Source organism: Corynebacterium pollutisoli (genome assembly GCF_900177745.1).
GTDB lineage: Bacteria > Actinomycetota > Actinomycetes > Mycobacteriales > Mycobacteriaceae > Corynebacterium > Corynebacterium pollutisoli.
Genome location: NZ_FXAR01000007.1, coordinates 110,552 through 153,597 on the forward strand (window position 1 = coordinate 110,552; position 43,046 = coordinate 153,597).

41 protein-coding genes, 1 tRNA gene and 1 riboswitch are annotated in these 43,046 nt (G+C 68.6%); of the genes, 23 read left to right on the plus strand and 19 right to left on the minus strand.

The features are described 5' to 3' along the window. Positions 1-111: 111 nt before the first annotated feature. Positions 112-381, minus strand: a complete 270-nt coding sequence (locus tag B9Y70_RS10065) for a hypothetical protein (RefSeq protein ID WP_143337605.1) — start codon at positions 379-381, stop codon at positions 112-114. Between the two features lie 90 nt (positions 382-471). Here B9Y70_RS10065 and B9Y70_RS10070 point away from each other — a divergent pair, with 90 nt between their 5' ends. Together B9Y70_RS10070 and B9Y70_RS10075 are read left to right on the plus strand one after the other, a co-directional pair. Continuing rightward, on the plus strand, positions 472-1,959 hold the full coding sequence (locus B9Y70_RS10070) for a glutamate-cysteine ligase family protein (RefSeq protein ID WP_085550134.1): 1,488 nt from the start codon (positions 472-474) through the stop codon (positions 1,957-1,959). 117 nt (positions 1,960-2,076) lie between these two features. After that, positions 2,077-3,210, plus strand: coding sequence for an HNH endonuclease signature motif containing protein (locus tag B9Y70_RS10075; RefSeq protein WP_085550135.1), 1,134 nt, complete (start codon positions 2,077-2,079; stop codon positions 3,208-3,210). 30 nt (positions 3,211-3,240) lie between these two features. Here the strand turns inward: B9Y70_RS10075 and B9Y70_RS10080 are convergent, their stop codons facing one another. Continuing rightward, a complete protein-coding gene (locus B9Y70_RS10080; RefSeq protein WP_085550136.1) occupies positions 3,241-3,654 on the minus strand; it encodes a YccF domain-containing protein in 414 nt (137 codons plus the stop codon). Positions 3,655-3,694: 40 nt separating this feature from the next. Between B9Y70_RS10080 and B9Y70_RS10085 the strand changes: the two genes are divergently transcribed. Together B9Y70_RS10085 and B9Y70_RS10090 are read left to right on the plus strand one after the other, a co-directional pair. Beyond that, positions 3,695-3,904 (plus strand): DUF1707 SHOCT-like domain-containing protein, encoded by a 210-nt coding sequence (locus tag B9Y70_RS10085; protein ID WP_159449807.1) that lies wholly within the window; start codon positions 3,695-3,697, stop codon positions 3,902-3,904. Positions 3,905-4,213: 309 nt separating this feature from the next. After that, on the plus strand, positions 4,214-4,864 hold the full coding sequence (locus tag B9Y70_RS10090; RefSeq protein WP_085550137.1) for a DedA family protein: 651 nt from the start codon (positions 4,214-4,216) through the stop codon (positions 4,862-4,864). Here the strand turns inward: B9Y70_RS10090 and B9Y70_RS10095 are convergent. Together B9Y70_RS10095 and B9Y70_RS10100 are read right to left on the minus strand one after the other, a co-directional pair. Then, the gene (locus B9Y70_RS10095) at positions 4,761-5,597 is read right to left on the minus strand and encodes a DNA-formamidopyrimidine glycosylase family protein (RefSeq protein ID WP_085550138.1); all 837 of its coding nucleotides are present in this window, start codon (positions 5,595-5,597) and stop codon (positions 4,761-4,763) included. The genes B9Y70_RS10090 and B9Y70_RS10095 overlap by 104 nt on opposite strands. A gap of 168 nt (positions 5,598-5,765) precedes the next feature. Further along, positions 5,766-10,307: an ATP-dependent helicase gene (locus B9Y70_RS10100; RefSeq protein ID WP_085550139.1), complete on the minus strand. Its 4,542-nt coding sequence runs from the start codon at positions 10,305-10,307 to the stop codon at positions 5,766-5,768. Between the two features lie 34 nt (positions 10,308-10,341). Between B9Y70_RS10100 and B9Y70_RS10105 the strand changes: the two genes are divergently transcribed. The 4 genes from B9Y70_RS10105 to B9Y70_RS10120 are packed head-to-tail and all read left to right on the plus strand — an operon-like array spanning position 10,342 to position 12,711. Beyond that, complete coding sequence (locus B9Y70_RS10105; protein WP_085550140.1) at positions 10,342-11,100, plus strand: 3'(2'),5'-bisphosphate nucleotidase CysQ; 759 nt, start codon at positions 10,342-10,344, stop codon at positions 11,098-11,100. A 10-nt stretch (positions 11,101-11,110) separates the two neighbouring features. Further along, positions 11,111-11,917: a thymidylate synthase gene (locus tag B9Y70_RS10110; RefSeq protein WP_085550141.1), complete on the plus strand. Its 807-nt coding sequence runs from the start codon at positions 11,111-11,113 to the stop codon at positions 11,915-11,917. After that, positions 11,917-12,456, plus strand: coding sequence for a dihydrofolate reductase (locus B9Y70_RS10115; protein WP_085550142.1), 540 nt, complete (start codon positions 11,917-11,919; stop codon positions 12,454-12,456). The genes B9Y70_RS10110 and B9Y70_RS10115 overlap by 1 nt, the downstream gene beginning before the upstream one ends. Continuing rightward, the gene (locus B9Y70_RS10120) at positions 12,457-12,711 is read left to right on the plus strand and encodes a mycoredoxin (protein ID WP_085550143.1); all 255 of its coding nucleotides are present in this window, start codon (positions 12,457-12,459) and stop codon (positions 12,709-12,711) included. It begins immediately after the preceding gene. On the opposite strand, the gene B9Y70_RS10125 is transcribed toward B9Y70_RS10120, so the two are convergent. Further along, positions 12,708-12,986, minus strand: coding sequence for a cg0963 family protein (locus B9Y70_RS10125; RefSeq protein ID WP_085550144.1), 279 nt, complete (start codon positions 12,984-12,986; stop codon positions 12,708-12,710). The two genes, B9Y70_RS10120 and B9Y70_RS10125, sit on opposite strands and share 4 nt — an antisense overlap. Before the next feature lie 124 nt (positions 12,987-13,110). Between B9Y70_RS10125 and B9Y70_RS10130 the strand changes: the two genes are divergently transcribed. After that, positions 13,111-13,186: transfer RNA gene (locus B9Y70_RS10130), tRNA-Arg, on the plus strand. 216 nt (positions 13,187-13,402) lie between these two features. Continuing rightward, positions 13,403-14,239 carry a DUF1906 domain-containing protein gene (locus tag B9Y70_RS10135; protein ID WP_085550145.1) on the plus strand — a complete coding sequence of 279 codons (837 nt, stop codon included), beginning with the start codon at positions 13,403-13,405 and terminating at the stop codon, positions 14,237-14,239. Here the strand turns inward: B9Y70_RS10135 and B9Y70_RS10140 are convergent. From B9Y70_RS10140 to B9Y70_RS10155, 4 genes are all read right to left on the minus strand, one after another. Next, positions 14,236-15,048 carry a hypothetical protein gene (locus B9Y70_RS10140; protein ID WP_240309230.1) on the minus strand — a complete coding sequence of 271 codons (813 nt, stop codon included), beginning with the start codon at positions 15,046-15,048 and terminating at the stop codon, positions 14,236-14,238. The two genes, B9Y70_RS10135 and B9Y70_RS10140, sit on opposite strands and share 4 nt — an antisense overlap. Positions 15,049-15,121: 73 nt before the next feature. Continuing rightward, positions 15,122-16,762: a solute symporter family protein gene (locus tag B9Y70_RS10145; protein WP_085550146.1), complete on the minus strand. Its 1,641-nt coding sequence runs from the start codon at positions 16,760-16,762 to the stop codon at positions 15,122-15,124. Positions 16,763-16,766: 4 nt separating this feature from the next. Then, positions 16,767-17,048: a DUF485 domain-containing protein gene (locus tag B9Y70_RS10150; RefSeq protein ID WP_085550147.1), complete on the minus strand. Its 282-nt coding sequence runs from the start codon at positions 17,046-17,048 to the stop codon at positions 16,767-16,769. 464 nt (positions 17,049-17,512) lie between these two features. Continuing rightward, entirely contained in the window at positions 17,513-18,364 is an 852-nt protein-coding gene (locus B9Y70_RS10155) for an aldo/keto reductase (RefSeq protein ID WP_420838454.1), read from the minus strand. Between the two features lie 67 nt (positions 18,365-18,431). Here B9Y70_RS10155 and B9Y70_RS10160 point away from each other — a divergent pair, with 67 nt between their 5' ends. Next, positions 18,432-19,619, plus strand: a complete 1,188-nt coding sequence (locus B9Y70_RS10160; RefSeq protein WP_085550149.1) for an NAD(P)-dependent malic enzyme — start codon at positions 18,432-18,434, stop codon at positions 19,617-19,619. Positions 19,620-19,704: 85 nt separating this feature from the next. Here B9Y70_RS10160 and fkpA read toward each other — a convergent pair whose 3' ends face one another. Together fkpA and B9Y70_RS10170 are read right to left on the minus strand one after the other, a co-directional pair. Beyond that, positions 19,705-20,064: an FKBP-type peptidyl-prolyl cis-trans isomerase FkpA gene (fkpA, locus tag B9Y70_RS10165; RefSeq protein ID WP_085550150.1), complete on the minus strand. Its 360-nt coding sequence runs from the start codon at positions 20,062-20,064 to the stop codon at positions 19,705-19,707. Positions 20,065-20,173: 109 nt separating this feature from the next. Next, entirely contained in the window at positions 20,174-21,466 is a 1,293-nt protein-coding gene (locus B9Y70_RS10170) for a citrate synthase (RefSeq protein ID WP_085550151.1), read from the minus strand. 508 nt (positions 21,467-21,974) lie between these two features. Between B9Y70_RS10170 and serC the strand changes: the two genes are divergently transcribed. The 3 genes from serC to B9Y70_RS10185 all read left to right on the plus strand — a co-directional run bounded on the left by serC (position 21,975) and on the right by B9Y70_RS10185 (position 25,069). Continuing rightward, a complete protein-coding gene (serC, locus tag B9Y70_RS10175; RefSeq protein WP_085550152.1) occupies positions 21,975-23,105 on the plus strand; it encodes a phosphoserine transaminase in 1,131 nt (376 codons plus the stop codon). Positions 23,106-23,200: 95 nt separating this feature from the next. Further along, positions 23,201-24,220: a septation protein SepH gene (sepH, locus tag B9Y70_RS10180; RefSeq protein WP_085550153.1), complete on the plus strand. Its 1,020-nt coding sequence runs from the start codon at positions 23,201-23,203 to the stop codon at positions 24,218-24,220. 12 nt (positions 24,221-24,232) lie between these two features. Beyond that, on the plus strand, positions 24,233-25,069 hold the full coding sequence (locus tag B9Y70_RS10185; protein WP_085550154.1) for a DUF6928 family protein: 837 nt from the start codon (positions 24,233-24,235) through the stop codon (positions 25,067-25,069). Between the two features lie 3 nt (positions 25,070-25,072). Here B9Y70_RS10185 and B9Y70_RS10190 read toward each other — a convergent pair whose 3' ends face one another. Together B9Y70_RS10190 and B9Y70_RS10195 are read right to left on the minus strand one after the other, a co-directional pair. Then, positions 25,073-25,867 carry a TrmH family RNA methyltransferase gene (locus B9Y70_RS10190; RefSeq protein ID WP_085550179.1) on the minus strand — a complete coding sequence of 265 codons (795 nt, stop codon included), beginning with the start codon at positions 25,865-25,867 and terminating at the stop codon, positions 25,073-25,075. A 77-nt stretch (positions 25,868-25,944) separates the two neighbouring features. Beyond that, positions 25,945-27,426: an NCS2 family permease gene (locus tag B9Y70_RS10195; protein WP_085550155.1), complete on the minus strand. Its 1,482-nt coding sequence runs from the start codon at positions 27,424-27,426 to the stop codon at positions 25,945-25,947. A 125-nt stretch (positions 27,427-27,551) separates the two neighbouring features. On the opposite strand from B9Y70_RS10195, the gene B9Y70_RS10200 reads away from it, so the two are divergent. After that, the gene (locus tag B9Y70_RS10200) at positions 27,552-28,259 is read left to right on the plus strand and encodes an aminotransferase class IV (RefSeq protein WP_159449808.1); all 708 of its coding nucleotides are present in this window, start codon (positions 27,552-27,554) and stop codon (positions 28,257-28,259) included. Here B9Y70_RS10200 and B9Y70_RS10205 read toward each other — a convergent pair. Then, entirely contained in the window at positions 28,256-28,960 is a 705-nt protein-coding gene (locus tag B9Y70_RS10205; RefSeq protein WP_085550180.1) for a DUF3027 domain-containing protein, read from the minus strand. The genes B9Y70_RS10200 and B9Y70_RS10205 overlap by 4 nt on opposite strands. 19 nt (positions 28,961-28,979) lie before the next feature. Between B9Y70_RS10205 and B9Y70_RS10210 the strand changes: the two genes are divergently transcribed. Beyond that, positions 28,980-29,789, plus strand: coding sequence for a glutaminyl-peptide cyclotransferase (locus B9Y70_RS10210; RefSeq protein WP_240309231.1), 810 nt, complete (start codon positions 28,980-28,982; stop codon positions 29,787-29,789). An 11-nt stretch (positions 29,790-29,800) separates the two neighbouring features. After that, complete coding sequence (locus B9Y70_RS10215; RefSeq protein WP_085550158.1) at positions 29,801-30,370, plus strand: DUF2771 domain-containing protein; 570 nt, start codon at positions 29,801-29,803, stop codon at positions 30,368-30,370. Positions 30,371-30,376: 6 nt separating this feature from the next. Here B9Y70_RS10215 and B9Y70_RS10220 read toward each other — a convergent pair whose 3' ends face one another. Continuing rightward, entirely contained in the window at positions 30,377-30,760 is a 384-nt protein-coding gene (locus B9Y70_RS10220; RefSeq protein ID WP_085550181.1) for a cold-shock protein, read from the minus strand. A 342-nt stretch (positions 30,761-31,102) separates the two neighbouring features. Next, positions 31,103-31,292, plus strand: a riboswitch (cyclic di-AMP (ydaO/yuaA leader). A gap of 9 nt (positions 31,293-31,301) precedes the next feature. Between B9Y70_RS10220 and B9Y70_RS10225 the strand changes: the two genes are divergently transcribed. Continuing rightward, complete coding sequence (locus B9Y70_RS10225) at positions 31,302-31,916, plus strand: resuscitation-promoting factor Rpf1 domain-containing protein (protein WP_085550159.1); 615 nt, start codon at positions 31,302-31,304, stop codon at positions 31,914-31,916. 167 nt (positions 31,917-32,083) lie between these two features. Here the strand turns inward: B9Y70_RS10225 and B9Y70_RS10230 are convergent, their stop codons facing one another. Further along, positions 32,084-32,278 carry a hypothetical protein gene (locus tag B9Y70_RS10230; protein ID WP_085550160.1) on the minus strand — a complete coding sequence of 65 codons (195 nt, stop codon included), beginning with the start codon at positions 32,276-32,278 and terminating at the stop codon, positions 32,084-32,086. Between the two features lie 65 nt (positions 32,279-32,343). Here B9Y70_RS10230 and B9Y70_RS10235 point away from each other — a divergent pair, with 65 nt between their 5' ends. The 4 genes from B9Y70_RS10235 to B9Y70_RS10250 are packed head-to-tail and all read left to right on the plus strand — an operon-like array spanning position 32,344 to position 38,103. Next, positions 32,344-34,554 carry a helicase-associated domain-containing protein gene (locus tag B9Y70_RS10235; protein WP_085550161.1) on the plus strand — a complete coding sequence of 737 codons (2,211 nt, stop codon included), beginning with the start codon at positions 32,344-32,346 and terminating at the stop codon, positions 34,552-34,554. 42 nt (positions 34,555-34,596) lie between these two features. Continuing rightward, complete coding sequence (locus B9Y70_RS10240; protein WP_085550162.1) at positions 34,597-36,255, plus strand: DNA repair helicase XPB; 1,659 nt, start codon at positions 34,597-34,599, stop codon at positions 36,253-36,255. A 10-nt stretch (positions 36,256-36,265) separates the two neighbouring features. Further along, the gene (locus B9Y70_RS10245) at positions 36,266-36,913 is read left to right on the plus strand and encodes a DUF3239 domain-containing protein (protein ID WP_085550163.1); all 648 of its coding nucleotides are present in this window, start codon (positions 36,266-36,268) and stop codon (positions 36,911-36,913) included. A gap of 26 nt (positions 36,914-36,939) precedes the next feature. Further along, complete coding sequence (locus B9Y70_RS10250; protein WP_085550164.1) at positions 36,940-38,103, plus strand: pyridoxal phosphate-dependent aminotransferase; 1,164 nt, start codon at positions 36,940-36,942, stop codon at positions 38,101-38,103. Here the strand turns inward: B9Y70_RS10250 and B9Y70_RS10255 are convergent. The 3 genes from B9Y70_RS10255 to B9Y70_RS10260 are packed head-to-tail and all read right to left on the minus strand — an operon-like array spanning position 38,080 to position 41,072. Continuing rightward, entirely contained in the window at positions 38,080-40,152 is a 2,073-nt protein-coding gene (locus B9Y70_RS10255; RefSeq protein ID WP_085550165.1) for an ABC transporter permease, read from the minus strand. The genes B9Y70_RS10250 and B9Y70_RS10255 overlap by 24 nt on opposite strands. A 15-nt stretch (positions 40,153-40,167) precedes the next feature. Further along, positions 40,168-40,341, minus strand: a complete 174-nt coding sequence (locus B9Y70_RS12810) for a hypothetical protein (protein WP_159449809.1) — start codon at positions 40,339-40,341, stop codon at positions 40,168-40,170. Beyond that, positions 40,338-41,072, minus strand: coding sequence for an ABC transporter ATP-binding protein (locus B9Y70_RS10260; protein ID WP_085550166.1), 735 nt, complete (start codon positions 41,070-41,072; stop codon positions 40,338-40,340). The genes B9Y70_RS12810 and B9Y70_RS10260 overlap by 4 nt, the downstream gene beginning before the upstream one ends. Before the next feature lie 128 nt (positions 41,073-41,200). On the opposite strand from B9Y70_RS10260, the gene ilvD reads away from it, so the two are divergent. Continuing rightward, positions 41,201-42,895 carry a dihydroxy-acid dehydratase gene (gene ilvD, locus B9Y70_RS10265; protein ID WP_085550167.1) on the plus strand — a complete coding sequence of 565 codons (1,695 nt, stop codon included), beginning with the start codon at positions 41,201-41,203 and terminating at the stop codon, positions 42,893-42,895. Positions 42,896-43,046: the final 151 nt, after the last annotated feature.

A 43,046-nucleotide genomic window follows, 5' to 3' on the forward strand; every position in this document is an offset into this window, starting at 1 on the left:
ACTGACGCCACATGGCCGGAAACTGCAGGCCGGGCTGAACACCGGGCACCGCATCGGCGGCCACCCTACGAGTGAAGACGGAGTCGAAGGGGGCACTGCCGTCGGCCGGCTCTACCCGCACGAGGTGATCAGACGGCGGCCGTCCTTCAGCTCGGTGGTGCTGCGCAGCCGCGTCACCGTCGCCACACCCACCCAGGCGTCCGGCCACTCCACCGGCGCACGGCCGGCGCGGCGCACCGCGCCGACAATTCCGGTCGCCCCGAACGCCACCCCGGCAGCCACGAGGCCGAAGAACACCACGACCCAACCGGCCCCCGTGACGGCGGCCACCACCAGGAGGAACAGAACCGTGGCCACCGCCACGGACACAGCCCTAGACATACCGGGGATCCTAAACGCTTGCGTCAGAAAGCGCAGGAGGAGAGATGCAGAAAGCACCCCCCGGGCGCCGCAGTATGGTTATCTCGACTTATGGGCGAAGCAGTTTCCACCGACACGTACACCCCGCAGCAGCGCACGCGCTACCGCCAGCAGCTGAACAACGACCTCGAGGTCTTCGACCGGCACCTGCAGAAGGCCGATTTCGGCAACCGGGGCACCATCGGCCTGGAGCTGGAGCTCAACCTCGTCGACGAGGACATGCAGCCCGCCCGCAAGGCCCCCGAGGTGCTCGAGCAGCTCAGCGACGAGTACCAGTCCGAGATCGGCATGTACAACGTCGAGATGAACCACCCGCCGCTGTCCGTCGCCGGGGACGGGCTGCGCCAGCTGCACGAGGGCATCACCTCCCGCCTCGACACGGTGCGCGCGGCCGCCGCCAACGTGGGCGCACAGGTCGCGATGATCGGCACCCTGCCCACCGTCACCCCCGAGTTCCTCTCCGACCCCTCCTGGATGGTCCCCGAGAACCGCTACCGCGGCCTCAACAACGCCATCATGCAGAGCCGCGGCGAACTCGTCCACATCGACCTGTCGAACGAGGAGGAGTGCCGCAAGGACTTCGACGACATCGCCCCCGAATCCACCTGCACCTCCATGCAGCTGCACCTGCAGGTCCCGCCCGGGCGCTTCACCCACGCGTGGAACGCCGCCCAGGCGATGGCATCCGTGCAGGTGGCGCTGGCCGCCAACTCCCCGCTCTTCCTCGGCCGCAAACTGTGGCACGAGTCGCGCATCCCGGTGTTCCAGCAGGCCATCGACACGCGCACGCCCGAACTGGTCGCCCAGGGCGTGCGACCGCGCGTGTGGTTCGGTGAGCGCTGGATCACCTCCGTCTTCGACCTCTTCGAGGAGAACGTCCGCTACTTCTCCCCGCTGCTGCCCGAGGACCGCACCGCCTCCGGTGAACCCATCATCGAGGGCCAGTCCCCCACCCTCCATCACCTCAATCTACACAACGGCACGGTGTGGCGCTGGAACCGCCCGATCTACGCCCCCGGCAAGCGGCGCGCGCACATCCGCGTGGAGAACCGCATCCTGCCCGCCGGGCCCACCGTCACCGACATCGTCGCCGACGCCGCCTTCTACTATGGCCTGGTGAAGTACCTGTCGTCGGAGACCCGCCCCGTGTGGTCGCGTCTGACTTTCAAGGACGCGGAGCAGAACTTCTTCTACGGGGCGCGGGCCGGCATGTTCGCCCGCCTCGACTGGCCGACACTCGGGCGTATCGACGTCGCCACCCTCGTCACCGACCACCTCCTCGAGCAGGCCCGCACCGGTCTGCGCGCCCTCGACGTCGACGAGGACCTCGTCTCCCACTACCTCGGCATCATCGGCGAGCGCGCCCGCAAGCGCCAGAACGGGGCCATGTGGCAGCTGCGCACCCTCAAGGCGCTCACCCCGGCCGGCTCTACGCCGGATTCCCCCGAGCGCCGCGCCGCCCTGGCGGAGATGCTGCGCCGTTATCTGGCCAACCAGGCCACCGATGAGCCGGTGCACACCTGGAAGATACATCCGTGAGGTTTGTCAACCGGTAGGTGGGCAGAAATGCCGGTTTCTGTGGATAGACGGTGGTTATCCACAGGCCGGGTTGGTTGCTTATCGACGCCGCGTTGTTTCCGGTTTAGTGTCCGGGGCATGACCACCGTTGCTGCGTTGCAGGCCCTGCGGGCCATGACCGTCCTGGAGGAGATCTCCTCCGGGGCGGTCACACGCGACGTACTCGACCGTCTGGGTGTGCGTGATGCCCGGCTGTGGGAGAGGTTGGCGGTCACGTACTACGGGCCCACCCGGTATCGCAGGCTGCAGGCGGCGGCCCGGGAGGCGGCGGCGCCGCTGTCCCTGGACGCGGTCGCGGTGATCGAAAAACACCTGCGGTCGTTGTTGCGTGGTGCGTCGGTGACGGTGGAGGAACTCCGGGTCGAACTGTGTTCGTTGCGCGGCACCGTCGATGAGATTGATCGGGCGGCCGCCGCCCGGGTGCGTGACCACAACAGGTCGGTCAAGGATGCGGCGGCGAAGGCCTACGGCAAACGCGCCCTGCGCGGGGGTAAGAACACCGACGCCCTCGGCATGCGCACCCTGACCCTCACTCTGCCGGAACGGCAGATCTCCCACATCATCGCCACCTTGCTACCTGCCGCGGACCAGGCCCGGGCCGCGGATCCCCGCCTGGGGTATGAGCCGGCGATGGCTGATGCCGCCTACCAGCACCTGACCACCGGAGCGGCAGGCAGTTCAACCCCGCCGGTGGTGCCGCTGGTGGTCATGGCACTACCCGACTACGCGGCGGTCCTGCGCCACGAGGGGGATGAGACGGTGTTCGCCCTGACCGATGGCACCACGATCACCGGCAAGGAGCTGGTGGAGCATGAGATGGCCTCCCACGGCCTGGTCGGTGTCTACGACCCGGTCGACGGTGGGGTCAACCTCTACCGGGATCAACGGTGCGCGAGTTTCAAGCAGCGCATGCTGTTGGCGGCGGAGACGATCCTGTGCCCCACCCCGGGGTGTACGACACCGGCCGATCAGTGCCAGGTACACCACCTGACCCCCTGGAAACACGGCGGGGAAACCAACCTGGACAACCTCACGATGGCGTGCCGGGTGCACAACGCCCGCAACGACGACGATCCCGACACCCCACCGAGGCACGGTCGGCTGGCACGAGAACCCGGCGGAGTGGTCCACCACCCACCCGATGGTGGGCCACCGCGCACCAACACCCACCCGATCCGGAACCTCTCCGCCATGGCCCTCGTCAACCGGTGACCCCTCCCCCGGAGGGGCTATCGGTGCTGGCTACAGCTTGACCATCGGCTCGTAGCCGAAGGGGATCCGCTCCGAGTCGACGATCTGCTTGCCGAAGGGGAAGCAGGTGACCGGGATCATCTTGATGTTCGCCCACGCGAGCGGGATGCCGATGATGGTGGCGGCCTGGGCTGCGGCAGTGGTGATGTGGCCGATGGCGAGCCACAGGCCGGCAACGAGGAACCAGATGACGTTGCTGACGGCCGACATGCCGCTCACCCCGCCGGAGGGCTGGATGACGGAGCGCCCGAAGGGGGCGACGGCGTAGTTGGCCATGCGGAAGGAGGCGACGCCGGCCGGGATGGTGATGACCAGCAGGCAGGCGAGGATGCCAAAAAGGACGTAGCCGGCGGCGAGGAGGAAACCACCGGTGATGAACCAGATGATGTTGAGCAGGAGTTTCACACCCCCGAATCTAGTGGAATCTGCCACTTCGATGGCGGGCATGGATGACCACCTGCGTCTCTCCGACAACGAGCGCATTTCCGCCATGTCCGCCCTGGCCACCCATTTCACCGAGGGACGTCTCGACACGTCCGAGTTCGACGAGCGCACTCTCGCCGCCTCCCAGGCGAAGACCCGCGGGGATCTCCGTCCGCTTTTCGACGATCTGCCGGGGCAACTCCCGGCGGCACTCGACGGCGCTCGTCGATAAGCAGGATGCGGAGCTGGCCGAGATCCGCAGCCGGGGCATGAAGGTGGAGAAGTGGGACGGTGTCCTCGGCAGTGTGACGTTGGCGTCATTTTTCATCCTCATGTTCGCCTTCGACGTGAGTTGGGCGTGGATCGTGTGGCCCATCATGGGCGCGTTGTTCGTGGTGATCCGCCTGCTCAACCACTTCTCCGACTCGGATGAAAAGGTCTACGAGGAGATGAAGGAGGTCGAGGAGAAGGCACGGAAGGCCCGGATCGAACGCGCCACGGAGCGCCTCAGGGAGCTGGAGGGGGGAGTAACCTGCTCCCCATGCTCTCCTCCATCGTCGACTGGGTCGTCCGCCTCATGGAGCTCCTCGGGGCTCCGGGCGTCGGCATCGCCATTCTCCTGGAGAATCTCTTCCCTCCCATCCCGTCCGAGGTGGTTCTGCCCCTGGCCGGGTTCACGTCCACGCAGGGTGACCTCAATGTGTGGGCGGCGTTCGCCTGGGCGACGATCGGGTCGGTGACGGGTGCGTTCCTGCTGTACTGGCTGGGGGCGGGGATCGGCGCGGACCGGTTGCGGCGTATCGCGGACTGGATGTGGCTGGTGGAGCCGGAGGACGTCGATAAGGCGTTGCACTGGTTCGACCGGTACGGGCGGTGGTCGGTGTTCTTCGGGCGTCTCATCCCGGGTATCCGGTCGCTGATCTCCATTCCCGCGGGCGTCGACCGGATGAATCCGCTGTCCTTCGGTCTCATGACCGTGACCGGTTCGGCGTTGTGGAATGCGGTGCTCATCTACGCCGGAGTGGTGCTCGGCGATAATTATCACCTGGTGGAGAAGTACGTCAGCGAGTATTCGACGGTGGTGTACGTCATCGTGGGTATCGCGTTCCTCGTGGTGGTCGGCCTGTTGGCACGACGGGCACGGCGTCGTAATCAGCGGCGGAAGGCTGACATGCGGGGCACCACCAGATGATGCGTTCCCCCAGCCAGGCCCGCTGAATCATCGTGCCGCAGCGGCGGCAGGGGCGGCCGTGGCGGCCGAAGACGTAGGTGGTCTCCCCGGCGCGGCGCACGCCGGTGGTGACGCGGACGGGGGCGTGGCGGTTGGCCCACATGATGCGGCGGGTGATGTGGAGGATCTTCCCGACGTCGACCTCCCCCACGGGGCGCGCGGGGTGGACGCCGGCGAGGTAGCAGATCTCGGCCCGGTATTCGTTGCCGACTCCGGCGAGGTTGCGTTGTTCGAGCAGTGCCTCGCCTATCGACGCCTGCGGTTCGGCCTCGATGCGTCGTTGTGCTTCGCCGGGGTCCCACTCCCCGAGGACGTCGGGCCCGAGGTGGGCGATCTGCTCGTGGTAGTCGTCGACGCCGAAGACGCGGACGAATCCCAGTGAGTGGCCGACTATCTCGATGGGGTGGGTGTCGGCCAGGTGGAGGACGACGCGGGCGGTGTGGCCGGGTTTGCGCCACCTGTCGCCGACCCGGTGGATGGCCCAGGTGCCCTCCATTTTGAGGTGGGTGTGGAGGATCCGGTCGCCGAACTGCATGAACAGGTGTTTGCCGTAGGGCCAGACGCGTTCGGTGATGTCCCCGTCGAAGGTGGTCAGTGCCACGGAGGGCACGCGCAGGGAGGTGTGGAGGACCTCCCGGCCGGTCATGAACTGCAGGCGCCGGGAGAGTTGGAGGACGGAGTCACCTTCGGGCACTCTTTCACGCTACCGCCACGGGGCTTCGACCCGGTTTCGTGTCCCTGTCACTGGCCCGTGTCGTGCCCCGTGGCTGTGTTCCCCCCGGGGAGAATTATTGCCCGCGGCACCGGTATGGCATGGCTGTAGTTTCGCCCACTGCAGTGGGACACAGGCTGCGGACAGGGGTTATTCATCGTCGAAGCTGATGCCCTCGATCACATCCGTCACACGCCGCCCCCTGACGGGGGTACGCGGTGCCGCTGCCCGCCCGCCGAGGCGCGCTCCGCGCGGGCTTATCGACGCCCCCGCCTCCCGCAGCGCCCCCAGGTGCGGGGAGTCGAACACCGGCTGTCCGTTGAGCTTCTCGACGGTGAGGTTGTGCCCGCTCAGCGCCCGCACCACGAGCGCGAGGTGGTCGGTGTCGAAGACGGTGAGGGTGCGCCCGCCGCGGGTGAGGTGGGCGAGGAGGACGCCGTCGGCCAGCACGACGAGGGCGCCGGCGGCGCGGGAGGGCCCCGTCTCGGGCCACGGCAGGGCGGCACCGTAGGGGTTGGCGGGGTCGGCGGCGGCGAGGACGTGCAGTTCGGGGTCGTGGAGGTCCGGGGGCAATCCGTCGCCGTCGAGGCCGCGGAGGCGGTCGATGACGCCGGGCGTCGAGAACTGCGCCGCCCCGAGGCCCTCGATGAAGTAGCCGCGCATGGCCTTGCCGGACTCCTCGAAGCCGCTGAGCACCTTGTAGGCGAGGGCGAAGCCGCCGAGGACGTCCTCGTTGACGACGCTGCCGCGGGTGACCACGCCGTAACGGTCGAGCCAGGTCTCGCCCTGGATGACGGAGCGGGTGGTGGCGTCGCGGCCGGGCGGGACGCTGAGTGCCCAGCGCCCGCCCATGTCGAGGGGTGGCCCGGAGCGCAGGCGGGAGCGGTTGGGGCGCCGTCGGGCGCGGTGGGCGGTGGTGCCGCCGGTGGTGGCCAGGCGGGCGCGGATGGGGGCGAAGCCGTCGGGGCTGACGAGCCCGGCGTCGACGAGCCCCCACAGGGCCTCCCGCAGTTCCGCCGCGGTGACCATCTCCGACAGTTCCCGCTGCAGGTCGGCGAAGAGGAAACCGCCGCCCCGGCGGAGGATCCCCATGACCTGTTCCTGGATGAAGGTCAGTCCCGCGGTTTCGACGTCGGGGACGAGGTCCGCGGCGATGTCGGCGGGCAGCAGCATGATCCACGGGTCGCGGGCGGCGGCGGTGCCGGCCCCGACGATGAGGATCTCCCCGTTGGAGGTCAGTTCGTCGAGCATGAGCGGGTCGTAGTCGCGCACCCGCGACGGCAGGACGAGGGACTCCCAGGCACTCGCCGGCAGGCGCACCCCGGCCAGCTGCTCGAGGGCGGCGAAGACACCGTCGGCACCCCGCAGGGGCCCGCCGATCTGGTGCCAGTCGATGAGGAAACGCGCGTAGGTCGACCCGATGACGGGCCGGGTGGCCGCGCGGGCCGCGGCCAGGGAGCGCCGCCGGATGACGCCGAGCACCTCGGCGGCGCAGTACTCCTGTTCGTCGATGCCCTGCCGGAAGTGGCCGTCGACGAGGCGGGCGTCGGCAAGCAGGGGTTGCAGGGCGGAGTGCGCGGCGCTCACGGCCAGCCCGAAGGCGTCCGCCAGGTCGCGCAGGACGAACGGCCCGCGCGTGCGCACCCAGCGGGAGACGAGTTGCTCGAGGGCGTCGACGATGGTCTCCACCTGGGCGGGCACCCCGGGCGGGACGGGGATGCCCAGGCCGTCGCGCAGCAGCGGGGCGTCGAGGGTCTGCGCCAGGTGTTCGACGCCGCCGATGCGCACGACCATGACCCGGTCCCCCAGCGACGCCCAGTCCACCGTCACCTCCGCCAACGGCAGCGGCCCCAGCCGGCGCAGGGCATCGGCCAGCTCCTCCGGGGTGCGGGGCGGGCGGCGCAGCGAGGCGTGGACCTCGGCGATGATCTCCGGGTCGAGCAGCTCCCGCAGTTCGACGGTGCCCAGCAGCTTGGCCAATAGAGCGGGGTCGAGGGCGAGGGCCGCCGCCCGCTTCTCCGCCAGCGGCGAGTCGCCCTCGTACATGAAGGCGCCGGTGTAGTTGAACAGCAGCGAGGACGCGAAGGGGCTGGGCTGGTCGGTGGTCACCTCGGAGATGCGCACGCGGCGGGTCGCCAGGTCGCGGCACACCGTGGTCAGGGCGGGCAGGTCGTAGACGTCCTGCAGGCACTCGCGGACGGTCTCCAGGATGATGGGGAAGCTGGGGTATTTGCGGGCGACGTCGAGAAGCTGGGCCGCCCGCTGCCGCTGCTGCCACAGGGGCGCGCGCTTGCCGGGGTGGCGGCGCGGCAGGAGGAGGGCGCGGGCGGCGCACTCGCGGAAGCGGGAGGCGAACAGGGCCGACCCGCCGACCTGTTCGGTGACCACCTCCCCGATGTCGTCCGCGTCGAAGAGGAACAGCGACGCGTCCGGGTCGGCCTCCCCCTCAGGCAGGCGCAGGACGATGCCGTCGTCCCCGGCAACGGCCTGGGCGTCCATGCCGGTGCGCTCGGCGATGCGGGCGCCCACCGCCAGGGCCCACGCCGCGTTGACGCCGCGTCCGAAGGGGGCGTGGAGGACGACGCGCCAGTCCCCCAGTTCGTCCCGGAAGCGCTCGAGGACCAGGGTCTTCTCGTCGGGGACGACGCCGGTGGCCTCCTCCTGTTCCGCCAGGAAGGCCAGCAGGTTGTCGCGCGCGTACCCGGAGAGATCCGTCACCTGGGAGGGGTCGGCGTGGACGCAGCGTCGATAAGCGCCGAGGGCGAGGCCGAGCTCGTAGGGCCGGCCGGCGGCGTCGCCGGTCCAGAACGGCAGGCGGCCGGTGTGTCCGGGCGCGGGGCTGACGAGGACCTGGTCGCGGGTGATGTCCTCGATGCGCCAGCTGGAGGCGCCGAGGGTGAAGACGTCGCCGACGCGGGACTCGTAGACCATCTCCTCGTCGAGTTCGCCGACGCGGCGCGGCGCCCCCTCCCCGCCGAGGAGGAAGACGCCGAACATGCCGCGGTCGGGGATGGTGCCGCCCGAGGTCACCGCCACGCGCTGCGCCCCCGGCCGGGCCGTCAGTCGGCCGCTCACCCGGTCGAAAACCACCCGGGGCCGCAGCTCGGCGAAATCGGTCGACGGGTAGACGCCGGAGACCAGGTCGATGACCGCGTCGAAGACGTCGCGGGAGAGGTCGCGGTAGGGCCGGGCGCGGCGCACGGCGGCGTACCACTCCTCGACGTCGAGGTCCTCCACGGCGACCGCCGCGACGGTCTGCTGGGCGAGCACGTCGAGCGGGTTCGCGGGCACGTGCAGCTCCTCGATGAGCCCCTCCCGCATCCGGGCGACCGTCACCGCCGACTGCACCAGGTCGGCCCGGTGTTTGGGGTGGAAACTGCCGTGGCTCACCGCGCCGACGGAGTGCCCGGCGCGGCCCACGCGCTGCAGGCCGGACGCCACCGAGGGCGGCGACTCGACCTGCACCACCAGCTCGACCGCACCCATGTCGATGCCCAGCTCGAGCGAACTCGTCGCCACGACGGCCCGTAGCGAACCCTCCTTGAGCATCTGCTCGGTCAGGGCGCGTTCGTCCTTCGACACGGACCCGTGGTGGGCGCGCGCGATCACCGGCGGCGCGGTCCCGGCCACGTCCACCGACTTCATCAGTTGCGCCGGGTCCCGCCGCAGGGGCGGTGACAGCGACTCCGGGGCGTGCTCGGCAGCCCAGATCTCGTTGAGGCGGCTGGTGAGGCGCTCGGCGGTGCGCCGCGAGTTGACGAACACCAGCGTCGACCGGTGCGCCATGACCCGCGTGTACACGTCCTGTTCGATGGAGGGCCAGATGGACTTCTGCTGCGGCAGCGCCGACTCCCCCGGCCCCGGCAGTCCGAGCTGGTCGTCGATGGTGGCCTCCCCGATCGTCGACCCCGTCTCCGGCACCGGCAGGTCGGACATGTCCTCCACGCCGACGTGCACGTCGAGCTCCCACTCCTTCGACGCGGGCGGGGCGATGATCTCGACCGGCCGGTCGCCGCCGAGGAAGTCGGCCACCGTGGTCAGGGGGCGCACCGTCGCGGACAGGCCGATGCGCTGGAAGCCGCCGGTGATCCGGGCCAGGCGCTCGAGGGTGAGCGCCAGGTGGACGCCGCGCTTGGTGCCGGCGAGGGCGTGGATCTCGTCGACGATGACGGTCTCCACGCCGGCGAGCACCCCCGCCGCCTTCGACGTGAGCATGAGGTACGCCGACTCCGGCGTCGTGATGAGGATGTCCGGCGGCCGCCGCAGCTGCCGCGCGCGTTCGGAGGGCGGAGTGTCTCCGGAGCGCACCCCGACCGTGATGTCGGGCACGTCCAGCCCCAGCCGCTGCGCCACGCGGGCGATGCCGTTGAGCGGGGCGCGCAGGTTGTTCTCCACGTCGACGCCGAGGGCCTTGAGCGGGGAGATGTAGAGGACCTTCACTCCCCCGCCGCTTCTCGACGCCCCCGTCTCCACCGGCAGCGCCAGTTGGCCTTCGCGTTCCACCAGGTTGTTGAGCGCCCACAGGAACGCCGCGAGGGTCTTGCCGGAGCCGGTCGGCGCGACGACGAGGGCGTGGTCACCGGCGGAGATCGCCGACCACGCGGCCTCCTGCACGGGGGTGGGGGCGGCGAAAACCTCCTCGAACCAGGTGGCGACCTGGGGGCGGAACCGTTCGAGGATGCTTCTGGTCATGCCCAACTTTAACCCGCGCGGTAATGTCAAGGGCATGACAGTTCACCTTGACGACGCCCGCCTCACCCACCTCCTCGCACAGGGAACGGGCGAGATTCTCAAGGGCGTCCGCAATGTCGGCGTCCTGCGCGGGCGCAACCTCGGTGACGCCGGCGACGACCTGGCCCAGAACTGGATCGCGCGCGTCCTGGAGCAGCACCGCCCGGACGATGGTTTTCTCTCCGAGGAGATGGCCGACAACCCGGAGCGCCTGGACAAGGACCGCGTGTGGATCATCGATCCGCTCGACGGCACCAAGGAGTTCGCCACCGGCCGCCAGGACTGGGCGGTGCACATCGCCCTCGTCGAGAAGGGCACCCCGACCCACGCCGCCGTCGGCCTGCCCGATCTGGGCGTGGTCTTCAGCTCCGCGGAGTCCCGCATGGTCACCGGCCCGTACGCGAAGAAGATCGCCATCTCGCACAACCGTCCCCCGGAGGTGGCCCTGCACATAGCGGAGCAGCTGGGCTACGAGACCGCCGCGATCGGTTCCGCCGGTGCGAAGGCCATGCACGTCCTCCTCGGCGACTACGACGCCTACATCCACGCCGGTGGCCAGTACGAGTGGGATTCCGCCGCGCCCGTGGGCGTCGCTCAGGCCGCTGGCCTGCACTGCTCGCGTCTCGACGGCACGCCGCTGACCTACAACAACAAGGACACCTACCTGCCGGACATCCTCATCTGCCGCCCCGAGCTGGCCGAGGAGATCCTGTCCATGGCCGCCGCATTCCACGGGGAGCACGGCCGCTACTAAGGTGGTCGGCATGACCGACTCCATCTCCACGCCCTACGAGGACCTGCTCGCCGAGATTCTCGAGCAGGGGGCCCCGAAGGGTGACCGCACGGGCACGGGCACCCTCAGCGTGTTCGGCCGCCAGTTGCGGTACGACCTCGCCGATTCGTTCCCGCTGCTGACGACGAAGAAGGTGCACCTGCACTCCGTCGTCGGTGAGCTGCTGTGGTTCCTGCGGGGTGACTCCAACGTGCGGTGGCTGCAGGAGAACAACATCCGCATCTGGAACGAGTGGGCGGACGCCGACGGTGAGCTCGGCCCCGTCTACGGCGTGCAGTGGCGGTCGTGGCCGACCCCGGACGGGGCGCACATCGACCAGATCGCCGGGGCCCTGCGCACCCTGCAGGAGAATCCGGATTCGCGCCGCAACGTCGTCTCCGCGTGGAACGTCTCGGAGCTGGATCAGATGGCCCTGCTCCCCTGCCACCTGCTGTTCCAGCTCTACGTCGTCGACGGTCGCCTGTCGATGCAGGTCTACCAGCGTTCCGCCGACATGTTCCTCGGCGTGCCCTTCAACATCGCCTCGTACGCGCTGCTCACGCACATGTTCGCGCAGCAGGCGGGGCTCGACGTGGGCGAGCTCATCTGGACGGGCGGCGACTGCCACATCTACAACGACCATCTCCCCCAGGTCCGCGAGCAGATCTCCCGTGAGCCGCGCCCCTACCCGCAGCTGCAGCTCCGCCAGGCGGCGGACATCTTCAGCTACACCTTCGACGACATCGAGGTCGTGGGCTACGACCCGCACCCGGTGATCAAGGGCCGGGTCTCGGTGTGATGGCCGTCCTCGGAGCGATCTGGGCACAGTCCCTCGACGGCATCATCGGCGACGGCGTGGGCATGCCGTGGCACGTCCCGGAGGATCTCGCGCATTTCCGCGAGGTCACCCACGGCCACCCCGTCATCATGGGGCGTCGCACGTGGCTGAGCCTGCCGGAGCGTTTCCGCCCCCTGCCGGGGCGGGAGAACATCATCCTGTCCACCCGCGAGCCCGGCGGGTGGTCGGCGGGCGGTACCGTCGTCGACACGCTCCCGCTTATCGACGCCCCCCAGGCCTGGATCATGGGCGGCGGCCAGGTCTACTCGGCGACGGTGGCGGACTGTGACGTGCTCGTCGTCACGCTCATCGGCGTGCAGATCGGCGACGCCCTCGGCGAACGCGCCGTCCGCGCCCCCGAGATCCCCGCCGACTTCGGGCTGGTGTCCGACACCGACTGGCTGGTGTCCGATAATGGACGCCTCACCCTGGGCGACGAGCCCAGCGATCTCCCCCTGCGCTACCGTTTCCTGCGCTACGAACGAAAGAAGGCCGCCTGAATGTCCGAGAACCACGTCACCATCTACGCCACCACCTGGTGCCCGTACTGCATCAACCTTAAGAAGCGCCTCGACCGCACCGAGACCCCCTACGAGCTCATCGACGTCGAGCTCGACGCCGAGGCCGCCGCCTGGGTCGAGTCCGTCAACGACGGCAACCGCATCGTGCCCACCGTGAAGTACTCCGACGGCACGCACGCCACCAACCCGGAGGCCTCCGCCGTGCGCCGCAAGCTGGAGGAGCTGACGGCCTAGTCGTCGTCCTCTTCACCGAAGAGCGCCACCATGTCCTCGGGGGACAGGGAGGCGTTGAGGCCGGCCAGCTCGAGGGAGTAGACCTGCTTGAGGTAGTGCTCGAGGACACCGGCCAGCTGCTTGGCGTCGACCTTGTTGAGCAGCAGGAGGCGCTTGGAGGAGCCGCCGGGGACCTGCTTGTCAATGGACAGCACCGGGACGCCATCCTTGGTCACGATCTCGGCGACGATGTCACGGCGCTGGACGTCGATGAAGGTCGGCTGGTTCTGGGCCACGGCGTGGTCCTTTCTCACTGGAATGATGTGTTCCTTCCCAGGATAGTTGGCCCGGGTCCGGTTTCCGACACGTCCCCCTCGTGCGGTACCCTCACCTATGGTGCGGGCAACACTCCGGCACCTCGCCCTAGTAGCTCAGTGGATAGAGCACGGCTCTCCTAAAGCCGGTGTCGGAGGTTCGATTCCTCTCTGGGGCACCACTGGCGATCGCCGGTACGTAAGCCGATTTTCGGCCCCTGAAATCGAGGGAACGTACCGGCGATCGCCTTTGTCAGGTAGATCATCGTGCAGCAGTGAGCTTTTGCAGGTCGTTTCCGGTCCCTCCTGCACGATGATCTACCTCTCAGGACTGACACCACCCCCGCCCCGTTGCTATTGTGACGGTTGTTAACAATGTGACAATTCCGGGAGTCTCCATGTCCACCATGAACCGCCGCGGTTTCCTCCGCGCCTCGGCCCTCACCCTCGCCGCCGGCACGCTCGGTACCGCCGCCGTCGCCGCCCCGCAGGCCACCGCCCAGGGCCGCATCCTGGGCACCGTCATCGACTACGCGGCCGGAGTGCCCTCCGCCGCCTCCATCAAGGCAGCGGGCCACCTGGGTGCCGTCCGCTACGTCTCCCAGCGCCGCCCGGGCACCGAGAACTGGATGCTGGGCAAGCCCGTCACCCTCACCGAGACCCGCTCGCTCGCCTCAGAGGGTCTGCAGACCGCCTCCGTGTACCAGTTCGGCCGCGCGGAGACCGCCGACTGGCTGCAGGGGGCCGCCGGCGCCGCCGTCCACGCCCCACAGGCCATCGCGCTGCACGTCGCCGCGGGCGGCCCGACCGGTCGCCCGATCTACGTCGCCATCGACGACAACCCGACCCGCACCCAGTACGTCAACCAGATCCGCCCCTACCTGCAGGCCTTTCAGGCCGCGCTGACCCTCGCCGGTTACCGCACGGGTGTGTACGGCAACTACAACGTCATCGACTGGGCGATCGCGGACGGCATCGGCACCTACTTCTGGATGCACGACTGGGGTTCCGGCGGGAAGATCCACCCGCGCACCACAATCCACCAGCTGCCCCAGAACAAGCAGAAGGTCATCGACGGCGTCACCGTGGACATCAACAACGTCTACGCCACCGACTGGGGTCAGTGGACCCCGGGCCAGTCGGGCACGGTCACCCCGCCCGCTCCCCCGGCACAGCAGCCGGCACTGGACGTCAACCAGATCCTCGAGCTGCTCCGCCGGGCCTCGAGACTCTAGTCCTCCAGCGCCTCCTCGATCTCGTCCTTGAGCTGGAACTCGACGAGATCGGTGAGGTCGTCGGCCGTGCCCGTCACGGCCGCGGCGACGACGAAATTCTCGCCGAAAGACACCGACGAGTGCAGGTCGCGCTTGTCGGACCATCCCCACTTGGTGCCGATCACCCCGGGCAGCACCGAGGTCCCGAAATCCTGGCCGTAGCCGTCGGCGGCGATGGGGGTCGCCTCCGCCATGGCCACCAGGATCGGGTGCGTGGGGTCCTCCTCGAGCAGCTGGGCGATGAAGTTCACCGCGTCCCACGTGGACGTCACGGAGAAGCCCCAGCGGTCCGCAGCGCGCGTCGACAGCAGGCCGTACTCCTCGGCGACCTCGTCGATGGAGTCGGGGTAGGCGCGGTAGAGCTGCCCGGCCACCTTGTCGGACGAGGAGCTGATCATGGTGATGGCGTCGTACTGCTCGGCGAGGGTGCCGTGCTCGATGACGTACGCCGCGATGTAGAGCTTGATGAGGCTCAGGGCCGGCCGCGCGAAACGCTCCGTCGCCGTGCCCGTCCGGTAGCCGTCGGAGATGCGGTAGAAGCTCACCTGTGAGCCGGTGGAGTTCTCCACGAAGGAGTCCAGATCCGGGCCGGCGACGGTCACCGGTTTCACCTCCTGCTTCTCGACGACCTCGGGGGTGGCGGCGACCGTCTCGGGCGCGGCGTCGATAAGCGGGGTGTCGCGGGGCAGACCGAGGACCGCGACCAACGGGATGGCGACGAGCACCGTGGTGACCACGGCGATCACCACCCGGGAAAAGGTTGTTGACACGTCTGAACATGATAGCGCCGCCACCACGTTTTCACGTGATGGCGGCGCTGGGGTCTAGCGGGAGGTCAGGCGACTAGTGGTCGACCGGAGCCTCGACGCCGACGCCGGTGAGGGAGCGGACCTCCATCTCAGCCTGGAGGTGATCCAGGTTGTCCGGCTTGGTGGCCAGGGTGGCGATGATACCGGCGATGAACGCGAGCGGGATCGAGACCAGGCCCGGGCTGGTGAGCGGGAAGATCGACCAGTCAGCACCGGAGATCATCGAGGTGGGGGTGCCGGAGACGGCCGGGGAGAAGAAGATCAGGACCAGAGCCGAGATGACACCGGTGTACATGGAGGCGACGGCACCAGCGGTGTTGAAGCGCTTCCAGTACAGGGAGAACAGGATGGTCGGGACGTTCGCGGAGGCGGCCACGGCGAAGGCCAGGGACACCAGGAAGGCGACGTTCTGCTGCATCGCGAGGATACCGAGGACGATCGAGATGATGCCCAGGACGATAACGGTGATGCGGGAGACGCGGACGGTCTCTTCCTCAGTGGCCTTACCGTCACGGAGAACGTTGTTGTAGACGTCGTGGGCGACGGAGGCGGAGGCGGTGATCGCGAGGCCGGCGACGACGGCGAGAACCGTGGCGAACGCGACAGCGGAGATCAGGGCCATGAAGATCGAGCCACCGAGATCCAGTGCCAGCAGCGGTGCTGCGGCGTTGGCTCCACCCGGAGCGGCCAGGATGCGGTCCGGGCCGACGAGAGCGGCGGCACCGTAGCCGAGGACCATGGCGAACAGGTAGAAGGAACCGATGAGGACGATGGCCCAGGTGACGGACTTACGTGCTTCCTTGGCGGTCGGAACCGTGTAGAAGCGCATGAGGACGTGCGGCAGACCGGCGGTACCCAGAACCAGGGACAGACCCAGGGAGATGAAGTCGAGCTGCTTGGTGAAGGTCGCACCGTAGTTCAGGCCCGGCTTCATGATGTCGGCAGCCTCGTAGCCGCGGTCAATCATGGACTGGGAGCCGGCGTGGGACGCAATGGCCTCGTTGAACAGGGTGGAGAAGCCGCCGCGGACCGCGATGAAGGTCCAGATCGTCATGATCGCGACACCACCGATGAGGAGGACAGCCTTGATCATCTGGACGTAGGTGGTGCCCTTCATGCCGCCGACGAGCACGTAGGCGGTCATGATGATACCGACGACGGCGACGACGATGGCCTGCTCCATGGTGCCGTGCAGGTCCAGGAGGACGGAGACCAGGGAGCCGGCACCGGCCATCTGGGCGATCAGGTAGAACAGGGAGACCGCGAGGGTCGCGACTGCGGCGGCCACACGGACCGGCTTCTGACGCAGACGGAAGGAGAGCACGTCAGCCATGGTGAAGCGGCCGACGTTACGCAGCGGCTCGGCGACGAGCAGGAGGGCGACCAGCCATGCGACGAAGAAGCCGATGGAGTAGAGGAAGCCGTCGTAGCCGTTGAGGGCGATGGAACCGACGATACCCAGGAAGGAGGCTGCCGAGAGGTAGTCACCTGCGATGGCGAGGCCGTTCTGGGTACCGGTGAAGGATGCGCCACCGGTGTAGAAGTCAGAGGCTTCCTTGGTGGACTTGCCGGCACGCATGACCACGGTCATGGTGACGACGATGAACACGACGAAGACCGCGATGTTGAGGATCGGGTTGCCGGTGTTTTCCTGTGCGAGGTAGGTAAGGTCCATTGTCCTAACCCTCCATTTCCTGGCGAATCGCGGCGGTGCGCGGCTCGATGTTCTTGTTGGCAAACTTCACGTAGATCCAGGTGATCAGGAACGTGGTCAGGAACTGAAGCAGGCCGAAGACGATGCCGATGTTGAAGCCACCGCCGATCTCGGTACCCATCCAGTCTGCGGCGAAGGTCGCCACGAGAAGGTAAACGATGAACCAGACGAAGAACGCCACGGACATCGGGAAGGCGAAGTTACGGAAGACCGAGCGCAGTTCCTGGAACTGCGGGCTGGCCTGCATCGCGATGAATTCCTCGGACGTCGGCTCGCGCCGGCCATCCGGTCGGACAACTGGAGTCGCGCTCACTGTGTTCTCTCTTTCATGTCGGACCCCGGAACCTCCGGGGGGTCGAGCTTTCGGTGACCTCCGCCTCAGGTGTCATACCCTGTGGAAGCTGTCACACTCTGTGCTGCAAATGTAAGTTACCTGGCTCACATTGCAACATTGAAGTGAACGGGCACAATTGCCCCAATGTGCGCCCGCCGTCACCCCCGCAACCCGCTGCGACCTGCGGACATTTTGGTAACACTTCCACCCCCGCACGGGAACTCGCACCCCGCAGCTAACTTTGCAAATCAAATCTTCGCACACCGCGCGATCTTCACAAGAGTGGCCGAGGTCACCAGCAAGGCTTCACATTATTCACTTAAACCGACATAACCCCAGGTCAGGACCGTTTGTCACGGCACCGTCACGTATTGCTCTCAAAAACGACGCGGGTCCTCGAAGATCCTACCCGAGCCCTCCGCATCGTCCAGTGCAGAGATTGCGAGGATCTGCTCCCGGGTGAGCCGCACCCCCGCCGCCGCCAGGTTCTGGGACAGCCGTACCGACCGCGCGGACTTGGGGATCACGACACATCCCAGCGACATCGCCCACCGCAGGGCCACCTGCGCCGGGGTCGCCCCCACCTCACGGGCGACACGGTCGAGCTCCCGGTGCGCGAGCACCTCACCGCGGCCGAGGGGCGACCACGCGACCGTCGTCACGCCGAGCTCCGCGTGCACCTCCCGCAGCGCCGCCTGCGAGAAACCCGGATGCAGTTCCACCTGGTTCGTCGCCGGCACCACCCCGACCTCACCCGCGACCTCCCGCAGCACGGACTCGTAGAAGTTCGCCACCCCCACCGACTGCACCAGGCCCAGCCCCTGCAGACGCGCGATCGCCTCGAACGCCTCCACATACCTCCCCTGCCGCTCATGCGGCCAGTGCACGAGGTAGAGATCGACGTAGTCGAGACCGAGGCGGTCGAGGGAACGTCGAAAAGCATCCGGTGTCGCCTCCGCCCCCTGCTCGTCCTGCCACGCCTTCGTCGTGATGAACAACTCCCCGCGCGTCACCTCCCCCGCCGCGACCGCATCACGGACCGCCCGGCCGACGATCTCCTCGTTGCCGTACGCTGAGGCGGTGTCGAGGTGGCGGTAGCCGAGGGAGAGGGCCTCGCGGATGACGCGGTAGCCCTCCTCCCCCGTCAGCTGCCAGGTGCCGAGACCGATCTGGGGGATCTCGGTGCCGTCGTTGAGGGTGAGGGTCGGGGCGGGAGTCATGGATACCATTGTGCCCCTAAACACCTTCGGGTGGTACACCTCAGATACTCGCTGTCCAGGCAATAGACTCACAGGCATGACTGACGTCCGTAACCCCCACGTCCATCACATCGCGGAACTGTCCGACGATGAGATCTTCGCCGCCCACGAGAGCGGAAAGCTCTCCGTGCGCACCGCCCGCCCGCTGAAGACGCAGCGCGACCTCTCCCTCTGCTACACCCCCGGCGTGGCCCGCGTGTGCACCGCCATCGCCGAGAAGCCCGAGCTGGCCAACCGTTTCACGGGCGTCGGCCACACCGTGGCGATCATCTCCGACGGCACCGCCGTCCTCGGACTCGGGGACATCGGCCCCCGCGCGTCCCTCCCGGTCATGGAGGGCAAGGCGCAGCTCTTCGACCGCTTCGCCGGCCTCAACGCCATCCCGATCGTCCTCGACGAGACCGACACGGACCGCCTGGTCGACGTCATCAAGGCCATCGCCCCCTCCTTCGGCGCCATCAACCTGGAGGACATCTCCGCCCCCCGCTGCTTCGAGGTCGAGCGCCGCCTCATCGAGGACCTCGACATGCCGGTCATGCACGACGACCAGCACGGCACGGCCGTCGTCATCCTCGCCGCCCTGGCCAACGCCTGCCGCCTCCTCGGGCGCGACATGGCGGCCCTCAAGGTCGTCATCTCCGGTGCCGGCGCCGCCGGTGTCGCCTGCGCCCGCATTCTCGACGACGCCGGCGTCACCGACATCGTCATGCTCGACTCCCGCGGCGTCATCCACTCCGAGCGCGACAACCTCAACCCGGTCAAGCAGGAACTGGCGGCGCGCACCAACCCGCGGGGCGTCACCGGCGGTGTCGTCGACGCCTTCACCGACGCCGACTGCTTCATCGGCCTGTCCGCCGGATCCATCCCGGAGGAGGCCCTGCAGGTGATGGCCGAGAAGCCGATCCTGTTCTCCCTGGCCAACCCCAACCCGGAGATCGACCCCGACCTGGCCTACCGCTACGGCGCGGTCGTCGCGACGGGCCGTTCGGACCTGCCGAACCAGATCAACAACGTCCTCGCCTTCCCGGGTATCTTCCACGGTGCACTGGCCGCGGGAGCCACGGGCATCACCCCGGAGATGAAGTTGGCCGCGTCCCGGGCGATCGCTAAGGTCGCCGAGGAGCACCTCGACATCGAGCACATCGTCCCCTCCCCCCTCGACCCCTCGGTCGCCCCCGCGGTGAGCAAGGCCGTTGCGGCGGCGTGGAGGGACACGCAGAACTGACCGAACGCACACACTCCGCGGGAGGGGCCGGGATTCATGATCCCGGACCCTCCCGCGGAGTGTTCCTTTTCTGAGGGTGGCTCGCCTATCCGACGCTGAGCAGGTCGATGACGAAGACCAGGGTGCGGCCGGACAGCGGGTGTCCGCCACCGGCCGGGCCGTAGGCCAGCTCCGGCGGGATGGTCAGCTGGCGACGCCCGCCGACCTTCATACCGGGGATACCCTCCTGCCAGCCGGCGATGAGACCGTTGAGGGGGAACTCGATGGACTGGCCGCGGTCCCAGGAGGAGTCGAACTCCTGGCCCGACTCGAAGTCGACGCCGACGTAGTGGACCTCGACGAGGCCACCCGGCTGAGCCTCCTCGCCCTCACCGACAACGAGGTCGACGGCGACGAGCTCCTCGGGGGCGGGGCCGGTCTGGGCTTCGATCTGGGGCTTGGTCATGGGGTTACTCCTTTAAGTGATTGGTTCAAGAAAAACCGGGCACAACACCCACCAGTATAAGGAGGTGGAGTTGTGCCCGGTTTCATGCCGCCCCGACTAACCGAGGGTCCTAGCGCTCCTCACGCGGGGTGACGGTGCGCAGGGTGTTGCCGGTGTAGATCTGACGCGGGCGGTTGATCTTGGTGGTGGTGGCGAGCTGCTCGCGGTAGTGGGCGATCCAGCCCGGCAGGCGGCCGATGGCGAACAGGACGGTGAAGAAGTCCGTCGGGAAGCCCATGGCGCGGTAGATGAGGCCGGTGTAGAAGTCGACGTTCGGGTACAGCTTGCGGGAGATGAAGTACTCGTCGTTGAGTGCGATCTCCTCGAGCTTCATGGCCAGGTCGAGCAGGTGGTCGCCACCGAGGTGCTCGAGGATCTCGTGTGCGGTCTCCTTGACGATGGCGGCACGCGGATCGTAGTTGCGGTAGACGCGGTGTCCGAAGCCCATGAGGCGGACACCCTTCTCCTTGTTCTTCACGCGGTTCATGAAGTCGGTTGCGTCGCCACCGTTGGCGTCGATCTCCTCGAGCATCTCGAGGACGGCCTGGTTGGCGCCACCGTGCAGCGGGCCGGACAGGGCGTTGATGCCGCCGGCGACGGAGACGAACATGTTCGCCTGTGCGGAGCCGATCATGCGGACGGTGGAGGTGGAGCAGTTCTGCTCGTGGTCGGCGTGCAGGATGAGGAGCTTGTCCAGGGCCTTGACCATGACCTCGTCGATCTCGTACGGCTCGGTCGGGTAGCCGAACATCATGCGCAGGAAGTTCTCACGCGCGTTGAGGGAGTTGTCCGGGTACATGTACGGGGCACCCTTGGAGGCGCGGTACGCGTACGCGGCCAGCATCGGGACCTTCGCCATGAGGCGGACGGTGGCCTTGTGCTGGTGCTCCTCGTTCAGCGGGTCCAGCTGATCCTGGTAGTAGGTGGAGAGGATGTTGACGGAGGAGGCCAGGACGGACATCGGGTGAGCGTCACGCGGGAAGACGTTGAACTGGGACTTGAAGTCCTCGTCCAGCAGGGTGTGGTGACGGATCTCGTCGGAGAACTTGTGCAGCTCCTCGACGGTCGGCAGCTCACCGTTGATGAGGAGGTAGGAGACCTCGTTGAAGGTGGCGTTCTCGGCCAGGTCAGCGATGTCGTAGCCGCGGTGGCGCAGGATGCCGTTGTCACCGTCGATGTAGGTGATCGCGGACTCGCAGGAACCGGTGGAGACGTAGCCCGGGTCGTAGGTCACCAGGCCGGTGTCGGCCAGCATCTTGCCGAGGACGACACCGTCGTTGCCCTCGGTGGCCTTGATGATGTCCATCTCGAACTCGCCGCCGGGGTAGTTGAGTACGGCCTTTTCCGTGTTGTCAGTAGCCACTGTGAACCTTTCAGACTTCGTTGTCGACCTTGCCCCGGGGTTGGGGTCAGCCGTCGTGAGGAACTTCGATGAGTGTGACGCCCACCGTAATTCCGACATGACGGTGAGTCATGTTTCAGCTTAGGTGACGCCGTCACGATGATGTGGACGGTTCTCCCTCTGGAATCCCCCCACTGCGATGGCGAGGGGCTCCCGGCGGGAGCCGATCGTGTGCAGTTGTGCTGCCACCACGAGGCGTTTGCGCTGCTCCCTGTGGGACCAGACTGCGCACGATTTGGTGGACCAGGGCACAGTTTAGCAAATCATGTGATGGAGGCAACATATTTGGGAAAAGCAGGTCACCCCCGGGGAATTTGCGAGGATATGCCCACCTGCTCACCCCATAAACTACCCCCGTTGACGGTGACCGTGACAACGGGCGGGTTCCGATTACCGCGCTGATGGGGAGATACTAAGGTGGATCACGTTTGGACAGCACTTCACAGACCACGAAAGGGACGTCATCCACATGACCGAGTTCCCCACCCTCCCCGCAGATCTCATCCCCGCTGACGGTCGTTTCGGCTGCGGCCCGTCCAAGGTCCGCCCGGAGCAGCTCCAGGCCATCGTCGACGGCGGCCGTGACATCATCGGTACCTCCCACCGTCAGCCGGCCGTGAAGAACCTCGTCGGCTCCGTCCGTGAGGGCCTGGCCGACCTGTTCTCCCTGCCGGAGGGCTACGAGATCATCCTGTCCCTCGGTGGTGCCACCGCCTTCTGGGATGCCGCGACCTTCGGCCTCATCGAGAAGAAGTCCGGCCACCTGTCCTACGGCGAGTTCTCCTCCAAGTTCGCGAAGGCCTCCAAGCAGGCACCGTGGCTGGACGAGCCCACCATCGTCGAGGCCCCGGCCGGCGACGCCCCGGAGCCGCAGGCCATGGAGGGTTGCGACGTCATCGGTTGGGCCCACAACGAGACCTCCACCGGCGCCATGGTGCCGATCGTCCGCCCGGAGGGCTCCGACGGCTCCCTCATCGTCATCGACGCCACCTCCGGCGCCGGCGGCCTGCCGGTCGACATCGCCGACACCGACGTCTACTACTTCTCCCCGCAGAAGTGCTTCGCCTCCGACGGTGGCCTGTGGTTCGCCGCCATGTCCCCGGCCGCCATGGAGCGCATCGCCAAGATCAAGAACTCCGGCCGCTTCATCCCGGCGTTCCTCGACCTGCAGACCGCCGTCGAGAACTCCCTGAAGAACCAGACCTACAACACCCCGGCCGTGGGCACCATGCTCATGCTGGACAACCAGGTCAAGTGGATGAACGACAACGGTGGCCTGGACGGCATGGTCAAGCGCACCACCGCCTCCTCAGACGCCCTGTACTCCTGGGCCCAGAACCGTGCGGAGACCACCCCGTACGTCACCGACGAGGCGAAGCGTTCCCTCGTCGTCGGCACCATCGACTTCGACGACTCCGTCGACGCCGCCGTCCTGGCCAAGGTGCTGCGCGCCAACGGCATCCTGGACGTCGAGCCCTACCGCAAGCTGGGCCGTAACCAGCTGCGCATCGGCATGTTCCCGGCGATCGACTCCCAGGACATCGTGACCCTCACCAAGGCGATCGACCACGTCCTCGACTCGGGTGTCGCCGCCAAGTAACGGCACCTCACACGCTGCTCAACATGCGTCGGACCTCACACGGTCCGGCGCATGTCTGCGTTAGGGTGGTATTCATCACGAGAGAAGGAGAACGCATGCGCGAGTTGTTCCTCGTCCCCGACGAGTCGTCCGCCACCTCCCTGGTGCTGCGTGCCGACGACGGCGAGCAGTTCTTCCTCGACGTCACCTCCCTCGACCTCGCCGCCACGCGGGCCCTGCTCATGGCCGAGGTTCCCGAGATGGAGTCCGCAGCTGCGGACTCACCGGAGGAGACTGCGACCGGGACCGGGGTGGAGACGGACACCGAGACCCCCGACGCCACCGAGACCACCGACACCACCGACCAGCCCGCCCCCGAGCCGGAGCGCGAGCGCGTGCTGCCCGCCCCTGATCCCCTGCTCACCGCCCCGCTGACCATGCGCCCACGGGAGATCCAGGGCCGGATCCGCGCCGGCGCGTCCGTCGATGAGCTGGCGGAGGAGATGGGGGTCGCCCCCTCCCGCGTGGAGCCTTTCGCCCACCCGGTGCTGCTGGAGCGGGAGCGGATGGCGGAGCTGGCGAAGCAGTCGCATCCGGTGCGCGAGGACGGACCCGCCAAGCTCACCCTGTGGGAGGTGTTGGCCGCGGCCTTCGCCGCGCGCGGGCACTCGGTGACCGAGACGCAGTGGGACGCCTTCCGGGAGGCGGACGGCACCTGGGTGGTGCGTGTCTCCTGGACCGCCGGCCTGTCGGAGAATGAGGCCGAGTGGGCGATCCACGGCCACATCACCTCGCAGTCCACGTCGGAGGCCCGTAATGCTGTCGCCGCGGATCTCACGGACCCGGACTTCGTGCAGCCGGTGCGCACGCTCACCTCGGTGGGCCGCGGTTCCCGCTACGCCGACACCCGCCCCGGTCCCGACAACGGGGACGAGAGCTTCGACGACCGCGACGCCGATCCGGCCGACACCGCCGAGATCGAGGCCGTCCCGGACGAGATCGAGGGCGAGGAGTTCCTGCAGCATCCGGAGCCGGAGGAGAAGGCGCCGACCCGGCGGCGTCGTAAAGCGGTCACCCCGCACTGGGAGGACGTGCTGCTCGGGGTCCGGACCAACACGAAGCGTCCGCGGAACTAGGGGGTCCGCGTCGTGGAGAGTGTCGTCACCCTGTGGTTTGTCACGGCCGCCGACCCGGCGCGGATCATCGAGTCGGAGCCGAAGGCGGACCGCGGGTTCGGCCGGAAGTACCTGGCCCAGCTCAATCCGGCGTGGCCGATCACGCCGATCGGTGAGTTCCCGCTCAACCGATCGGCGCAGGCGTCGGCGGGTGAGTACTACGTCGCGGGGTTCCCGGGGGTGACGGTCGTGCAGACGGTGCTCAGCGACTCCCCCGCCCTCTCGGAACTCAACCCGCGGCTGCTGGACTCGGTGCCCGCGGCGGAGGTCTACGCTTTCGCCGTGAACCCGGAGACAGGGTACGGCGGTTTCGCGCACTGGCGCGGCGGGGTGCTCAAGCGTTCCCTGTGCGCAGAGCGGTCCCGCACCTACGAAGATGTCGGCCTGCCCGCCCCCTTCGAGGCCCCGTTCTGGGCCGGTGAGCGGGCGGAGTCGATCGGCGGCATCTCGCTGCCGTTCGAGCCGGTGGAGCTGGTGGCGGAGGCGCAGCGCGCGTGGCTGGGGGTGGACGTCTCCCCCGACGGCCCCGACATCCATGTCGTGGCCTACGCCGTCGACGGCCGCCCGGCACCGCGGTCGGTGGACGGTCCGCGGCGCGCCCGGGAGGCTGCTTCCCGACGCGAGCCTGTCGCCCTCTCCAGCGGGTACGACGACTACGAGGACGACACGGACAACGCCCCGGAGCCGACCCACTGGGCGGACCGGACGGTGGCGGTGGCGAAGCGGACGGGGTCGGGGGCGGCCCGCCGACTGGGGGCGGCGCGACGCTGGGTGCAGGAGAAGATCCGGCACTCCGACCGTCAGAACTAGCGGTCAGCGCAGGGAGCGTTCCCGCTCGTAGAAGGCGATCGCCGCGGCGGTGGCGAGGTTGAGGGAATCCGTGCCCGGGGCCATGGGGATCCGCGCGCGGACGTCGGTGGCACGCATGGCGTGCTCGGTGAGCCCCGGCCCCTCGGCACCGACGAGCAGGGCCACCTTCTCCTTACCCGCCAGGGCGTCGGCCAGGTGCGTGGCCTCCGGGTCGGGGGTGAGGGAGACGAGGTGGAACCCGGCGTCGGCAAGCTGGGCGAGGGAGCGCTGCCACGTCGTGTACGTGCCGTCGAGGTGCGCGTAGGGCAGGCGGAGGACGTGACCCATGGACACGCGCACCACGCGGCGGTAGAGGGGGTCCCCGCAGCCGTTGCCGAAGAGGATGGCGTCGACGCCCATGCCGGCGGCGTTGCGGAACATCGAGCCGATGTTCTCGTGGTCGCCCACGCCCTCGAGCACGACGATGGTGCGGGCGGTGGCGAGGATCTCCTCGACGCTCAGCTCCGGGGCGCGGTCGGCGACGGCCAGCAGCCCGCGGTGCATGTCGAAACCGGCGACCGCGGCCAGAGTCTCGCGGGTCACCTCGTACCGCGGGATGTCCGCCGGGGCGTCGAGTGCGTCGAGCTTCGGGCCGAACCCCACGATGGAGCGCACCGGGAAACGCGACTCCAGCAGGCGGCCCACGACGAGCGGCCCCTCGGCGATGACGAGGCGGCGGTCGGCGGCGTCGGAACGGTTGAGGTCACGGACGTCGTCGAGGCGGGGGTCGGCGGGGTCGTCGATAAGCACGCGGGTCATGCGGTCCACGCTACTGCCCGCACCGGGCAGGGAAAAACCCTCCGGAGTCGACTCCGGAGGGTGTGCGCATCGGGTGCTTAGCCAATGACCTCGAGGAGCGGGTCCATGGCGAAGTACACGACGAACAGGGCGGAGACGAGCCACATGATCCAGTGGACCTCCTTCGCCTTGCCGGCGGCGACGGCCATGAGGGAGAAGGCGATGAAGCCGACGCCGATGCCGTTGGCGATGGAGTAGGTGAACGGCATGACCACGATGGTGAGGAACGCCGGCAGGGCGATGTGGAACTGGGTCCACTCGATGTCGACGATCTGGGCGATCATGAGGGCACCGACGATGACGAGGACCGGGGCCGCGGCCTCGATCGGGACGACCTCGTACAGCGGGGTGAGGAACATGGCCAGCAGGAACAGGACACCGGTGACGATGTTCGCCAGGCCGGTGCGCGCGCCGTCGGCGACACCGGCCGAGGAGTCGGCGTAGACGGTGGCGGAGGACGAGGAGGTCGCGCCACCGACGATGGCGCCGAAGCCCTCGACGACCAGGGCCTTCTTCATGTCCGGGAGAACGCCGTTCTCGTCGACGAGGTTGCCCTGCTTGCCCAGGGCGGTCATGGTGCCCATGGCGTCGAAGAAGTTGGCCAGGACCAGGGTGAACACGAGCAGCGAGGCGGCGAGGACGCCGACGCGGGTGAACGCACCGAAGATGTCCACGGCACCGACGAGGGAGAGGTCCGGCAGGCCACCGAAGCCCTCCGGCAGGACCGGCACGGCCAGGGACCAGCCGGTCGGGTTGGGCTCACCATCGACGAAGGAGGGGCCGGCCTTGACGGTGGACTCGATGATCATGGCCAGGATGGTGGTGGCCAGGATGCCCAGGAACAGGCCGCCGCGGACCTTGCGGATGACCAGGAAGCCACAGATGATGAGGCCGAGCACGAAGGTGAGGGTCGGCCAGGAGCTGATGGAGCCGTCGATGCCGAGGCCGACGGGGACGGTGGTGCCCGCGGCGTCGGGGACGCGACGGACAAAGCCGGCGTCGACAAGTCCGATCATGGCGATGAACATGCCGATTCCGACACCCATGGCGGCCTTCATGGACGCCGGGATGGCGCGGAAGACGGCGGAGCGGAAACCGGAGACGGCGAGCAGCACGATGATGATGCCGTCGAGGACCACCAGGCCCATGGCCTCCGGCCAGGTCAGGCCCTCGCCGACGACCATGGTCACGGCGACGAGGGTGTTGAGGCCCAGGCCGGCGGCGATGCCGAAGGGGTACCGGGCGATGAAACCGAAGGCGATGGTCATGACGCCGGCGGCGAGGGCGGTGACGGCGGCCACCTGGGGAACACCGAGCACGGTGCCGTTGACGTCGGCCGTGGTGCCGATGATCAGCGGGTTGAGGATGATGATGTAGGCCATCGCGAAGAAGGTGACGACGCCGGCCCGGATCTCGGTGCCGACGCTCGATCCTCGTGCACTGATGTGGAAGAAGCGGTCGAGGGTGCCCCGATCCTGCTGCTCCACAGGCTCCACGGACGGCTGCACGGGTGTGCTCATGTGGTTCCCCTGTTCAGGTTCAACGGTGAATGAAGTTGTTGCTACGTCGTTAATTTCTCACCTCACCCTCGTTTCCACAAAACTTAGGTAGATTCATGGGCGCACCTGAGCCAAGGAGTTGCCCCGTGTTGTACACCTCGACCTTCATGATGCGCGACGGCCATGTCGCGAATCTGGACGCCCACCTCGATCGGCTCCGCGCGGAGGCGTCCCACCATCCCCACGCCGTCGACGAGGTCCTGGCCAAGCTCCGGGAGGCTCCGACGGGTGTCTACCGTCCCCACATCCAGGTCGGGCGGACGACGATCACGGTCGAGCTGCACCCGGCGATCATGCCGCGCGAGGAGGTCACGGTCGACGCCGAAGGTATCCCTGACCAGCGGCGACGCCCCACCCGCAAGGGGCCGGACTTCGGCTGGCAGATGCGTCAGCTCCACATGCTGCGCCACTCCGGCTCCGACGCCGGCCTGCTCATCGACGATCGCGGGATGGTCATCTCCGGCATCTTCTCCGCCCTGCTCTTCCTCCGGGACGGCACCGCGAACATTTCGGCGCACCCGCGGGCGGCGGAGTCCATCACCCTCAACGCGGCACTCGAACTACTCACAGAGGCGGGCGTGAGTGTTGTTGAACACCCCGAGGGGTTCACCATGCCGCAGCTGCGCGGCAACGAGACGTGGCTGCTCAGTTCCGTGGAGGGCGTCCGCAAGATCACCGGCTGGCTCGAGTACGGCTCCGTCCTGCCCCCGCGGGACGGCAACCGACCCCGGATGGGGGCACCCACCCACCGCGAGATCAACGAGCTCATGTGGCAGCGGGCCGGGAAGGTCTAGAAGATCGGCGACTCGTCGTCGAAGGCGTCGGGCCCGTCCTCGAGGAGGGTGTCCGGCGGGGTGTCCGAGTGGGCACCGCAGCCGTAGGTGGCGTGGACGATGTGCCCGTCGGCGGAGTACTCGTTGACGCAGGCCCCGAAGTTCTCGCCCAGGGTGTCCCCCACCTCGACGAAGAAGGCACAGGTCCGGCAGTTGAGGGTGGCCTTCTCCGCGAACTCGCTCGTCGGCCCGAAGTCCCCGGTGCGCCAGCGCTGCTTCGCGTCGTCGAGCCCGCGGCGGGAGAGGATCGTGCGGCCGTCCCCGGTCTCGGTGAGGCGCTCGTCGCCCGGCTCCGGGGGCATGAGGTCGCCGGGGCCGAGGTCACCGGGGCGGATGCGATCGGACCACGGCACCCACTCGGGGGCCCGGAGAGCCTCGCCGGTCGGGGCGGGCACGAGGGCCACCTCGTTGACGGTGACGTAGCGGGAGCCGGAGGCGCACGCCAGCACGGCGTTCCACTCCCAGCCGCTGTAGCCGGGGACATCGGCGGCGAAGCGGTGCGTCGCGACGTTCCGCGTCAGCCCCTGCACACCGATGTGGTCTCCGACGGGCCCGTCCCCGAGTTCCTCCAGGGCGGTGCGGGCGAGGTCGACGGCATGGGCGTCGAGAAGCGGATTCTTGCGGCGACGATGATTGGGGGACACGCCCTCATTATGGGCCATGTGCGGCACAATGGGGGTCATGGGTCTCTCACCAGCGCTGCGCGTCGCCGTCACCGTGTTCTCGCTCGCCTCCGCGGCGGGTGCCAGTTCGTGCGCCCCAGGGGTGGAGGGCGCCCCGGGGGTGGAGCGGCTGGTGCCGGAGGTCGTCGCCACGTATCCCTTCGACGACACCAGCTTCACCCAGGGCCTCGAGAGGGAGGAGGCGGGCACGCTGCTCGTCGGCACCGGGTGGGAGGGCGAGTCCCGTCTCTACCGCGCCACGCTGGAGGGTGAGGAACTGGCCTCGGTCGACCTCGACCCGACCTGGTTCGGCGAGGGCGTCACGCGCCACGACGACCACATCTGGCAGCTGACCTGGCAGGAGAACATCGCGGTGAAGCGGGACGCCGCCACACTCGCGGAGATCGACCGCGCCTCCTACCCCGGCGAGGGCTGGGGCATCTGCTCGACGGGCACGGAGCTCATCATGTCGGACGGGTCGGCGCAACTGCGCCGCCTCGACCCGGACACCTTCGCCGAGCTGGGTCGTTTCGACGTCACGCTCGAGGGCACGGCGCAGAACGGCCTCAACGAGCTGGAGTGCGTCGGCGACGACGTCTACGCCAACGTGTTCCTCAGCACCGACATCGTGCGTATCGACGCCCGCCCCGGCGACACCGCAGGCACCGTCACCGCCGTCATCGACGGCGCGGGCCTGCCGAACAACGCCCGCCCCGACCCCAACCACGTGCTCAACGGGATCGCCCACGTGCCCGACACGGACCGCTTCCTCGTCACCGGCAAACGCTGGCCCGACCTCTACGAGGTCGAGTTCGTGCCCGCTGGGTAGGATTGACTGCCATGGCCACCCCGAAGAAGGCGCGTCAGAAGGCGCTGCTGCAGTTCCTCACTCTCCTGGTCGCTGTCGTCATCATCGTCGTGGCGGCGGTGCTCGCCCAGAACTGGTGGAACAACCGTCCGGGCCCGCAGCCCCACGACGTGACGGTCACCGCCACCAACGGCGACGCGCAGATCGAGGTCTCCCCCTACATCGTGTGCGAACCGGGGCTGGAGTGCCCGGAGGGCGATGTCCCCAACCTGCCGGTCGGCCCGGACGACACCCTCGTCCTCGACATCCCGGAGGACATCCACGACCACGACTGGCAGCTGCTCATGATCTACGACGATCCGGCGGCCAACGACCAGCAGTTCCACGGGGCCTACGACACGACCTCCGTGGAGATCGCCGGCTCGGTCGACCCCGTCAACGAGGGTGATCCCCGCCCCCGCCTCATGGTCGTGGAGATCTCCTCCGCCATGATCGGCCTCGACGCCAACGACGAGGAGACCCCCTACGCCACCGTGTGGTCGCTGAGCACCATGGAGGAGGGTGACACCCTCACCGAGCCGGACTCCCCCGAGTCCCCGTAGACGCCGTTAAGCGTCGAGTTCCTTGGCCACGGCGCGGAGGATCTCCGCGACCTGGCGGCCCACCGGCCGGTCCGGGTAGCGGCCGGCGGCGAGCCCCGGCTGCACCTGCGACTCCAGGACGGTGATGAGGTCCTGGATCATGGAGCCCAGTTCCTCTGGCTTGCGGCGGTTGACGGGACGGCGGCGCGGGGTGTCGAGCACATTGACGCGCAGCGCCTGCGGGCCACGGCGGCCGGCGGCGAAGTCGAACTCGATGCGCTGGCCAGCGACGAGCTCGTCAACGCCCGCGGGCAGCACCTGCTTGCCCACGTACACATCCTCGTCTCCCGGGTTGGAGACGAAACCGAAGCCCTTCTCGGCGTCGTACCACTTCACCTTGCCGATCGGCACAGTGTTCACCATTCCCTTCCTTGGTGTTGATGGTGTTGATCTAGTTGATCGTGAACGAATGAGTATACCCCCGCCACGGTCCGGCCTGATATTTCACTTTCCGGGGCGGTGCCGTTACCGACCCCGCGTGTGTGACGTGAATCATATTAGGCTGAGCTACCTTTTTGACCTGCAATTTCTTCCCTGAATCTCAGCCGTTCTCACCTTTTCTCCACCATTCCGAGAGTTGCGCGTGACTGAAACGTTATAAACCGTTATCGTATGCGGCAGGCACAGCGCAGTTGATGACACCGCCACCCACGCCGAACCCTGTCCGGGAGGCGGATCACCGCGCACCACCGTGCATCCCAAACGTGAACATCCATGTGGACAGGGGCGGGGAAACCACCGCGGGCCCACCAGGTCCGCACCGGTAGGCAGCACCAGCTGCTTTCCTCGGGGTGAAGCCTCACACAGAGGCCGGGCACCAGCACCACAGTGATCCTCCGCCCGAACCCGACAGCTCACCTCGCAGGCGACAACATGAGAGGAACACACCACCATGGCACGCCACTCCCGCAAGACCGTCTCCGTGACCGCCAAGTTCGCCGCCACCACCGCCGCCTTCGGCACCGCCGCCGCCCTCCTGGCCCCGGCCGCCGCCGCAGCCCCGGACTCCGACTGGGACCGCCTCGCACAGTGCGAGTCCGGCGGCAACTGGTCCATCAACACCGGCAACGGCTACCACGGTGGCCTGCAGTTCTCCCCGTCCACCTGGGCCGCCTACGGTGGCACCCAGTACGCTCCGTACGCCTACCAGGCCACCCGTGAGCAGCAGATCGCCGTCGCCGAGAAGACCCTCGCCGGCCAGGGCTGGGGCGCATGGCCCGCCTGCTCCGCACGTCTGGGCCTCAACTCCGCCCCGACCCCGCGCACCGTCGCAGCCCAGGCTCCGGCCCAGGTCAAGCAGGTTGTCCGCCAGGCTGAGGAGCAGGCCGCAGAGTCCTCCGACGCCCTCGCCGTCGACGCCCTGTACAACCACCTGCGTGGCACCCTGTCCTCCTTCGGCCTGCCGATGCCGGCCGGCATCGAGGCCGCCTACGCAGCCAACCGCGACAACTTCGATGCCTTCTACGCCGCCAACCGCGGCACCATCGACTCCATCGTCGGCCTCTAGGACACCGAGTCCTCCACGCCCCACCGGCCCACCGGTGGGGCGTCCGCGATTCCGACCCCGGATGCGGGAGGACAGCGGACACAGGGCCCAAGCACGGATCCCCCGGACACCACACACAACGGTGTGGCGCCCGGGGGATCCGTGCGCTTCGTTAGGAGTCCGACACCCTACTTGTTGATACGGGTGTACGGGTGGACGTAGCCGAGTTCCTCTGCCGGCACCGGCAGAACCAGGTCGTCGCCGTAGGGGCTGGAAGCGCCAGCCAGGGTGGAGGTAATTTCGGTCACGACGTGGCCGTCGTTGCGCGGGATGTGCTTGGGCCAGCCCGGATCGACGTAGCCGCTCTTCTCAACGTTAGACATGCCCCATATTGTTGCAAACCTCTGACGGAAAAGTAACTTGAACTGCAACTAAAATCGGCCACACCATGTCTGCCACCCCCGAAAGCCCCGATTTCCGCACCTGGTTGAGCGAGCGGGATGACCTCGAGCTGGCGAATCTCCTGCGCTCCCGCCCGGATGTCGCCCTGCCGCTACCCCCGGGCATCACCCCCCTGGCGGCTCGTCTGCAGTTGCGGGCCTCGGTGGGACGGGCCGTGCGCACCCTCACCGCCCTGCAGCTGGCCACGCTCGAGGCGGCGGCGAACCTGGGCGGGGAGCTGGAGGCGGTGTCGCGGGAGGACATCATCGCGGCGGTGCCCGCGGACGCGCCTGTCGTCGGGGAGGCGATCGATCATCTCGTCGGCCTCGCGCTCCTCTACGGCACGGATTCCGCCCTGCGGGTAGCGGGCGAGGCGATGGCGTCACTGCCCACCGACTGGCAGCTGCTCGACGACGCCCCCGCCACCCCGTCCCTGCCGATCGAGGGGTTGACGGAGAAGCAGCGCGCGATCCTCGACACGCTCCTCCACTCCGGCGGCGTCGGCCGGACGAAGCACGCCGCCCCGGACGCGGATCCGACGCATCCGATCCCGGAGCTCATCAACGCCGGTCTGCTCGTCCGCGTCGACGCCGGCACGGTGCGCCTTCCCCGCCGCGTCCGGGCCGCGTTGCGCGGGCGGGACTTCGTGCGTCGTCCACTCACCCCCTCGCCCCGGGTCCGTGGGGAGATGCTTGCCGACGACCGCGCGCGCACCCGCGCCGACCAGGTCGGGGCGGCCGCCGGGCTGGAGGTGGCCCGCCATCTGCGGCACCTCATCGAACATCTGGGACCGGAGCCGGCTCCCTTGCTCAAGGAGGGCGGGGTGGGTGTGCGGGCCGTCACCACCCTGGCCCGCGCCCTCGGTATCACCGAGGTGGAGGTCCACCGCCTCGTCTCCCTCGGGCTGGCTGCGGGTCTCCTCGCCCGCGGTGACGTCGCCGACGAGGACGTCCTCGCCCCCACCGTCGCCGCCGACGAGTGGCTGGAGGCCGACCTGGCGACGCGCTGGCTGACCATGGCCGTCGGCTGGCTGGAGTCCCCGTGGGCCCCGTGGCTGGTGGGCACCCCGGACGAAAGGAAGGCCCCGATCCGGCTGCTGGCCGACGCCATGCACCGCCCCCCGCTGGTCGAGCAGCGCCGCATGGTCATCAGCCAGTACGCCCTCCCGCCCGCGGGGACCGACGTCGCCGACGAGGAGCTGCGCGACGACTTCTTCTTCTCCCATCCCATCGCCGCCACGCTCCTGCCCGACGAGACCGTCACCGCCATCATCGGGGAGGCCCGCTGGATCGGGCTGCTCGCCGGCGGCACCGCCACCTCGCTGCTGCGCGCGCTTCTCGACGCCACCGTCGACCCCCTCGCCGTCGCCGCCGAGGTCACCCCGGGCACCGTCGAGCGTCTCATCCCGCAGGGCGACATGACGATCCTCGCCCCCGGCCCCCTCCCGCGGGCCCTGCAGACGGAGCTCGACCTGCTGGGGGAGATCGAATCCGCCGGACTGGCCAGCGTCTACCGTGTCACCGACTCCTCCGTCCGCCGAGCCCTGGACACCGGGCGCACGGCGGAGCAGCTGAAGAACTGGCTCGCCGATCACACGCTCGGGGACGTCCCGCAGTCCATCCTCTATCTCATCGACGACGTCGCCCGCCGCCACGGCACGCTGCGCGGCGGGCCGGCGATGAGCTACCTGCGCTGCAACGACCCCTCGCTGCTCGCCGAGGCCGTGCGCACCCCGGCCGCGGAGAACGTCGCCCTCCGGCTCATCGCCCCGACGGTCGCCGTCGCGCAGGCCCCGCTGGTCCGGGTCATCGAGGAGCTGCGCGCGGCCGGGTTCCAGCCCGTCGCGGAGGATTCGACCGGAGCCGCCCTCGACATCCGCCCGTCCCCGGCGCGTCTGCCCGCCCGGGACATCCCGACCCGCCGCCCGCAGCAGCTGGAGGAGTCGCGGATCCAGGCCGCGGTGGCCGCCATCCGCCGCCACGACGCCGGGGAGACCGTCACCCCGGAGGACACCCGCACCACACTGGCCATCCTGCAGGCGGCGGCACGGGGTGGGCGATCGGTGACGCTGGGGTTCGTCGACAAGCACGGGCGGGCCGTCCACAAGACGGTGACGCCGCTGACGGTGACCGGTGGGCAGGTCGACGCCCTCGACGAGGTGTCCGGCCAGGTGCAGCGCTTCACCCTCCACCGGATCACCGAGGTGCTGCTGGGGTAGGCGGCGGCACTGCTCACCCGCTGACCTGCCATACTGGTCCGCATGGCTTTCGGTGACGGACCCCTGATCGTGCAGTCGGACAAGACGGTGCTCCTGGAGATCGATCACGCCCTGGCCGACGAGGCCCGGGCCGCCCTCGCCCCCTTCGCGGAGCTGGAGCGCGCCCCGGAACACGTCCACACCTACCGCATCACCCCGCTGGCCCTGTGGAACGCCCGCGCCGCGGGGCACGACGCGGAGCAGGTCGTCGACGTCCTCGAGCGCTACTCCCGGTTCCCGGTTCCCCAGCCCCTGCTCATCGACGTCGCCGAGACGATGTCCCGCTACGGGCGCGTGCGCCTGCACAAGCACCCCGCCCACGGGCTCATCCTCGAGTCCGCGGAGCCGGCAATCCTCGCGGAGCTGCAGCGGCACAAGAAGATCAGGCCGATGCTCGGTGAACCCGTCGACGCGGAGAACATCCCCGTCCACCCCTCGGAGCGCGGCCGCCTCAAGCAGGAGCTGCTCAAGGTGGGCTGGCCGGCGGAGGATCTGGCGGGCTACGTCGACGGCGAGTCCCACCCCATCGCCCTGTCCACGGAGAACGAGGACTGGGAGCTGCGCGACTACCAGCGCTACGCCGCCGACTCCTTCTGGGAGGGTGGGTCGGGCGTCGTCGTCCTGCCCTGTGGAGCGGGTAAGACGATGGTCGGCGCGGCGTCGATGGCACGTGCCCAGGCCACCACGCTCATCCTCGTGACGAACACCGTCGCCGGGCGGCAGTGGCGCAGCGAACTCCTGCGCCGCACCACGCTGACCGAGGACGAGATCGGCGAGTACTCCGGCGAGCGCAAGGAGATCCGCCCGGTCACCATCGCCACCTACCAGGTGGTCACCCGGAAGACGCAGGGCGAGTACCGGGCACTCGAGCTCTTCGACTCCCGCGACTGGGGGCTGATCATCTACGACGAGGTCCATCTCCTCCCCGCCCCCGTCTTCCGCATGACCTCCGACCTGCAGTCCCGACGCCGCCTCGGGCTCACCGCCACCCTCGTCCGCGAGGACGGCCGCGAGGGCGACGTCTTCTCCCTCATCGGCCCGAAGCGTTACGACGCCCCCTGGAAGGATATCGAGGCCATGGGCTTCATCGCCTCCGCGGAGTGCGTCGAGGTCCGCACCACCATGAGTGAATCGGAGCGCATGGTCTACGCCACCGCGGAGACCGCCGACCGCTACCGTCTGGCGGCGAGCGCCTCCGGGAAGATGCGCGTCGTCGAGAAGCTCCTGGAACGCCACCGCGAGCAGCCGACGCTCATCATCGGCGCCTACCTCGACCAGCTCGAGGAGCTCTCCGCGCGTTTCGACGCCCCCGTCATCGAGGGCCGGACCTCGAACAAGCGGCGCGAGGAACTGTTCGACCAGTTCCGCTCCGGGGAGATCTCCGTGCTCGTGGTGAGCAAGGTGGCGAACTTCTCCATCGACCTGCCGGAGGCGGCCGTCGCGATCCAGGTGTCCGGCACCTTCGGCTCCCGCCAGGAGGAGGCCCAGCGCCTCGGGCGGCTGCTGCGCCCCAAGGCCGACGGCGGCGAGGCCCACTTCTACTCCATCGTCTCCCGCGACACCCTCGACTCCGAGTACGCGGCGCACCGCCAGCGCTTCCTCGCCGAGCAGGGCTACGCCTACCGGATCGTCGATGCCGACGACCTCGACCAGCTCGATTAGGCTGACACGCATGAAGGTATTCAGGTTCCAGGTGGACGAGCCGTTCGCGAAGAAGAACAACGAGATGCTCAAGGACACGCGGCGGCTGCAGGTCTCCGCGATCGTGTTCGGCATCATCCTCGCGATCGTCGCGGCGCTGCTCTTCGCGTTCCTCGGCACGGACTCCGCCACCGGGCTCATCGGCGGCATCATCGCCGGCACCTTCGCCCTGCTGTGTTTCTTCCTCGCGGTCGTCGTGCCGCGCAAGGTCGGCGGCGCACAGGAACTCTACGACACCTACCCGCTGGCCCCGGCCGTCATCGCCGAGGTCAACGAGCGCGACTACGTCATCATGGCGCTGGTTAACACCAACGTGAATCCGCAGGCCTCGCCGCGCTGGGGTGCCGCCCTGCGCACCGTCACCCGAATCGAGGGCATCAAGGACCCCAAGCTGGGTACCCGCATCCCGGTGGCCGCCGTGCAGGGTCGCCGCAGCGTCGGCGACCAGGAGCACTGGGACGAGATCTCCCCCATGCCGATCGCGTGGGGCACCCCGGACCAGGAGATCGTCACCGCCGCCCGCAAGGCCATCCCCGAGGATCAGTGGTCGCGCCTGGACAAGGCCCGCAAGCGCCTCGACGAGGTCAAGGCCACCAGGTTCAACCTGCTGGTCCTGTAGCGCGTCGCCACCAGAGAGGTCACCCCATGAGCCGTTCCGTCCGTCGTCTCCGCGAGTTCAGTGAGACCGTCTTCGCCACCATGACCGCCCGCGCCACCGAGTTCGACGCCGTCAACCTCGGCCAGGGCTTCCCGGATTCCGACGGCCCGCCCCGCATGCTCGAGATCGCGTGCGAGGAGATCCGTTCCGGCAACAACCAGTACGGCCCCGGCCGCGGCCTGCCCGTGCTGCGGGAGGCCGTCGCCGCCCAGCGCTCGCGCGACCACGGGATCGGTTACGACCCGGACACCGAGGTGCTCATCACCGTCGGCGCCACCGAGGCGATCTCCGCGACGGTCCTCGGCCTGGTGGAGCCGGGTTCGGAGGTCATCGTCCTCGAGCCCTACTACGACGCCTACGCCGCGGCCATCGCCCTGGCCGGCGCCCGTCGCGTCGCCGTCCCGTTGGCCGCCGATGGTGCCACCTGGACCGTCGATGTCGACGCCGTGCGCGCGGCGATCACGTCCGACACGGCGATGCTCATCATCAACTCGCCGCACAACCCCACCGGTTCCGTGTTCGGTCGTGACGTCCTCACCGAGCTGGCCGCGGTCTGCGTCGAGCACGACCTGCTCGTGCTCTCCGACGAGGTCTACGAGAACCTCATCTTCGACGCCACCCACACCGCGGTCGCCTCCCTGCCGGGCATGTGGGAGCGCACCGTCACCGTGTCCTCCGCGGCGAAGTCGTGGAACGTCACCGGCTGGAAGACCGGGTGGGCGCTCGCCCCGGCCCCGCTTCTCGACGCCGTCGTCACCGCCAAACAGTTCATGTCCTACGTCGGTGCCACGCCCTTCCAACCGGCCGTGGCGCATGCGCTCAACCACGAGCAGGAGTGGCTGCGCGGCATGGTCGCGGAGCTGGCCACCGGCCGCGACATCCTCGTCGCCGGGCTGCGGGAGGCGGGGCTGCAGGTGCACGACACGTCCGGCACGTATTTCGTCGTCGCCGACATCGGTGAGTCCGGTGACGGCCTCCAGTTCTGCCTCGACCTGCCCGAGCGGATCGGGGTGGCCGCCATCCCGGTGCAGGTGTTCTGCGACGATCCGGGCCCGTGGCGGTCGAAGGTGCGTTTCGCGTTCGGCAAACAGCACGGGACGCTCCACCGTGGGGTGGAGCGTCTGCGGTTACTCGACAGCCGTCAGGGGTGAGGTCCGGGCCGCCCGGCGGGCCGGCCACAGCGCCGCGATGACGCCGACGAGGACTGCGGCGACGGGTACCACGGCCAGCTGTTCCCAGGGGATGGCCCAGCGCTCGATGCCCTGCCCGTCCTGGGTCCTCACCAGACACCAGCCGAGCCACACGCCGGAGGCCACGCCGGCCCCGGCCCCGAGGACGGCGATGAGGACGGATTCGAGGGTGATCATCCGGCGGATCTGACCCTGCTGCATGCCGACGGCCCGGAGCATTCCGTACTCATGGGTGCGCTCCATGATGGACAAACTGAGAGTGTTGATGATGCCCAGCACCGCGATGACCACGCTCAGCGCCAGCAGCGCGTAGACGACGGCGAGCAGCTGGTCGATCTGCGCGGCCGCGGAGACCTGGTACTCGGTGGGCGTCATGGCCTGCAGCACGCCGTAGCTCGCGGCCTCGGCGGAGACCCGCTCGTACACGGCCCCGGCATCCGCGTCGTCCGCGAAGGTGACGAATAACGTCTGGGTGAACCAGGTCGCCGGGTCCGGGAGGAGCTCGGCCACGGTCGCCCGGCTGACGGCCAGCGGCGTGTAGGCGGAGGAGTTCTCCCAGATGACACGCACCGGCACCTCGACGGTGCTCTCGGTGACGGACGAGGTCACCTCCACGAGATCCCCCACACCCACGTCGAGCTCGCGGGCGGTGTCCCGGCTCAGGCCCACGCCCGGCCGCTCGGCGATGTCGTCGAAGCCGCCGCCGAGGACCTCCAGGGTGAGGGCCATCCGGGAGTCGGTGTCGAGTACGGCGGTCACTCCCCCGGCCTCGTCACGGGAGCCGGCCTTGCCGTCGACGGACAGCGGCACCCACGTGACGGTGACGATGCCCTCCACCCCGTCCATCCCCTCGATGGTGTCGACGGTCTGCTCCGGGATGGACTGGTTGCTCACCACTCCCGCGCTGACGACGGCGTCGGCGGTCATCTCCTCCTCGATGGCGCCGAAGACGGAGAACTTGATCGACGCGCCGAGGATGCCGACCGCGCACACCAGCGCCACGCCGAGGGTGAGCGCGAAGGCGGTGGCGGCGGTGCGCCGCGGGTTGCGGGAGAGGTTGGTGCGGGCGAGCAGCGGCACCACCGCACCCGACCGGGAGCGCCACGCGAACACGTGGCGGGCCACCCCGGCGAGCAGCAGCAGGACTCCGAGGATGAGCAGCACGGTGCCGATGCCGAGATACACCGTCCGGGTGGACGTCGACCAGTCGCCGACGACGGCGGCGGCGAGCGACGTCGTCAAGCCCGCGACGAGAAGCAGGCCGCCGATGAGCGCCGCCTCCACAAGGACGGAGCCGGTGAGCTGCGGGCGCGACATGCCGAGCGCGCGCAGCAGGGCGAACTCGCGGGTGCGGTGGCCGACGAGCATGGAGAACGTGTTGGAGATGATGAACGTGCCCACCAGCAGGGCGACGGGCCCGAAAGCCAGGAGGATGTAGGTAAAGAAGGAGAGCATCTGCCGGATCTCCTCCGAGTCCTCCTCGGCGGCCTGTCCGGCGGTGCGGAGATCGGCATCCGGGTAGGCCTCCCGCAGGGTGTCGAGGGTGACGTCGCCCCGCAGCAGGATTCGTCCCGTCGTCCCCGTGGGGGCGTAGTCCGCGCGGAACACCTCCTCGCTCACCTGCACGCCGGCCCAGCCGCCGCTGGCGATGCCCGCCTCCGTGATGCCCACGAGCAAGTAGTCGGTGCGCCCCACCGAGTCGATGACGGTGACGGTGTCCCCCACCTGCAGTTCCCCGCGCTCGGCGGCGCCACTGTTGATGACGGCCTCCCCCGGGCCCTCTGGGACCCGCCCCTCGGAGACCGTGAACGTCACGGTGATCAAGTCCTCCGGTGGGACGGAGGGCAGCAGCCAGGTGCCGGCACCGCCGGACTGGTAGGTGTCCCCGTCGGGCCCGAGCAGGACGACGGGGAGCATGTCGGTGGTCTCCACTTTCTCCACGTCCGGCCGCGCCGCGATCTCCTCCGCCATGTCGAGCGTGAGCGGGTGATCCGGGGAGGAGGTGAACACGAGGTCGGCCCCCTCTTACTGCCCGGAGGTGATGTCGTCGAAGGCCTTGGACAACGAGGCGGTGAGGATGAATCCGCCGGCGACGAACGTGGTGCCCAGGACAACGGCCAGCATGGTCATGAGGAAGCGCAGCCTGTGGGCCGCGAGGCTGCGCAGCGAGATCTTCTGCAGGATGCCGAGGGAGGTCATCGCTCGAACCCCGTCATCACGGTGAGGATGGCCTCCGCGTCCGGGTCGCGCAGTTCATGGACCAGTTTCCCGTCCGCGAGGAAGAGCACCCGGTCCGCCCATGCCGCGGCCGTCGGGTCGTGGGAGACGATGACCACCGTCTGCCCCATCTCATCCACCGCCGACCGTAGGATGGCCAGCACCTCATGCGAGGCATTCGAGTCGAGGTTGCCGGTCGGCTCATCCCCGAAGATGATCTCCGGTCTCGAGACGATCGCCCGTGCGCACGCCACCCGCTGCTGCTGTCCGCCCGACAGCTCCGCCGGACGGTGGTCCAGGCGGTCGGCGATCCCGAAACGCCCGGTCACTTCCTCGAACCACTGCTTATCGACGCCCCCTCCGGCGGTCTTCGCCGGCAGCGTGATGTTCTCCTCCGCGGTGAGCGTCGTCACGAGGTTGAAGGACTGGAAGATGAAGCCCAGGCGGTCGCGCCGCAGGGCGGTGATCTCCCTGTCCCTGAGGTGCGCCAGGTCGGTGTCGCCGATGACCGCGGAGCCGGAGGTGGGGGCGTCGAGACCCGCCATGCAGTGCATGAGCGTCGACTTCCCCGACCCGGACGGGCCCATGACCGCCGTGAACTCCCCCTTCCCCAGCTCCACGGTGATGCCCTCCAGGGCGTGGACGGCGGTGTCTCCGGATCCGTAGGTCTTGCGCAGGTCAACGGCGCGGGCGGCGGGTGGTCGGGGGTCCATGGCTATCGCCTCTTCAGTTGTGGGGTGGATGTGACGGGCGGGGGCCGTCACCCTCATTGTCTCCTCGGGTGGAGGAAAGAACCATCGGTGGACACCCTGATATCCGCCCCCGCAACTAGACTCGTGTCATGAACAACCCCGACATCAAGCCCCGTTCCCGCGACGTCACCGACGGCCTGGAGTCCACCGCCTCCCGCGGCATGCTCCGCGCCGTCGGCATGAGTGACGACGACTGGGAGAAACCCCAGATCGGCGTCGCCTCCTCCTGGAACGAGATCACCCCCTGCAACCTCACCCTGCGCAAACTCGCGGAGCACGCGAAGCAGGGCGTCCACGCCGCCGGCGGCTATCCGCTCGAGTTCGGCACGATCTCCGTCTCCGACGGCATCTCCATGGGCCACGAGGGCATGCACTACTCCCTCGTCTCCCGCGAGGTCATCACCGATTCCGTCGAGACCGTCATGTCCGCCGAGCGTCTCGACGGTTCCGTGCTCCTCGCCGGCTGCGACAAGTCGATCCCCGGCATGCTCATGGCCGCCGCCCGCCTCAACCTCTCGAGCGTGTTCCTCTACAACGGCTCCACCATGCCCGGCACGGCCCGCTTCGCCGACGGTTCCGAGCAGGAGGTCACCCTCATCGACGCCTTCGAGGCCGTCGGTGCCTGCCGGGCCGGGACACTCAGCCAGGAGGACGTCGATGTCATCGAACGCGCCATCTGCCCCGGTGAGGGCGCGTGCGGTGGCATGTACACCGCCAACACCATGGCCTCCGCCGCGGAGGCCATGGGCATGTCCCTGCCGGGCAGCGCCGCTCCCCCGGCCGTCCACCGCGACCGGGTGGCCTACGCACAACAGTCCGGCGAGGCCGTGGTGCGGCTCCTCGAACGCGGCATCACCGCCCGCGACATCATCACCCGTGAGTCCCTCCTCAACGCCGTCGCCGTCGTCATGGCACTGGGCGGGTCCACCAACGCGGTCCTCCACCTGCTGGCCATCGCGCGAGAGGCCGACGTCGAGCTCACCCTCGACGACTTCAACGCCGTCTCCGACAAGGTCCCCCACCTGGGCAATCTCAAGCCCTTCGGCCGTTACGTCATGGCGGATGTCTTCCGCATCGGAGGGATCCCCGTGGTCATGCGGGCGCTTCTCGACGCCGGCCTCCTCCACGGTGACTGCCTCACCGTCACCGGACGCACCGTCGCCGAGAACCTGACGGACGTCAATCCCCCGGATCCGGACGGCCACATCCTGCGCGCGCTCGACAATCCCCTCCACGCCAGCGGTGGGCTGAGCATCCTCCACGGATCCCTCGCTCCGGAGGGGGCGGTGGTGAAGACCGCCGGTTTCGATGCCGAGGTGTTCGAGGGCACCGCACGCGTCTTCGACCGGGAGCAGCCGGCAATGGACGCCGTGCTCAACGGTGAGCTGAAGAAGAGAGACGTCGTGGTCATCCGCTATGAGGGCCCCAAGGGTGGGCCCGGCATGCGGGAGATGCTCGCCATCACCGGCGCGATCAAGGGTGCCGGCATCGGCGAGGACGTCCTTCTCATCACCGACGGCCGCTTCTCCGGCGGATCCACCGGACTGTGCATCGGTCACGTGGCCCCCGAGGCGGTCGACGGCGGACCGATCGCCTTCGTCGAGGACGGCGACCCTATCCGTGTGGACATCCCCGCCCGGACAATCGATGTCGAGATCTCCCCCGCGGAGCTCGAGCGCCGCCGGGCCGCGTGGCGGGTGCCGGCGAATCCCCGTCTGCACGGCGTGCTGGGCAAGTACGCGAAGCTGGTGCATTCCGCTGCGGAAGGGGCGGTCTGTTACTAGTGGAATCGCGGATGAAGGGAGGGGCTTCGCTGTGTAGCGGAGCCCCTCCCTTCGGTTTATTGAGTTGTTGTTGTTTTTAGTGTCGGCGGTAACTTACTCTCCCACACCCTCCCGAGTGCAGTACCATCAGCGCGGGCAGGCTTAGCTTCCG

Bases quoted from the DNA above. Each gene is read 5' to 3' on its own strand.
- B9Y70_RS10225 (WP_085550159.1), top strand. From the start codon at position 31,302: ATGGCACGCCACTCCCGCAAGACCGTCTCCGTGACCGCCAAGTTCGCC.
- B9Y70_RS10210 (WP_240309231.1), top strand. From the start codon at position 28,980: ATGGGTCTCTCACCAGCGCTGCGCGTCGCCGTCACCGTGTTCTCGCTC.
- fkpA (WP_085550150.1), bottom strand. From the start codon at position 20,064: ATGACCAAGCCCCAGATCGAAGCCCAGACCGGCCCCGCCCCCGAGGAG.
- B9Y70_RS10160 (WP_085550149.1), top strand. From the start codon at position 18,432: ATGACTGACGTCCGTAACCCCCACGTCCATCACATCGCGGAACTGTCC.
- B9Y70_RS10205 (WP_085550180.1), bottom strand. From the start codon at position 28,960: ATGGCCCATAATGAGGGCGTGTCCCCCAATCATCGTCGCCGCAAGAAT.
- B9Y70_RS10075 (WP_085550135.1), top strand. From the start codon at position 2,077: ATGACCACCGTTGCTGCGTTGCAGGCCCTGCGGGCCATGACCGTCCTG.
- B9Y70_RS10085 (WP_159449807.1), top strand. From the start codon at position 3,695: ATGGATGACCACCTGCGTCTCTCCGACAACGAGCGCATTTCCGCCATG.
- serC (WP_085550152.1), top strand. From the start codon at position 21,975: ATGACCGAGTTCCCCACCCTCCCCGCAGATCTCATCCCCGCTGACGGT.
- B9Y70_RS10090 (WP_085550137.1), top strand. From the start codon at position 4,214: ATGCTCTCCTCCATCGTCGACTGGGTCGTCCGCCTCATGGAGCTCCTC.
- ilvD (WP_085550167.1), top strand. From the start codon at position 41,201: ATGAACAACCCCGACATCAAGCCCCGTTCCCGCGACGTCACCGACGGC.
- B9Y70_RS10070 (WP_085550134.1), top strand. From the start codon at position 472: ATGGGCGAAGCAGTTTCCACCGACACGTACACCCCGCAGCAGCGCACG.
- B9Y70_RS10260 (WP_085550166.1), bottom strand. From the start codon at position 41,072: ATGGACCCCCGACCACCCGCCGCCCGCGCCGTTGACCTGCGCAAGACC.
- B9Y70_RS12810 (WP_159449809.1), bottom strand. From the start codon at position 40,341: ATGACCTCCCTCGGCATCCTGCAGAAGATCTCGCTGCGCAGCCTCGCG.
- B9Y70_RS10120 (WP_085550143.1), top strand. From the start codon at position 12,457: ATGTCCGAGAACCACGTCACCATCTACGCCACCACCTGGTGCCCGTAC.
- B9Y70_RS10240 (WP_085550162.1), top strand. From the start codon at position 34,597: ATGGCTTTCGGTGACGGACCCCTGATCGTGCAGTCGGACAAGACGGTG.
- B9Y70_RS10190 (WP_085550179.1), bottom strand. From the start codon at position 25,867: ATGACCCGCGTGCTTATCGACGACCCCGCCGACCCCCGCCTCGACGAC.
- B9Y70_RS10065 (WP_143337605.1), bottom strand. From the start codon at position 381: ATGTCTAGGGCTGTGTCCGTGGCGGTGGCCACGGTTCTGTTCCTCCTG.
- B9Y70_RS10230 (WP_085550160.1), bottom strand. From the start codon at position 32,278: ATGTCTAACGTTGAGAAGAGCGGCTACGTCGATCCGGGCTGGCCCAAG.
- B9Y70_RS10215 (WP_085550158.1), top strand. From the start codon at position 29,801: ATGGCCACCCCGAAGAAGGCGCGTCAGAAGGCGCTGCTGCAGTTCCTC.
- B9Y70_RS10105 (WP_085550140.1), top strand. From the start codon at position 10,342: ATGACAGTTCACCTTGACGACGCCCGCCTCACCCACCTCCTCGCACAG.
- B9Y70_RS10155 (WP_420838454.1), bottom strand. From the start codon at position 18,364: ATGGTATCCATGACTCCCGCCCCGACCCTCACCCTCAACGACGGCACC.
- B9Y70_RS10245 (WP_085550163.1), top strand. From the start codon at position 36,266: ATGAAGGTATTCAGGTTCCAGGTGGACGAGCCGTTCGCGAAGAAGAAC.
- B9Y70_RS10250 (WP_085550164.1), top strand. From the start codon at position 36,940: ATGAGCCGTTCCGTCCGTCGTCTCCGCGAGTTCAGTGAGACCGTCTTC.
- sepH (WP_085550153.1), top strand. From the start codon at position 23,201: ATGCGCGAGTTGTTCCTCGTCCCCGACGAGTCGTCCGCCACCTCCCTG.
- B9Y70_RS10145 (WP_085550146.1), bottom strand. From the start codon at position 16,762: ATGGACCTTACCTACCTCGCACAGGAAAACACCGGCAACCCGATCCTC.
- B9Y70_RS10135 (WP_085550145.1), top strand. From the start codon at position 13,403: ATGTCCACCATGAACCGCCGCGGTTTCCTCCGCGCCTCGGCCCTCACC.
- B9Y70_RS10100 (WP_085550139.1), bottom strand. From the start codon at position 10,307: ATGACCAGAAGCATCCTCGAACGGTTCCGCCCCCAGGTCGCCACCTGG.
- B9Y70_RS10115 (WP_085550142.1), top strand. From the start codon at position 11,917: ATGGCCGTCCTCGGAGCGATCTGGGCACAGTCCCTCGACGGCATCATC.
- B9Y70_RS10110 (WP_085550141.1), top strand. From the start codon at position 11,111: ATGACCGACTCCATCTCCACGCCCTACGAGGACCTGCTCGCCGAGATT.
- B9Y70_RS10195 (WP_085550155.1), bottom strand. From the start codon at position 27,426: ATGAGCACACCCGTGCAGCCGTCCGTGGAGCCTGTGGAGCAGCAGGAT.
- B9Y70_RS10235 (WP_085550161.1), top strand. From the start codon at position 32,344: ATGTCTGCCACCCCCGAAAGCCCCGATTTCCGCACCTGGTTGAGCGAG.
- B9Y70_RS10150 (WP_085550147.1), bottom strand. From the start codon at position 17,048: ATGCAGGCCAGCCCGCAGTTCCAGGAACTGCGCTCGGTCTTCCGTAAC.